Here is a 57,253-nt window from a genome sequence, read left to right as displayed (position 1 = left end):
GTGACAAAATGCGTCTGTTGGTAGTTCCAGGTAGTCACGTGGTCGTCTCCAAAATCGTAATCTGAGGGGGATTATACCTGAATGCAGGCAAAAGGCTTTTCTGATTGCTATGCCCTGTAGACGAATGCCCCCACCGGTGTGAGAGATCGGCCAGTGATGCTATGGGAGATTTCAGAGAATTCGCAGGCGTTAAAAAACGCAAACTGTTTTAAATCATAAGCTTATTTTCGGGTAATTGTCTGAAAATCTCTTTTTATACCGTTTCGTTGCTTGTTAGTTTAACGGAACAAGGTAAAGTGTGCGTCAGGGCGAGGAAGCCAACAGGAAATCGACTTAAGGATTAGGGTCAGGAGCGCCAGGAGGCGAAGACGCAGGATTGTCAGGACGACCAGCGCCTGGAGGCGTTTTAACAGGAAATGGAACCGTATCACGGACGGTATTAGCCAAGGGATAAACAGGGTTTGTTGTTGGCAAACATGGAATGTCTGACCCGCTAAGGGTTGTGAGTCAGGAAAAAAGGCGACAGATTGCTCTGTCGCCTTTTTTCTTTGCTTGCTTTCTGCTAGATTTCGCCGCAATTCTATACTGAAGAAAACGACTTAAAGATAAAACATCATGAAAAAACCAACCTCCGCTGCGGGCGCGAAACGCCCTGCAAAAGCACGCCGCAAAACGCGCGAAGAACTGAACCAGGAAGCGCGCGACCGCAAACGCGACAAAAAACATCGCGGTCATGCTGCGGGTAGCCGTGCCAACGGTGGTGGTGCAGCGGGCGCTTCTGCAAAAGGCAAACAGCAGAAAGATCCTCGTATCGGCAGTAAAACTCCCATTCCACTGGGCGTGACAGACACCCCGGTCACTAAGCAGCACAAACCAAAGAGCGAGAAACCTATGCTTTCACCGCAGGCTGAGCTGGATTTGCTGGAGAACGATGAGCGCCTGGATGCGCTGCTGGAACGTCTTGAAGAGGGTGAAACCCTGACCGCTGAAGAGCAGTCATGGGTGGATGCCAAACTGGATCGCATCGACGAGCTGATGCAGAAGCTGGGTCTGTCTTATGATGATGAAGACGACGAAGAAGAAGACGAAAAGCAGGAAGATATGATGCGTCTTCTGAAGGGTGGAAACTAACATTTGCACCCGGCAGGCACGATAGTCCTGCTTATAACCCTTCCGGTTATATGTTATCTGGTGTGGTTATTCGTTAAACTACGGCGGTTGTCGCGGCGACAGAAGTGGCTGCGCACCCGAATGATGGCCCGCAATGGGGTCAGAACGGGCCGCCGTATACGAACGCGACACCAACGGAAGGAGTGAGCATGTCAGCACCAACTATCGACTGGGATTTGGCCCTAATCCAGAAATATAACTATTCCGGGCCGCGTTATACGTCATACCCCACCGCGCTGGAGTTCTCCGATGCCTTCGGCGAGGGGGATTTTCAGCAGGCTGTTGCGCGCTATCCTGAGCGTCCGCTGTCGCTCTACGTCCATATTCCGTTCTGCCACAAGCTTTGCTATTTCTGCGGCTGCAATAAAATCGTGACCCGCCAGCAGCATAAAGCCGACCAGTACCTTGACGCGCTCGAACAGGAAATTGTGCATCGCGCGCCGCTGTTCAAAGGCCGTCACGTCAGCCAGCTGCACTGGGGCGGCGGTACGCCAACCTATCTGAATAAAGCGCAAATCAGCCGCCTGATGACGCTTCTGCGCGATAATTTCAGTTTTAACGACGACGCAGAAATCTCGATCGAAGTCGATCCGCGTGAAATTGAGCTGGGTGTCCTCGATCACTTACGCGCCGAAGGCTTCAACCGCCTGAGCATGGGCGTGCAGGATTTCAATAAAGAGGTTCAGCGTCTGGTGAACCGCGAGCAGGACGAAGACTTTATCTTTGCCTTACTCAACCATGCGCGTGAAATTGGCTTCACCTCGACCAATATTGACCTGATTTATGGCCTGCCAAAGCAAACGCCGGAAAGCTTCGCCTTCACGCTGAAGCGCGTGGCCGAACTCAACCCGGACCGTCTGAGCGTCTTTAACTACGCGCATCTGCCGACGCTGTTTGCCGCCCAGCGTAAAATCAAAGATGCCGATCTGCCTTCTGCCCAGCAGAAGCTGGATATCCTGCAGGAAACCATCACCTCGCTGACCGACACCGGCTACCAGTTTATCGGCATGGATCACTTTGCCCGTCCGGACGACGAACTGGCGGTCGCTCAGCGCGAAGGGGTCCTGCACCGCAACTTCCAGGGCTACACGACCCAGGGCGATACCGATTTGCTGGGATTGGGCGTCTCCGCCATCAGCATGATCGGCGACTGCTACGCGCAAAACCAGAAAGAACTGAAGCTGTATTACCAGCAGGTTGATGAGACGGGTAACGCGCTGTGGCGCGGCATCGCATTAACGCGCGATGACTGTATCCGCCGCGATGTGATTAAGGCGCTTATCTGCAACTTCCGTCTCGATTTCAGCGACGTGGAAGCGCAGTGGGCGCTGAACTTCAGCGATTATTTCGCGGAAGACCTGAAGCTGCTGGCGCCGCTGGCGAAAGACGGGCTGGTGGATGTGTCGGAGAGCGCGATTGAGGTCACGCCAAAAGGGCGTCTGTTGATCCGCAATATCTGCATGTGCTTCGACGCGTATCTGCGTCAGAAAGCGCGTATGCAGCAGTTCTCGCGGGTGATTTAAACTGCAATGCCGGGTGGCGGCTTCGCCTTACCCGGCCTACAAAAGTGCGAAATGTAGGCCGGGAACGCGAAGCGCCACCCGGCTTTTCATCGCCAACTCGCTAGCTAAACAGCCCAACCAGCGCCGCGCACAGCACCGCCGCAACGGCGGTTTGTGGCGTGTGGCTTTCAGCGGCTCCGCTAGAGAGCATATTCACGAATGTTTCCAGCATGATGTTCACCCCCAATTTCCGGGCACGATCATACAAAACTCATCGGAACAGTAAAGCGCAAAATAACGGCAATTTGCGCTCAATTAATAACCTTTACACAAGCGCGGATATTACTCCATTCCCAGCTCTTTCAGCTTGCGCGTCAGGGTATTGCGTCCCCATCCCAACAGGCGAGCGGCTTCCTGCTTGTGGCCCTGCGTATGACGAAGCGCGGTAGTTAACAGCGTACGCTCCATCTCAGGCTGCGCTTCAGACAGCAGGTTTTGATGACCGGAACGCAGCGCGCGGTCGGCCCACTGCGCCAGCAGCGTTGCCCAGCTGTCCGGCAAAGCATGCCCGGTGCTGCTTTCAGGCGCGGTCGCTTCAAACAGCTCGGCCGGTAAATCCTGAATCAGCACTTCCTGCCCGGCGGCCATCACGGTTAACCAGCGGCAGGTGTTTTCCAGCTGACGCACGTTGCCCGGCCACGCCAGGCGCGTAAGGGCAGCATCGGTTTCCGGGTGAAGCTGCTTGGCCTCCACACCCAGCTCGCGGGCGGCTACCTGCAGGAAATGGCGCGCCAGGCGGGGAATATCTTCCCGGCGTTCACGCAGCGGCGGCAGATGAACGCGAATGACGTTCAGACGATGGAATAAATCCTCACGGAATTTGCCTTCCTGCACGCGCTGCTCCAGGTTCTGGTGGGTCGCGGCGATAATACGCACGTCCACCTTCACCGGCGCATAGCCGCCCACGCGGTAAAACTGTCCGTCCGCCAGCACGCGCAGCAGACGGGTCTGGACATCCAGCGGCATATCGCCGATCTCATCCAGGAACAGCGTGCCGCCGTCTGCCTGTTCGAAGCGCCCCTGGCGAATGGTATTTGCGCCGGTAAACGCCCCTTTTTCGTGCCCGAACAGCTCGGATTCAATCAAATCCTTCGGGATCGCCGCCATATTCAGGGCAATGAACGGTGCTTTTGCCCGGGGGCTGTGGCGATGCAGCGCATGCGCCACAAGCTCTTTACCGGTTCCCGATTCGCCGTTAATCAAGACGCTGATGGACGAGCGGGACAGACGGCCAATAATGCGAAAGACGTCCTGCATCGCCGGCGCTTCGCCGATGATGTCGGTGGTTGGCCCAAAATCGGGCGCGTGGCGCGGCTGCTGCTGCTCCTGATAATGGCTAATCGCGCGCTCGACCAGCGCCACCGCCTCGTCGATATCAAACGGTTTTGGCAGATAATCGAATGCCCCTTGCTGATAGGCGCTCACCGCGGCATCCAGATCGGAGTGTGCCGTCATTATGATGACCGGAAGCATAGGGTGGCGTTGTTTGATCTGCTTTAACAGCGCCAGCCCGTCCATGCCCGGCATGCGAATATCCGACAGCAGAACATCGGGCGTTTTGGTGGTGAGTGCGTCGAGCACTTCGCTGCCGCTCTCAAACGTCGTGCAGCTTAATCCCGCCCCCGTGAGCGCGCGTTCAAGCACCCAACGGATGGAGCTATCGTCATCGACTACCCAGACTATCCCTCGTTGCATAAACGTCACCTTTATTTTTTAATCGGCAGGAAAACCGAAAACTCGGTATGTCCCGGCCAACTGGTAAATTCAATTTTTCCAGAGTGTTGATCGATCAAACTGCGGGCAATGGATAAGCCCAGGCCGGTTCCGCCTTCGCGACCGCTGACCATCGGGTAGAACAGGGTGTCCTGAAGATGCGATGGAATGCCGGGCCCGTTATCCTCGACGTCGATTCGGGCCGCAAGCCGGTAGCGCACGCCGTGTAACGTGAGCTGGAAGGCGGTACGGGTGCGTAAAATAATCTCGCCCCCGTCAGGCCCCAGCGCCTGCAGGGCATTGCGCACAATGTTCAACAGGACCTGCTCAATCTGATCCGGGTCATGGGCCAGTTCCGGCAGGCTTGGGTCGTAATCACGTACCAGCGTGACGTTCTCTGGCAGCTCCATCGAGACGAGCTTCACCACCCGTTCAGCCACTTTATGGATGCTTTCTGTGACGTGCATTCCCGGCTGCTGTGGCCCGAGAAGGCGGTCAACCAGATTCCGCAGACGGTCCGCCTGCTCAATGATGACGTTGGTGTACTCCGCCAGCGCAGGGTCGGGCAGCGCCTTGGTCAGAAGCTGCGCCGCACCGCGTAATCCGCCCAGCGGGTTTTTGATTTCATGCGCCAGACCGCGCACCAGGTCTCGGGCGGCAATTTGCTGTGCATGCTGAAGCTGTTCCTGGCTCAGTCGGCGCTGATTATCCATCGGCGCCATTTCCAGCAGGATCAGGCCTTCGGGAAGACGTTGCGCGGTCAGCGACAGAATGTGCGAACGCCCGTCGATCACCAGCGTCACTTCGTTATCGGTGAAACCCTGGCCTGCCTGTAAACTTTCCTGCATCAGGCCAATATTCAGCGAAAAATAGCTCAGGAGTTCCGGAAGTGGGGTGCCGAACAGTTTACGTGCGCTTTGGGCGAGCAGCTGCTGTGCCGCCGGGTTGGCGTAATGAACGGCCAGCTCGTCATCGACCAGCAAAATGCTGTTAATCAAAGAATTGAGGATCTGCCCAGCATCGGGCAGCGTGCCAGTTGCCATTCAGCAGTCTCCTGGAGTCATTTGCACTAATTTAGTGCAGTATAGCGTTTTCGGCGTCAAAAGCGCGTGAGATCAGATTGTTGGTGGAGAAAAAAGCCCATCCGGAGATGGGCTAAAAGTTTCCACGGCAACTACTCCCGGCGCTTGTCACGCCGGGTAAAACAACTTAATTAAACGCTGTAGTACAGTTCGAACTCAACCGGATGCGGAGTCATACGCACGCGGTCGTTCTCTTCAGTGCGCAGCGCGATGTAAGCATCGATAGCGTCGTCAGTGAATACGCCACCTGCAGTCAGGAACTCGCGGTCTGCGTCCAGCGCCTGCAGGGCTTCTTCCAGAGAGCCAGCAACCTGTGGGATCTCTTTCGCTTCTTCTGGCGGCAGGTCGTACAGGTTTTTGTCCATCGCTTCGCCCGGGTGGATCTTGTTCTTGATACCGTCCAGACCGGCCATCAGCAGTGCTGCGAAGCACAGGTATGGGTTAGCCGCTGGATCCGGGAAGCGCACTTCGATACGACGCGCTTTAGGAGACGCCACCACCGGGATACGGATAGAAGCAGAACGGTTACGCGCAGAGTAGGCCAGCATCACTGGCGCTTCGTAGCCCGGGACCAGACGCTTGTAGGAGTTGGTGGTTGGGTTCGCCAGGGCGTTGATCGCTTTAGCGTGTTTGATTACGCCGCCAATGTAATACAGCGCCTGCTCGGACAGACCGGCATATTTGTCGCCAGAGAACAGGTTGGTGCCGTTCTTGGACAGAGACATGTGGCAGTGCATACCGGAACCGTTGTCGCCAAACATTGGTTTTGGCATGAAGGTCGCAGTTTTACCGAAACGGTGCGCAACGTTGTGCACAACGTATTTGTAGATCTGAATTTCGTCCGCTTTTTTGGTCATGGTGTTGAAGCGGGTAGCCACTTCGTTCTGACCCGCCGTCGCCACTTCGTGGTGGTGCGCCTCAACAACCAGGCCCATCTCTTCCATCACCAGACACATGGTGGAACGAATGTCCTGTGCAGAGTCGACCGGAGGAACCGGGAAGTAGCCGCCTTTCACGCCTGGACGGTGACCTTTGTTACCACCTTCGTATTTGGTGGAGGAGTTCCATGCGCCTTCGATGTCGTCGATAGCCACGTGTGAGCCAGAAATAGACGCACCGAAACGGATGTCATCGAACAGGAAGAACTCTGGCTCTGGCCCGAACAGAACGGTGTCTGCGATGCCGGTAGAACGCAGGTACTCTTCAGCGCGTTTCGCGATGGAACGTGGGTCGCGGTCGTAGCCCTGCAGGGTGCCTGGCTCGAGGATGTCGCAACGGATGATCAGGGTAGGTTCTTCGAAGAACGGATCAATGACCGCAGTGGTCGCATCTGGCATCAGAACCATGTCGGATTCGTTAATGCCTTTCCAGCCACCAATGGAGGAGCCGTCAAACATTTTGCCTTCTTCAAAGAATTCGGCGTTCACCTGATGAGCAGGGATTGTGACGTGCTGTTCTTTACCTTTGGTATCGGTGAAGCGCAGATCAACAAACTTCACTTCATGTTCGTTCAGCATCGTCAAAACGTGTTCAGCGGACATACTTAACTCTCCAGATTGGTCATTGTCGTCGTGGTAACGAGGTCTTCAATTTCTGTTTGTACTGGCTGGTGCCATGTATTTTTTATAAAGCGAAATCTGTGCCAACTTTTAAAACACCCCAAAAAGGCGTTATCATGCGCACCATAGTGCAAAAGGGCTGCACCACGATGGATTTGTTGCACCAGTATAGTGCTTCAATGTGAACATTGAGCACCATATTGGTGCAATTTACGTTAAAGTGCCCTTTTACCGCTCCGTGAAAGCGATCACAAAGCATCTCTGCAATACTTGTTTGCGGGGGATGTTTGTGATCCTGTTTTGTAGTGCGATTAATCCGTGTACAATAACGCGCTATTTCTAAATGCCTGAGGCAAAGTTGTGATCGAAAATTTGCGTAACATCGCCATCATCGCGCACGTTGACCATGGTAAAACTACCCTGGTCGATAAGCTGCTGCAGCAATCCGGTACGTTTGATGCGCGTGCCGAAACCCAAGAACGCGTGATGGACTCCAACGATTTGGAGAAAGAGCGTGGGATTACCATCCTCGCGAAAAACACCGCGATTAAATGGAATGACTACCGTATCAACATCGTTGATACCCCAGGGCACGCCGACTTCGGTGGTGAAGTTGAACGTGTAATGTCCATGGTAGACTCCGTTCTGCTGGTCGTTGACGCAATGGATGGCCCAATGCCACAGACGCGCTTCGTGACCAAAAAAGCATTTGCCCATGGTCTGAAGCCAATCGTTGTTATCAACAAAGTTGACCGCCCTGGCGCGCGTCCTGACTGGGTTGTTGACCAGGTATTCGACCTGTTCGTTAACCTCGACGCGACCGACGAGCAGCTGGACTTCCCTATCGTTTACGCCTCTGCGCTGAACGGTATCGCAGGTCTGGACCACGAAGACATGGCTGAAGACATGACCCCGCTGTATCAGGCGATTGTTGACCGTGTTCCTGCGCCAAACGTCGATCTCGACGGCACCCTGCAGATGCAGATCTCTCAGCTCGATTACAACAACTACGTTGGCGTTATCGGCATTGGTCGTATCAAGCGCGGTAAAGTGAAGCCGAACCAGCAGGTCACTATCATCGATAGCGAAGGCAAAACCCGTAACGGTAAAGTTGGTAAAGTACTGACTCACCTGGGTCTTGAGCGTATCGAGAGCGACATCGCTGAAGCGGGCGACATCATCGCTATCACCGGTCTGGGTGAACTGAACATCTCCGACACCATCTGCGATCCGCAGAACGTCGAAGCGCTGCCAGCCCTGTCCGTTGATGAACCAACCGTATCCATGTTCTTCAACGTCAACACCTCTCCGTTCTGTGGTAAAGAAGGTAAGTTCGTTACCTCTCGTCAGATCCTTGACCGCCTGAACAAAGAGCTGGTGCACAACGTTGCGCTGCGCGTTGAAGAAACCGAAGACGCTGATGCATTCCGCGTTTCGGGTCGTGGTGAGCTGCACCTGTCTGTTCTGATCGAAAACATGCGTCGTGAAGGTTTCGAAATGGCGGTTTCCCGTCCGAAAGTTATCTTCCGCGAAATCGATGGCCGTAAACAAGAGCCGTTCGAAAACGTGACGCTGGACGTTGAAGAGCAGCACCAGGGGTCTGTGATGCAGGCTCTGGGTGAGCGTAAAGGCGACCTGAAAAACATGAATCCAGATGGCAAAGGCCGCGTACGTCTCGACTACGTGATCCCAAGCCGTGGCCTGATCGGCTTCCGTTCTGAGTTCATGACCATGACTTCAGGTACCGGTCTGCTGTACTCCACCTTCAGCCACTACGACGACGTGCGTCCGGGTGAAGTGGGCCAGCGTAACAACGGCGTGCTGATCTCCAACGGTCAGGGTAAAGCGGTTGCGTTTGCGCTGTTCGGTCTGCAGGATCGCGGTAAGCTGTTCCTGGGTCACGGTGCTGAGGTTTATGAAGGCCAGATCATCGGTATTCACAGTCGTTCTAACGACCTGACCGTAAACTGCCTGACCGGTAAGAAACTGACCAACATGCGTGCGTCCGGTACTGACGAAGCAACGGTTCTGGTTCCACCGATCAAGATGACTCTGGAGCAGGCTCTGGAATTCATCGATGATGACGAACTGGTCGAAGTGACTCCACAGTCCATTCGTATCCGTAAACGTCACCTGACCGAGAACGATCGTAAACGTGCTATGCGCGGTGCGAAAGAAGACTAATACGGTTAATCCGTAGGCCGGGTAAGCGCATGCGCCACCCGGCAACGAAAAAGCCGCTGAGCGATCAGCGGCTTTTTTATTAGAACGAATACCGTAAACCTAAACGGATCCGGTACTGCTCCCGGTTGTAATCATTCCACCTGTCCAGCCACTGCAGTTCGAGGTACGGCAGCCAGTTTCTGTCGATTTTATAGCTGAACTTGTTGGTAATTTCCCAGTGATGATCTTTGCCATTTTTGCTGTGGTAATCATTCACCCGCTGGAAAAAGTGCGGCTCAAAGGTGTAGAAAAACGCATCCGTCACTTTGAAATTCCAGTAGTTGGCAAATTCGTGCGTGTCGTTCTTATCCATCTGCCCGTTATAGTCCGGCGTATCGTAGTTGTTATGGTTATAGCGATAGCGGAACGTCAGATTAAACCAGTCTGTAAATTTGTAGTTGGTATCTAAATAAACCGCACCGCCGGACCCTGCGCTGCTGTCGTTAATCAACCCACCGGGCTGGAAAGTGAGTTTGTCGGTCGGCTTAAAGAGCGGATACCACCCCTCGATTTCGTTATAGCTGTGCTTAAGTTCATCCCATTTACCTACGTTATAGGCGTTGGTGAACATCAGTCCCGCGCCCATATCGAAGTTATAGCCCGCACGCAGGATCACCTCGTGCAGCTCTGAGGCCGTATTGTAGGCTTCGCGGGTTTCGACATAGGCCCCGGCAAATACCGGGCAGGACACAGACGACACGATCAGTACAGTGATGATTCTTTTCATAATTTGTCCATGTATCAGGTACAGAAAGGCCTCCCTCCTGATAAACAGGAAGGACATAGTGGCCGGATTTATTGTTATAAAGTGACTGCTGACGCTTTATTGTTGGTGGTTATCTCAGGGGTATTCGCGGTTTGTTTCTTCCGTTTTCCAATCTCCTCGATAATAAAGGCGAAGCGCGCTTCGTTGAGTTTATAAAACAGCCCCATGGTCACGGCAGCAACAATCGCCAGGCCGCACGGCCAGAGGAAAATAAGCTGACGCAACCCAAGCAGCGTGCCCGCGCTCTGCACTGCATGGGGAACGTAGCCAATCTGGGTCAGCATAATCCCGGGCAGGAAACCGGCGAGCGCGGCGGAGATTTTGCGCGAGAAGGTATAGCCGGTATACACCGACCCTTCGGCGCGAATGCCGGTTTTCCACTCGCCGTAATCGACGGTATCCGGCACCAGCGCCCAGTTCAGGCTGTTCACAAACGCGGTGCCGAAGAAGGCCATGCAGGAAAACAGCACGAACAGCAGGGAGCTGGTCCCCCAGAAGAAATTCAGCACGTCGCCCACTGCCCACAGCGCCAGGCCACCCAGATAGACCGGTTTCTTGCCAAAGCGCTTCACTGCGCCGGGCACCAGAAACACGCCAATCAGGATGCAGCCCATGCTGAAAAAGCCCATCCATGACAGCAGATGCAGATCGTTCAGCACGTACTGGGTGTAATAGACCTGAATCGCTAGCTTGATGTTAAACGCGGCGAGGGTACACAGGTTGGCGATGCACAGCACCAGCAGCGGCGGATTGCGGAAAATCGCACAGAACGATTTCAGAATGCCGGGCTTGTGGTGATCGGGTGTGAGCTCCACATAGCGTTCTTTAACTCCGCTGTAGCACCACCACATGCAGAACAGACCGCCAGTGACGAACACCAGCGCGGCCACCAGATAGCCGAGGGAGGGCTGGTGGGCGAACAGCGCCTGAATGGGCATAAAGCCGACGGTGCAGAGTAACAGCCCCACCGTTGCGCCGCCCTGACGCCAGGCCGCCAGCTGCGCGCGCTCGTTCGGGTTTTTGGTGATGGCCGGGACCATCGCACCGTAGGCGCAGTTCATCAGGCTGTAGCAGAGGCCAAACATCATGAAGAGCACGGTGGCGAGCGCCGTTTTCACCGTCAGGCTAAAGTCGTTGGCCATAAACTGCGCCGTCGCGACCAGCGCCACCGGCACGGAGGCGTAAAGAATGAATGGCCGGAATTTTCCTCTTGCACCGATGTGACGCCGGGAATCGAGCAGTACGCCGGTTAGCATGTCGGTAAACGCGGTAAAAAACTTCGCCACCAGGAAAATAATGCCACCGTAGAACGCCGGCATGCCCAGTTCGTCTGTATAAAACTTCAGCAAATACAGCGTGCCAATACACAGCATCAGGTTCGAGCCAAAATCGCCCATCCCGTAGGCGCACTTCTCTCGCAGGCTCAATTTCAGGGTTAACGGATCAGTGTTATGTGTCATGGTCGATCCTCAGAGCGCCCCGCAGGGCGCTCTATCACGTCATTATGCCGTACGTTTGCGCAGTTCGATTTCTTCGACGATGCGCACATACATCTTCTCGTTGAGGTTATAGAAGCAGCCCATCGCCACGATGGTGATGACCGCCAGCAGGCTCGGGTAGATAAATATCAGCTGCCGCAGCCCTTCAACCGTCCCGGCGCTTTGCACCACGTTGGGCACGTAGCCGATCTGCGTGAGCATGATCCCCGGGAAGAAGCCTGCCAGCGCCTGGGATACCTTCCTGAAGAAGGTAAAGCCGGTGTAGACCGTCCCTTCGGAGCGCACGCCGGTGCGCCACTCGCCGTACTCCACGGTATCGGACACCAGCGCCCAGTTCAGGCTGTTCACAAACGCGGAGCCGAAGAACGCCAGGCAGGAGAACGCCACAAAGCTCACCGAGCCGCCGCCGAAGAAGTAGTTGAGCAGATCGCCCGCCACCCAAATCGTCAGCCCGCTGATGTAGACTTTTTTCTTGCCGAAGCGCCGCACCGCGCCGGGCATCATAAAGACGCCGATAAAAATGCAGCCCATGCTGAAGAAGCCCATGTACGACAGCAGGATCGGGTCGTTCAGCACGTACTGCGTGTAGTAGACCTGAATGGCGAGTTTGACGTTAAAGGCGCCCAGCGTGCACAGGTTCGCGATGCACAGGATAAACAGCGGACGGTTCCCGGCGATGGCGCGAAATGACTGCAGCAGCCCAGGTTTTTGCGCCGGGTTAGCGGGCTGCGCCTCGACGTAACGCTCGGTCACCCCCTTGTAGCACCACCACATAAAAAACAGCCCGAACAGCGAGAAGAGGGTGGCGGCAAAGATGTAGCCAAGCTGGTCATTGCCTTCAATCAGGTTCATCACCGGAACAAAACCCACGGTACAAAGCAGCAGGCCCAGCGTAGCGCCGCCCTGACGCCAGGCGGCCAGCGAGGCGCGCTCGTCCGGGTTTTTGGTAATGGCCGGTACCATCGCGCCGTAGGAGCAGTTCATCATGCTGAAGAAAAGGCCGTACAGCATGAACAGCACCGTCGCCATCACCGTTTTACCGGTGATTTCAAACGGCGTGCCGACGAAGTTGGCAATCGCCAGTAAGGTCACCGGGAAAGCCGCATAGAGTACGAACGGGCGGAATTTCCCTTTCGGCCCGATCCTGCGCCGGGAGTCGAGCATGATCCCGGTGCCCATATCGGTGAAGGCGGTAAAGAACTTCGCAATCAGGAAGATGATTCCGCCGTAGGTACCCGGCAGCCCCAGAACATCAGTATAAAACTTCAGCAAATAGAGCGTGCCGATATCCAGCAGGATGTTTGAGCCGAGATCGCCCATCCCGTAGGCGAGTTTTTCTTTAAACGGCAGTCGTAGGGTTGCCGGATCGGAAGTATGTTGACTCATTATTGTTCTCCGTCTGCCCGCAGGTTTCCCTGCGGGCGAGCCTTATCAGATATCACGTAAGGTGCTAAACAGATCTGCCCATTCGCTGTGCTGGCGGTAGAAGACCGGCGGCTTGCCGAGCGGGGCATCAACGGTCACGTCACCGCCCTGGCAGGTTTCCCCGGTCCACGCATTCACCCAGCTGTCCTGCGGCAGATAGAGCGACCAGTCGCGGCGCCCCTCTTCATAAACCGGCGCCACCAGCAGGTCGCGGCCAAACAGGTACTGATATTTCAGCGTGTAGGCGCGCGCATCGTCCTCGTAGTGCAGGAACAGCGGACGCATCACCGGCAGGCCGCTTTTTGCGTTCTGCGCGACGGCGGCTTTGATATACGGCTTCAGGGTGGTGAAGACGGAGGTCATGCGCGCGAAGTGCGCGATGGTTTCCGCGTCGCTGTCGAACTGCCAGTTATCGCCGGGGCGGTTACCCTCATGGGTACGCATCATCGGCGTAAAGGCGCTGAAGTCGCACCAGCGCAGCAGCAGCTCTTTGCTGCGCTTCATCTCGAACAGCGTGGTATAGCCGCCGATGTCGCTGTGATGCAGGCCGTGCCCGGTCATCGCCAGCGACAGCGCCGCAGGGATGACGGACGCCAGACCGTCGTCCAGGCTCCAGTCGACATTCTGATCCCCCGCCCACATCATCACCGAGTGCTTCTGGCTGCCGGTGTAGCCCGCGCGCATGAAGAACAGGATCTCGCCGAGCTTGCCGGTCTCTTCCAGCGCCTCGTAGTTACATTTGGCCCACAGGGCAGGCCAGGCGTTATGCATGATCTCCGCGCTCACGCCGTTATGCAGGAAGGTGTCGGTCGGCAGGTACTCCCCGAAATCGGCCATCCAGCCGCCGCAGCCCAGTTCGATCAGGTTCTTTTTGATGACTTCTTTGTACCAGTCGTAGGCTTCCGGGTTGGTCAGGTCGATAACGCCCGCGTAGAATTCCCCGAACTCAACGTGGTAGTCCTTGCCGTCGGCGTTTTTGGTCAGATAGCCGCGCTTCGACGCCTCTTCGCAGAGATCTTTATCGCTGGCGACGTACGGGTTGATATAGGAGAGGAACTGCACGCCTTCCTCTTTCCACTTCGCAATCCGCGCATCAAGCTGCGGATAGAGCGCGCTGTTCCACTTCCAGTTCCACATCACGCGCTTGCCGAAGGAGGTCATGCGAATGCCGGACCAGTCCTGCGCCCAGATGCCGTTCACCTTTACGCCGCCGTTACGCATGGTGTCGAGCTTCTGCTGGCACTCCTCGGTGCCGCCCTGAATGCCCAGCGTCACGCCGTCGTACACCCAGTCCGGTAGCTCTGGCTGACGCCCCAGCAGTCCGGTCAGTTTTTCCAGTAGATCGACGTACGTTTCCGCACATTCGAAGCGCAGCGTGGCGTTATCTTCCCAGAACGCCAGCTCGTGGAAGTCCGGCGCGCTGAAGTCAAAGTTCATATAGCAGCTGTTATCCACGTGGCAGTAGTACTTCTGGGTGCTCACGAAGGTAGGCTGTGGGAAGAAGGTCCAGTAGTAGTCGCCGCCCGCATTCTCTTTGCAGTCGGCCTGCCAGGTGACGTAGGTCTGCTTGTTACGGCCCACACCCTGCTCGCTGGTCCACAGCGGGAACGGCTTGCCGCGCAGATCGAAGTACGAGAACTGCTCGCCGCAGCCGTAGATATGATCGTCAGGCTGTGCTGCCAGCCGCAGCCAGATGCGGTTATGGCTGGCGGCGTCATTTTTCAGCTTCAGCTCCAGACGGCCTTCCGCATCCACGCCTACCAGCAGCGTCGCGCTCACCGCGTCGCCGCGGGTAAAGCGGATTGCCCAGCCCGCGCTTTGCTGCGTGACGGTCGCGTTCGTCAGGGCAATCTTTTCGTTGAGCTTGTCTTTGATGCTGAAGTTGCCGCGAAACATCTCGATATCCGCCTCACCTGCGCCAATCCACAGGCAAGGGGCATCCGCAGAGTGGGATAAAATCAGACGGTCCTGCCAGCGCAGGGTGAAGCCACTTTCGTTATTTTTCAGGTCAATATTGTGTAGGGTATGCATAAACACTCCGTCTTAATTATTTGGCCTGGCTGTCCAGTAATCCGGCGGCGACGGCAGGCGCTAAGCCCGGCGCCAGCGGCAGGCGAGGGATCACCAGGCAGTGCAGCAGGTGGTAAATATCCTGCTTGCCGTCCCAGACTTTGGTCGTCACTTCGTTATTGGTGTCCAGCTCCTGCCACCAGGAACCGTTTTCGTAATCCATCAGGTACTTGATGCAGTAATCCCACCACTTCTGATACCAGGCCTCGTACTGCGCTTCGCCGGTCACGGTATAGAGGGCATAGGCCGTGCCCATCGCCTCGACGATTGGCCAGCGCACGCGTTCACGCACAATAGGCTTGCCGTCCCAGCCCACGGAGTAGACAAATCCATCGGCCCCGTCGGGTGCCCAGGCGTCGCGGATGGTGGCGTGGAACAGTCCTTTCGCATCTTCCAGCAGCCAATCTGGCGGGGTTTCAAAGCGCGCTTCCAGCGCGGCGCGCAGGTGCAGCATCAGGCGGCCCCATTCAATCCAGTGCCCCGGCGTGCCACCGTAGGCACGGAAACGGTGGGCGGGGTTATCAATGTTGTAGTCGCGGATCGGGTTCCAGCTGGTGTCGAAATGCTCGTTAACGCGGTACTCCCCTTTGCGCGCCACGTCGTGAATAATCACCGAGGCGATGCGCAGGGCGCGGTCGAGCCATTTACGGTCGTGGGTCACGTCATAAACGATCAGGAAGGCTTCCACGGCGTGCATGTTGGCGTTACCGCCGCGATAGTCTTCCGTTTTGCTGAAGGCTTCATCCCAGGACTCCAGGCACATCTGCTCCTGTTCGCTCCAGAAGTAGCGCTCAATCACCTCGATGGCATCGTCCAGCAGCCTGCGCGCCTGCGGGTGGCCGGTGGTGACGGCGCTCGCCGCACCCAGCAGGACGAAGAAGTGCTGATAACCCTGCTTGGACGCATCAATCACGCCTTCATCGTTAACGCAGGCGTACCAGCCGCCGTGCTGCTTGTCGCGCAGCGGGCCGTTCAGGGCGTTAATGCCGTGCTCAACCAGGGCATACGCACCGGGACGCCCCATGTTCGCCGCCACCGCGTAAACGTGCAGCATACGCGCGGTGATCCACAGATGCGTGCCCATATCGCTACGCACCTGGCCGTTATTGCCCAGCCAGCCAAAGCCGGTCGATACGGCGGCGTTTTTACCGAAATCGAGAATGCGGTCGGTCTCTTGCTCGAGCCAGCGGTTATGGCTCAGGGTGTTAAACCATTTCATGTTCGGGTCCTTTCTTAACGGCGAGCCATCATTTCGTCGACGATCTCACCCAGACGCTGAAGTTTGGGTACGGAAACATCACGCAGCATCAGCTCGGTGTCCGGCAGGCCAATCACAGAGGACCAGACGGCACGACCGGCTAAAAAGCCCGATGCCCCCGCCTGCATGGCGACGCTTACGGCGCGCGGGAATAACTTATCGTCCACGCCGGATGAGAGGATCACCCACGGCATGGCGATGTTCTCATTCAGCTTCTGCGAGGCTGCCAGCAGCGCCTGCTGCGTGCCCTTGCCAAACAGCGGCATCTCCACTTTGTAGAGGTCGGCACCGCTGTCGCCCAGCTCTTTGGCCGCGTCGATAATCGCCTGTTCGCGGTTAAACGCGGCACCGCGACGTGGCGGACGCACCACCGGCTCGATAATGCTCAGCAGACCGTTATCGTGGCAGAGCGTGTTGAACGCTTTCACCATCTCAAGGCGCTGCTGAGGATCTTCATCGCTGCGCCACAGCACCAGCAGCTTCAGTGCTTTGCCGCCATCGCGTTTGACCGCCTGCGCGTCGACGTTCTTGTCGATCACTACGCTGTCGACCGGAATACCATTCCCCGGAATAAACTCGTCGGCGGCCACAATCATTGCGCAGCTTTTAGCCACAGCCTGCTGCTCGACAATCTGGCGATAGCAGAACTGCTGGTCGACGAGAATGGCAGAGGCGTACGGCGACAGAATTTTTGCCGCGTTGACCTTAAAATCGGTCAGGTGCTGGTCGGTTACCGGAACCGGCGCGCCTGCTGCAGCAAACATCAGGCGCATCGCTTCGCGCTGATCCACGGCCAGCATCGCAAAACCACCGGAAGGTCGGGTGATATCTTTCAGGGTGTACATCGTCATTCCTCAGTCCTTTCGTATCAGAGTGTTTTTTTCAGCCCGGCAGATGCGCGAACCTGTTCAAGAATGGCCGTCCAGTCCTCGCGCCCGCGCCCGGCGGCGCGTGCCTGGTTGTAAACCTCGCGGGAGGCCGCGCCCAGCGGCATCGGAACGTGGAGTTGGTTAGCCACGTCCAGGGCGATCCCCAGATCTTTATGCGCAAGGTCGATCATGAAGGCGGGTGAAAGATCCCCTTTCAACACCTTGTTCGGCCATGAGGTCGTGAAGTGGCCTTTACCCGCAGGCGTACCGCTCATGACCTTCAGCGCCACATCAAATGAGAGCCCCAGTGCTTCACACAGCACGGCCGCCTCCGCCGAGAGCGCGTTCAGGGCAATGCTCATGTAGTTATTGATAAGCTTCACGCGGATGCCCATGCCCGGCCCGCCGGCATTAATCAGCTCATTGCCCATCGCCATTAATACCGGAGTGGCGCGCTCAATTTGCTGCGCCGTGCCGCCTGCCAGCAGGAGCAGCGTGCCGGCGATGGCATGATCTGAGGTGCGTCCGACAGGCACATCCATCAGGCTGAAGCCGCGTTCAGCCATATCGCGGATCAGCGCGTCGGTTTGCAGTGGGTGTATGGTGGACATATCAATGACTAGCGCGTCGCGGGATAACCCTTCGCACACGCCGTGCTCGCCAAACAGCACGCTGCGTACCAGGTCGCCGTTTGGCAGCATGGTGATGACGAATTCGGCGTCCGTGGAGGCCTGCGCGGGTGTTGTCACCGCCCGTGCGCCGCTCTCTACCAGCGCCTGAACCGCCTGCGGGTTCACATCGAAGACGTTAAGCTGATGACCTTGTTTCAACAGATTCTTCGCCATTGGCGCGCCCATCTGTCCTAAACCGATAAATGCGATTGCTGACATGCCTCTCTCCTGTCACATCGTGTCAATTTTTGCGCGTTTGTGTTGTCTGTTTTTGATCGTATTTGTAATTTATAGTCAAAAAATTGACACGAGTCACTTTTTAAACATTTGATGAAATTAAAATGAAAGCATCAGAAATCGCAGAAGGAATCACCATGGCTCGCATCGTTTGTGTCGGCATTACCGTGCTGGATCGCATCTGGTATCTCGATGACTTACCAAAGGAAGGTGGGAAATATGTCGCAAAGGACTATACGGAAGTGGGGGGCGGCCCGGCGGCAACTGCGGCTGTGGCGGCGGCGAAACTGGGCGCGGAAGTGGATTTTATTGGCCGGGTGGGGGACGACGATACCGGCAGACGGCTGCTCGCGGAGCTGGAATCCCTGGGGGTGAAGACCCGTTACACCCGCGTATTTAAGGGGGCCCGATCGTCACAATCGGCGGTGCTGGTGGACGCAGGCGGAGAACGCGTGATTGCCAACTACCCCAGCCCCGATCTCCCTGCGGCGGCACACTGGCTGCATGAAATCGACTTCTCGCAGTGGGATATTGTTTTAGCCGACGTGCGCTGGCATGACGGGGCGAAACAGGCGTTTACCCTGGCCCGTAAGCAAGGTGTGCCGACGTTGCTGGATGCGGATGTTACCCCACAGGATATTGCGGAGCTGATTACCTTAAGCGACCACGCGGCCTTCTCCGCGCCGGGGCTGCGGCGTTTAACGCAGCTGGATAAAACCGAAGATGCACTGAAAAAAGCACAAACGCTCACAAATGGACATGTGTATGTCACTCAGGGGCGAGACGGCTGCTTCTGGCTGGAAAACGGCGCATTGCGTCATCAGCCCGGCTTTGAGGTGGACGTGGTGGATACCACCGGGGCGGGCGACGTGTTCCATGGCGCGCTGGCTTTCAGTCTGGGGCAACAATCGTCCACTATAGACGCCGTCCGCTTTGCCAGCGCCGTCGCAGCGCTGAAATGCACGAAGCCCGGTGGGCGTGCAGGTATACCCGACTGTGATCAAACCCGCTCTTTTTTGTCACTTTTTGTATAAAATGCGGGGCGAGATGGTTTTCAGAGGACAGCCCATGAGTCTTACCGAACTGACCGGCAACCCGCGTCACGATCAGCTGCTGACGCTGATTGCCGATCGCGGCTATATGAACATTGATGAACTGGCGCAACTGCTGGATGTCTCCACGCAAACGGTGCGCCGGGATATCCGCAAGCTGAGCGAGCAGGGGCTGATCACGCGCCATCATGGCGGGGCGGGCAGGGCGTCCAGCGTGGTGAACATGGCGTTCGAACAGCGCGAAGTCTCGCTTACCGAAGAGAAGCGAGCGATTGCCGAAGCCATTGCGGACTATATTCCCGATGGCTCCACCATCTTCATCACCATCGGCACGACCGTAGAGCACGTTGCCCGGGCGCTGCTGAACCATAATCATCTGCGCATTATCACCAACAGCCTGCGGGTGGCGCACATTCTGTATAAGAACCCGCGTTTTGAAGTGATGGTGCCAGGTGGCACGCTGCGCCCGCACAATGGCGGGATTATCGGGCCTGCGGCGACGGCGTTTGTGTCTGGTTTTCGGGCGGATTATCTCGTGACGAGCGTGGGAGCCATTGAGCACGACGGCGCGATGATGGAGTTTGACGTCAATGAAGCCAGCGTGGTGAAAACCATGATCGCCCACTCCCGGCACATTCTTTTAGCGGCCGATCATACGAAATTTACCGCCTCCGCTGCGGTGGAAATTGGCAACGTGGCGCAGGCCACTGCACTCTTCACTGACGAGATGCCTGGCTCGGCTCTGCAAAATCATCTGAAATCCAGTAAAGTTGAAATCGTCCTGGCCAGCACCGGCGATGATATCGCCTGAAGCAAAAAAAGCCGCTGAGTAAACAGCGGCTTGAACATTGTTATTTAAAGCTGTATTTCACCCCCAGCATCCCCTGCGTATCGCTGTAGCCTTTGTCGCCTATCTGCTGAGCCACGTTGCCCCATACGCTAAGCTGCGGCGTAATCTGCCCCTCTACGCCTGTCTTGAGTTCACCGATATTGCGCGTACCACGCATCTCATTGCTAACGTCATCCATGCGGATACGCGTGGTCTGGGTGTTGTGGATCCAGTTCGCTTCGATAAACGGCTGGAAGGTCCGTGATTTACCGTCGTCAATCGCGTTATGTCCGCTGATGTAGGCCTTCACGCCGAGACGTGTCATCAGGTTGCCCTGAGTCTCGTCTTTCACCCGCGTGCCGTTGCGCTCACGATGATCGTCAGCCTGCACGTCCATCCAAACGGCCTGCGCTTTCGGCTGGAGCCAGTAGCTGTTGCGGCCGCTTTCGCCCACCTTAACGCTATAGCCTGCTTCTACAGAGGCGGTCACGCCGCTGGAGCGATAGTTTTCAGTGGCCTGATCCTGTCCCATCACCTTATTGTCGAACCAGTTATACAGCACCCAGCTATCAACATAAGTGCCACTTTTATCCGCGTCGTTTGCGTACCAGGTACCGTACAGACCGACGCTATAGCCATTCACTTCACCGCGTGAGTGGTAGCCGGTCAGGCTGGAAGCGCTCCGGCTCTGACTGTTGCCGTAGCCCGCCATCAGGCCAAGATGCCAACGGTCCAGACCGTCGGTGCTCCACTGGGCGACATCGCCACCCAACTGCAGCACGTAGCGATTGGCGGTGGTTTTTAACTGGCCGCTGCCGTCTCTGAAACGCGTATGACCGCCGACGTTACGCATCCACAGGCTCGTCACTTTCTGCTCGCCAGTGAGCATGTCGGTGTACTGCGTTTCACCCAGACGGTCGTGCAGGCGGGTCATAAACAGCGTATTTGCCGCATAGCTGTTTGCCAGGTAGCTACCAAATTCCGGGCGATACTGATGCTCGCTTTTCGGTGGTGCAGGCGGTGGGACCGGCTCTTGCGGCGGAATCACCGGGTCAACGGGCGGATCTACCGGGTCGACTGGTGGGTCCACGGGGTCAACAGGTGGGTCTACGGGGTCGACCGGTGGGTCAACAGGATCAACGGGCTCAACCAGGCTGGTCAGGAACCAGTTTTTACCTTTTTGCACCATGTTATAGTCATAACCGCCCGCCACGATACGGCTGGCCTTCTCAAAGGTGCCATCGGAATTGCCGCCAACGCTGACAATTTCAATCCCTTCTACGGTTTGTGCGCCAGTACCGCCAATGTTGTTCACTTCCACCCCGGTATGACCGGACGTGTTGCCTTCAACAATCAGTTTGTCCGTTTCCGAAGTGTCGTCAAACAGGACGGTATTGAAAACCAGCTTGCCGCCGTTGCCGATAAAATCATCCTTGATGGTCAGCGTTTGCCACGCCGCGTCCTCTGCATGCTGAAAATTAATCGTGCCGCCCGCATTCAGCGTCAGGCTGGTTAGCGTGGAGTTGTCGCGCAGATTCCAGACGGCATCATTCATCGTCAGTGCGATAGTACCGGTACCCGCGGCGTTGCTCTCAATGAAGGACGCACCATTCCACAAGGAGTTGTCATCCATCGTCAGCGTAATGGTACTGTTTTGTGCGGGAAGTGTGCTGGTGGCCGCGACGCCGCCCGCGGAAAGGACATCGCCGTTGAGGATGAATTTGCCTCCAGCGGACGCGTCAATTACCCCGCCGTTACTGGCGTTCAGGGCATAGCTACCGTTGTCGCGTTGGCCTGCGGTGGTAATGGTTGCACCACCCGCGAGGGCTATCACGCCGCGTGACCAGGCATACATCCCGTGCGGCGCTTGCGCAGAGCTGCTGGTTTTCTCGCTGCTGTTTACCGCAATAGTGACGTTATCTCCCAGATTCACCGCACCGGTGTAAGCATAGACGCCATGCGCGCTGGCACCGTTGGTCGTGATAGTGGCACCTTCATCAAGGGTGATAGTTGACGAGCCGGTAGAATAAACCCCGGAAGCACTGGCCGCGTCGGTGGTAATCGTCGCGCTTTTGCCTAGCTCAATTTTTGACGCAGAGCCCGCATACAGGCCATAGGCCGATGTGCCGTACGTTTCGATGGTCGCCTCATCTCCCAGACGAACGTAAGAGCCGCTCTGGTTGGTGCGGATCCCTTCGGCGTAGGTACCGCGCGTCACAATATGGGCACGATCGCCGACGATAACGTTATTTTTTGCCTTCGACGCATCATTCAGTGCATAGGCGCTAATCCCGCGTCCTGTGCTGCCCGTGGTTTCGATATAGAGATCGTCCCCCACATAAATATTGGCGGAGCCAAGCGATCCCTGGCTGAAGGAGCTGTAGCCGGCATTGATGCCGTCACCGCTTTGGCCATTAACGTAAATATGGGTGCGGTCGCCGGTAATGATAAATACCGGGTTGTCCGGCGTGTTCATACCGTGAGTACGAATACCGTCGACGTCTTTACCATTATTGGCAGCCACTTTTGACTGGGTGCGAATAGTCAGATCGTCACCAAATATCACCCCCGGACTGCCGGACGTGGAGTTCTGAATAACGGTAACGGAATGCTCAAAGGCTTCCGCCCCAGGCCCTTCGAGGGTGATCCCATCTCCGTAGATCGGGATATTAACGGCGCTGTACTGGTAGACATAGTTAGGATCGCCGGTATTTTTGCTAAAGTTCGTGTTTGCCGTTGCAGGTATCATCGCCTGTATTTCTGCAGGCAAATCCGTTACCGCTCCGGAAGCGGGTAAATTAGAAAAATCTATTACCGCTGCATGTGCGGTAAATAGCGCTGACGACAACGCCAGCGAAATCGCAGCGGCGACTGGTGAGTGTTTCATTAAATATGGCATGACTTCCCCCTTTCTTTCAGGCGTAGAACATCCTCCACACCATTAAATGTGGGTAGGTAAACAGGTTGAAATTACAAAATAGAAACGAGAATTTTATGAATGCTGGTACCTAACTTCCTCTCAAGTCGTATTTTATGGACGTAAATTTTTTTAACATCAATGCCGTCTGTTTTTATAATCTCCTGAAGGCACGCTCCTGACAAAAATCTGTTAAGTAACGTGAATTCAACAGCATTTAAGATACTGCCGCGTCTGCTATTCACTCGTCTCCCGGTGAATAGATGGCTAATTTTTTCTTTTAATATAATGTCACTGTCATTCGAATAAATAACTCCCTTTATTTCACTGCGGTGAGTGAGAAAATAATTGGCCAATGCTTCCAGCTTGCGGTCTGAGATAATCACAATGTTCATGTTAGTTCTCGCCAGACGTTCAATCCATTGCGGATCGGCAAGTGCGCGCAGGTTGTACATTGAAAAGTCTACAAATATAAATCCGCGTAATAAGTGATTCTTGTTTCCTCGCACTATTTTATTTTCTACTGCAATCTGCAGGAAATGGTTATCACCTGGCCAAACTGCGAACGAGGCGTTTCCACAATATTGTGAACGTACTGTGTTATCTGGATATAACTGACAGGACAATTCACAGCTTATACAGCGGACAACCTTATGCGACGATGTTATCATCCAGTCCACTCCTGTCTTATTTTCACCGTCAATATTTCACTGCCATGCAAATGTGTCAATCTTGAAACATATCCAGTGGCCCTCTCTTGTTTATGAAAAATAGTGATAAAGAATATAAATTCCTGGTGATGCCTATTCTGTCAGGCCATAGCCATCGCGAAAGGACATATGTTGGTCAACGTATTCCAGGAATATTCGTCAGTACCTTAAGATTATTCGACAAAAAAAATCCCAGGGGAAGATTCACGAAATAGCACTAAAAGCTAAAGATTCGTTTCTTTAATCTGCCGCAACGACCGTCTTTTCTCTTGTTGTGGCTCAATATAATTATTTGGTCTGGCGAAGTGTAATGAAATCTCATTATGTCGTTTTAGATGAGAAAAACCTAAGAAAAGCATCTCTTAACATATTGAAAATGAATGTGTTATTTTTAATCTTAGTTGGAGTGGTATCGCGTCCTGATCCTTCTGACCTATACTCTTGTTAAATATACGTATGTCTTTTTGGTGTGTATGGTTAAGTATTGTTATTGCTGAGGAAAGGAAAATTGTATCTCATTAACAAATTGGTCGAGTATGATCCAGAAAACAAAACCCTGGTAAATCATATTTCCGGGCGCTCGATACAATTGCAGCTTCCTGCCAACCTCTGTTTTCTCTATCTCGTCACCCATCCCGGAGAAATAATTTCGCAAAATCAGTTAATGATAGTGGGATGGGGTGAGCGCAATGACGTCACCACACCGAATACCTTTTATCAGGCTATTTTGACATTACGCAACGCCCTGGCTGAGGTGGGGTTACCGCGCGATACGGTAAAAACGATTTCGCGTCGTGGGCTTATGCTTTCCGAAGCCACCCAGGTTGAACGATTTATTCCAGGCGCTGAGCCGGTAATAGCCAATAAAGACGCAGTCGTTGCCGATAGCACCGCGGTGAAGAGTCCGGCCTGGCTGATAATAACGACCGCAACGCTTTTGCTGATCGCGCTTATCAACGGGGGGATGTTATACAAACAGCACCAGAACATGCCGTTTAGTCACTACATTCCACTTTCTACGGGCAGCAGTGCCTGCCAGCTTTTTTTTGCGCCTAACGAACCTATGCAGGACCATTACTTGCGCTTGTTAAACAATAACCCTGGCCTGTGTGCCGAAAAACGATACGTTTTTCTCATTGGCTACAGTAAAACGGAGCGAATCGCGGCGTTTGCCTGTAATAAGGATCCGCGACGCGACGCGGCCGCGTTTTGTACCACCCATTATTTTTGGGCACACGAGCAATGATGACTCTTCGAAACCGTATTATTTTGCTGGGGGCGATTCTGGTGGCGGTTATTACCAGCGGCTGGTTAGCGTACTCGAATTTGTCGAGTACGCCGATACGCTGCACGGGAAATGTGGAATGGACGATTGGTAAAAACCGATTTGTGGGTACGGTTTCCTGGCGAATGCAGCATCGGGAGGGCGCGACCATCATTAACGGTAAATTATTTGGTCAGACGGTGTCTGAAGTTAACCGGACCATCTATTTTCACTACAGTTACCATCAGAATGCGCGCGTGTTAAATAACGATCGTATTGTTAAAACCTTCGCCGATAATGCGGATGAGGCTGATATCAACGCAACGTTACCGGGCTTTTACCGTACGCCGGGTCGGGACCTGAGCCTGATGATTGATGAGTACCGGGGAGCCTGGCTTTTTGCCGCGTCAAACGTCCCTTCACTTTACTGTCGTAAAAACGCGCCGTAAAAATCGATCGCACACCTTAGAGCGCACGCATAGTCAAATCTCTTTATTCCCGCTACAGTTACTTCTCCACGGCGAGCAGGAGATAAACATGCTTTATATCTTTGATTTAGGAAACGTCATCGTCGATATCGATTTTAATCGCGTGTTGGGTGCATGGAGCGACTTTAGCCGCGTGCCGCTGGCAACGTTAAAGCAAAATTTCGCGATGGGTGAGACCTTCCATCAGCATGAACGCGGCGAGATCAGCGATGAAGAATTCGCTGAACGTTTCTGTCAGGAGATGGATCTACCGTTAAGCTACGAGCAGTTTTCACACGGCTGGCAGGCCGTATTTGTCGCCATCCGGCCTGAGGTGATCGACATCATGCATAAGCTTCGCGAGCAGGGACATCGGGTCGTTGTGCTGTCAAACACCAACCGTCTGCACACCACGTTCTGGCCTGAGGAGTACCCTGAAGTTAAGGCGGCGGCGGATAAGATCTATCTCTCGCAGGAGATGGGGATGCGTAAACCTGAAGCGCGAATTTATCAGGCTGTTCTGCAGGCAGAGGGATTCACCGCGGCCGATGCGGTCTTTTTCGATGACAACGCCGATAATATAGAGAGAGCTAACCAGTTGGGTATTACGTCAATTCTGGTGACCGGAAAAGAGACGATACCTGACTACTTTGCGAAGCAGCTATGCTAAAAACCGTTCATCAAAAAGCCACGCACCATACTCGCCCGCTGCGGGCCTGGCTGAAACTGCTCTGGCACCGGATTGATGAGGACAATATGACCACGCTGGCGGGTAACCTTGCCTACGTGTCATTGCTCTCGTTAGTGCCGCTGGTGGCGGTCATCTTTGCCCTGTTCTCCGCCTTTCCGATGTTTGCGGACGTCAGCGTGCAGCTTCGTCATTTTGTCTTTGCGAATTTCATTCCGGCAACCGGGGATGTTATCCAGAACTACATTGAGCAGTTTGTTGCCAATTCCAGCAAGATGACGGCAGTGGGGGCGTGCGGTCTTATCGTCACCGCGCTGCTGTTGATGTATGCCATCGATAACGCGCTAAACACGATCTGGCGGAGTAAAAAAGCGCGGCCAAAGGTCTATTCCTTTGCCGTGTACTGGATGATCCTCACGCTGGGGCCGTTGCTGGCCGGGGCGAGCCTGGCAATCAGTTCTTATCTGCTCTCCCTGCGCTGGGCGAGTGATTTAAACGGCGCTATTGATAATGTGCTTCGCATCTTTCCGTTGATCCTGTCGTGGCTCTCGTTCTGGCTGCTCTATAGCGTCGTGCCGACCACGCGCGTGCCTAACCGCGATGCGGTCGTGGGGGCGCTGGTGGCGGCATTGCTCTTTGAGCTCGGTAAGAAAGGGTTTGCCCTCTACATCACTATGTTTCCGTCCTATCAGCTGATTTACGGCGTGCTGGCGGTGATCCCCATTTTGTTTGTCTGGGTCTACTGGACCTGGTGTATCGTCTTGCTTGGTGCTGAAATAACTGTCACTCTCGGTGTATACCGCGAACTTAAAAAAGCAGCAGCAGCTGAAAAACAACAAGAAGCAGACCAACCATGATTGCATTGATACAGCGCGTAACCCGTGCCAGCGTCACCGTGGAGGGAGAGGTGACGGGTGAAATTGGCCCAGGACTTTTGGTGTTGTTAGGTGTCGAAAAGGATGATGATGAACAAAAAGCCAACCGCTTATGTGAGCGCGTGCTGGGCTACCGTATTTTCAGCGATGCGGAAGGCAAAATGAACCTGAACGTCCAGCAGGCAGGCGGCAGCGTGCTGGTGGTTTCCCAGTTTACGCTGGCAGCGGATACCGAGCGCGGTATGCGCCCGAGTTTCTCCAAAGGGGCCGCGCCGGATCGTGCAGAAGCACTTTACGAGTACTTTGTTGAGCGTTGTCGCCAGCAGGACATGAATACGCAAACCGGACGATTCGCTGCAGATATGCAGGTATCGCTGGTGAACGATGGCCCCGTCACATTCTGGCTCCAGGTATGAGCATACTTACGGCATGGCCGCGGGTAACAAGAGAGAGTACAGCTATGTATCACCTTCGAGTACCGCAAACGGAAGAAGAGTTAGACGCTTATTACCAGTTCCGCTGGGAAATGCTGCGCAAACCACTGCATCAGCCAAAAGGCTCTGAACGCGACGCCTGGGACGCGATGGCCCACCATCAGATGGTGATGGACGAAGAGGGCAACCTCGTGGCCGTCGGGCGTTTGTATATCAACGCCGATAACGAAGCGTCTATTCGCTTTATGGCGGTTCATCCCTCCGTGCAGGACAAAGGTCTGGGTACGCTAATGGCGATGACCCTGGAATCCGTCGCCCGTCAGGAAGGCGTTAAGCGCGTCACCTGTAGCGCCCGCGAAGATGCCGTTGAGTTCTTCGCTAAACTCGGTTTTGTGAATCAGGGGGAAATCACGACCCCGCAAACCACGCCGATTCGTCATTTTTTGATGATCAAACCCATCGCCACCCTGGACGATATTCTGCATCGCGCCGACTGGTGCGGACAGCTCCAGCAGGCCTGGTATCAGCATATTCCGCTCAGTGAAAAAATGGGCGTGCGCATTCAGCAGTACACCGGACAAAAATTTATTACCACCATGCCGGAAACCGGCAATCAGAACCCGCACCACACGCTGTTTGCCGGCAGCCTGTTCTCACTGGCCACGCTCACCGGCTGGGGACTGATCTGGCTGATGCTGCGCGAGCGCCATCTGGGTGGCACCATCATTCTTGCCGATGCTCATATCCGCTATAGCGCACCGATCAGCGGCAAGCCGAGTGCGGTGGCCGATCTGGGGTCACTGGGCGGCGATCTGGACCGTCTGGCTCGTGGCCGCAAGGCTCGCGTACAAATGCAGGTTGAACTGTTTGGCGATAAAACACCGGGCGCGGTGTTTGAAGGCACCTATATCGTTCTTCCGGCGAAGCCTTTTGGCGCGTATGAAGAGGGTGGGAACGAGGAGGAGTAATCTCCTGTTCACGCTTCCCGGGCGTGCTGAATCCGCCCGGCGACATCCCGCATAACGTCTCGCGCTGACTGGCTAACGCCGCCAAGCTGAAAGAAGCCATGGATGACGCCCAGCCAGCGCTGAGCGGTACACTTCACACCCTGCTCCGTCAGATGCTGGAACAACATTTCGCCCTCATCGCAGAGCGGATCGTACTCTGCGGTAATAATGTGCACAGGCGGAAGACCGTAAAAATCATCGCGCCACAGCGGACTTGCTTCGGGGTGCTGGCGGTCGGTGTCAGCGAGGTACATTTCATACCCACTGAGCAGGGTATCGCGGGTGATGATGTAATCCGTGCCATTGAGGGCATAGCTTTCAAAACTGGCCGTGGCGTCGAGCATGGGGTAGATGAGAATGAGCTGCGCAGGTTGCCACAGCCCTTTAACCTTAAGCCGCAGCGCCGTTACCAGCGCAAGATGTCCCCCTGCGCTGTCTCCGCAGAGGGTGATCCGGTTTTTATCCACGCCCAGTTTGTCCGCATAGTGCCAGACCAGATCTGCACCTCTTTCCGCATCGTCATGTGCGGCGGGGAAAGTATGCTCCGGCGCCAGTCTGTACTGAATCGCAATCACCCGGCAGTTGCCGTAGCAGGCTAACTGACGGAGTTGGTTGTCATGGGTATCAAAGCCGCCGCTGATAAAGCATCCGCCGTGGTAGTAGATGGCAGCAGGCAATAGTTCAGGTGCATTGAGAGGTGAAAATACCCGAATGGTAAGACCCTCAAGAACAAGCGTCTCCACCTGAACGCGCGTTTCGGTCTCCCCGGCAAGCCCTGTGCTGGCAATATAGCCTGCTCGTCGCACCTCAATGCTCTGGCGACGTGACGAGGGCCGACCTGCAGCGATAAACCCCTGAACCAGCTGTGCAATACCTTGTTCCAGCGCCATGAAAATTCCCTTTTACTGTATGTATGAACAGTTTTATAGCCTGGTTTGATTCAAAAGAAAACAAGAATAGTGTTGAGGGCAACAATCTGGAAAGCGCCTCGCAAATGGAAGGATAACTATTGCCAGGGACTTTAACCCTACTGAGAGAAAGCGTATGTTGCCTTGAAAATAGACAATGGTGATATACTGAGGTGATATATGAGTTTACTGGCGGAGCTTAGCATGGGCAGAATTCTGATCGATTTGTCGGATGACGTTATTCAACGTCTCGATAACCTCAAACAGTTGCGTAACCAACCTCGTGCCGAATTACTGCGTGAAGCAATTGAGCAGTATCTCGATCAGCAAAGCTCGTCCGTTATCCGTGATGCGCTTGGTCTTTGGGGGAACCAGCAAGAAGATGGTTTAGAGTATGAGCGCAAGCTGCGTGAGGAGTGGTAGTGATGGAACACATGGCGGTTTTTGATACCAATATCCTGATCGACCTTTTCAACAATCGCGTCGAGGCAGCAAATACGATCGAAAACACAGCATCGCACCGGTCAATCAGTCTAATCACATGGATGGAAGTCATGGTAGGGGCGCGCAAACATGGCCACGAAGCGAAAACCGCGGCGGTAATGGGCGCATTTGAGGTTATCGATGTAACCCGAGAGATCGCAGAAAGAAGCGTCGTGCTCCGTGAGAAGCATGGCATGAAACTGCCGGATGCCATTATTTTAGCGACTGCCCAAAGCAGAAATTGCCCGTTAATCACCCGGAATACCAAAGACTTTCAGGGGATTGCCGGGGTGGTTTTACCTTATCAATTGTAGGCCGGGCAAGCACGCGCCGCCCGGCACTGTCACAGGGAATTACTCCCCTTCACCCGGGAACAGGAACGGGTTGATCGAGCTACGGGCAAAGCCCTCCTGCTCCATCTTCGCGTCCAGAATCAGCGAGGCAAGATCGTCGGCTACCGCTTCGACTTTCGGGTCTTTTTCCTGATACAGAATCTTCAGGTAAGTGCCGCAGTCGCCGCAGCTTTCGGCTTTCACCGCCGCGTCTTCATTTTCCAGCGACCAGTAGTTCAGATCGCGGGTCTGTTCGCAGTTGCTGCACTTGATGCGCACCACGTGCCACTCGGTTTCACACAGGTTGCAGTGCAGGTAGCGCAGCCCCTGCGTGGTGCCGATTTGCACCATGCTGGAAACTGGCATAGAGCCGCAGACCGGGCAGAACTGGCGCGCCTCGCCGTATTCGGCGCGCGCTTTACCCGGGATCAGGCTCGCCATTTGCGCCCAGTAAAGCGACAGCGCAGCCCAGATAAACGGCGCTTTATCGCTACTGACCAGCGAGAAGTCAGAGGCAAACAGCGCGCTCGCCATCTCTTCCAGCTCTTGTTCGGACGCTTTTTCCAGATTTTCAATGACCGCCAGCGCGGTACCGCTCATCTCCGGCTTCAGCTCGGCAATGAGCGAATGCAGCAGCTTTTGCCAGTGCTTGTCGCGCGGCAGGACGTGAATGTCCAGCGGTGGCTTGCCCTGCGTGTTGGCTTCTTTGATGCGCGCGGTCAGATCCATTTGCAGCGGGTGATCGTACAGCACCACTTCCTGCGCGTGGGCGACCAGCGCGGCAAAACGCAGAAAATCGCCCAGCGGGTTGTTCTCTGCCAGCTCGCGCAGACGCTCTGCGCGGCGGTTATAGAGGTTCTTGAGTCTGGGGAATAACAACGGCGGAATATAATCCGCCGTGCGTTTCTCGCTCGACCCCAGCTCATCTTGCGGGATTATGCGAATACTCATTCAGATGACTTTTCCTGTTTCTGGCGGACTTCACGGTACCAGCGCGGGTGATGCTTCTTCGCCCACGTACTGGTTACCCATCCTTCCACCATCGCGGTAATGGTGCCTTTCACCCAAAGGGCGGCGTAGATATGCACCATGATAACCACAATTAACGCCACTGCGGCAAATGAATGCAGCATCAGCGCGAATCGGATCACCGGGATTGAGAAAGCAGGCGCAAAGTACGGACGCCAGATGATCACGCCGCTCACCAGCAACAGGACCAGGAAGATAATCGCCGCCCAGAATACGCATTTCTGGCCGAAGTTATAACGCCCGGTGTCACCCACTTCCTCGTTGACGACGATCTTACGAATATTCTTCGCCCAAAAGATATCATCCCGATTGATTAGGTTATGGTGCCAGTAGCGGAAAAACATAATGATGAACGACGCGAACATGATGACGCCCACAAACGGGTGCAGGATGCGCGCCAGCTGTGGTGTCCCCATGATCTGCATCAGCCAGTTGAAGGACGGGAAGAAGAACCCCAGCCCGCTTATCGCCGCCAGCATGAAGCAGAAGGCGGTGACCCAGTGGTTGATGCGTTCCGGCGCGGTGTAGCGCACGATGGTGTCACGTTTTCTCATTTGCGCACCTCGTCTTTCTCTTCATGCAGGTTGTCGTCTTCCTCTTCCGCGCGGTTCGGACCGACGCCGACGTAGTGGAAGATGCTCGCTGCGAAGGTGGCAGCAAAGCCCACCGCTGCCAGCGGTTTCCAGATGCCTTTCCAGAACTTCACGGTAGCGCTGATTTCCGGGTTCTCCGGCAGACCGTGATACAGATTCGGCTTGTCGGCGTGGTGCAGCACGTACATCACGTGTGTACCGCCAACCCCGGCCGGATCGTACAGGCCCGCGTTGTCGTAACCACGGGTCTTCAGCTCGCCCACGCGCTCTGCCGCCAGCGTTTTCATATCCTCTTTGGAGCCAAAGTGGATTGCGCCGGTTGGGCAGGTCTTCACGCATGCAGGCTCCTGGCCGACGGTAACGCGGTCCACGCACAGGGTGCATTTGTAGACGCGGTTGTCTTCCGGGTTCAGGCGCGGTACGTCGAACGGACAGCCTGCGATGCAGTAGCCGCAGCCGATGCACTGTTCGGACTGGAAGTCGACGATGCCGTTGGCATACTGAATGATAGCCCCTTCTGACGGACATGCCTTCAGGCAGCCCGGATCCGCACAGTGCATACAGCCGTCTTTGCGGATAAGCCATTCCAGTTTGTCGTTCTGCTCCACTTCCGAGAAACGCATCACCGTCCAGGACTTGGCGGTCAGGTCTGCCGGGTTGTCGTACACCCCGACGTTGTGACCCACTTCGTCACGCAGGTCGTTCCACTCAGAGCAGGCCACCTGACAGGCTTTACAGCCGATACAGGTCGTCACGTCGATAAGCTTCGCCACTTCCTGCTGGTGGTCCCGCGCCTGAGGCGCGGGCGTGAAACCGTTAGTCGCGGAACGACGGATAATGTCTTGAGATTGATAAGCCATAAGTCGTCTCCGTTACACCTTTTCCACGTTCACGAGGAAGGCCTTAAACTCCGGCGTCTGCGTGTTCGCATCACCGACGAACGGCGTCAGGGTGTTCGCAATGAACCCTTTCTTCGCCACGCCCTCATAACCCCAGTGAATCGGAATACCGATGGTATCCACCTGCTGACCGTGAACGTTCAGCGTGCGAATACGCTTGGTCACCACCGCCTTGGCCTTAATGTAGCCGCGGTTAGAGGAGACCTTCACGGTATCGCCATGGGCAATGCCGAGCTTGTTCGCCAGCTTCTCGCCGATCTCCACAAACTGTTCCGGCTGCGCGATGGCGTTAAGCAGCGCGTGCTTGGTCCAGTAGTGGAAGTGTTCGGTCAGACGGTAGGTGGTACCCACGTACGGGAACTTGTCTTTTTTACCCAGCGCTTCAAAGTCGTCCTTGAAGATACGGGCAGCCGGGTTAGAGACCACGTTCGGGTGCAGCGGGTTGGTGCCCAGCGGCGTCTCAAACGGCTCGTAGTGTTCCGGGAACGGACCTTCCGCCATCTTATCGATAGCGAACAGACGCCCCATCCCTTCAGGCTGCATGATAAACGGCCCAACGTCGCTGCCCGGTGCGGCAGTGCTGTAGTCCGGAATATCCACGCCGCCCCATTTCGCGCCGTCCCACTTAAGCAGCTGACGTTTCGGATCCCACGGGTTGCCCTGCGGATCAGCGGACGCACGGTTATAGAGGATGCGGCGGTTGAGCGGCCACGCCCATGCCCAGCCCAGCGTATTGCCAAGGCCTGACGGGTCGGCGTTATCGCGGTTGGCCATCTGGTTGCCTTTCGGCGTCCAGCTACCGGCAAAGATCCAGCAGCCGCTGGAGGTGGTACCGTCATCGCGCAGGTGGGCGAAGGTACTAAGCTGATCGCCTTTCTTCGCCAGCACGGTGCCGGTGGCCGGGTCGATAACGTCCGCCAGTGCCTTACCGTTGCTCTCCATCGCCACTTCTTCCGGCGCTGGGTTTTCCGGCGTCGAGTAGTTCCAGGTCATGTTCAGGACCGGTTCCGGGTTCGCGCCGCCTTCTGCCGCGTACATCTTACGCAGGCGCAAGAAGATACCGGCCAGGATCTCGCCGTCGTTCATGGCGATGCCCGGGGCGTCCGCGCCTTTCCAGTGCCACTGCAGCCAGCGTCCGGAGTTGACGATAGACCCGTTCTCTTCCGCGAAGCAGGTTGACGGCAGACGGAACACTTCGGTCTGAATCTTCGACGGATCGACGTCGTTCGATTCGCCGTGGTTCTGCCAGAAGGTCGAGGTCTCGGTATTGAGCGGGTCAATCGTCACCAGGAACTTCAGTTTTGACAGCGACTCAACAACCTTGTTCTTGTTCGGGAACGAGGCAACCGGGTTAAAGCCCTGGCACAGATAGCCGTTCACTTTGCCCTGGTGCATCATCTCGAAATACTGCAGAACGTCGTAACCTTTGTCCCACTTCGGCAGCCAGTCAAAGCCCCAGCTGTTTTCCGCCGTCGCTTTATCCCCGAAGAACGCTTTCATCATCGAGACGAAGAACTTCGGATAGTTGCCCCAGTAGTTCACCTGGCCTTCAAGCAGCGGTTTAGGCGTGCTGGCCGTCAGGTAGGTTTGCAGGTCGGTCTGTTTTTCGCTTGGCAGGTTCATGTAGCCCGGCAGGCTCTGAGACAGCAGGCCGAGGTCGGTCAGACCCTGAATGTTGGAGTGACCGCGCAGGGCGTTCACGCCGCCGCCTGCCATCCCCATGTTGCCGAGCAGCAGCTGAACCATCGCCATGGTGCGGATGTTCTGCGCGCCGATGGAGTGTTGCGTCCAGCCGAGGGCGTACAGGAACGACGCAGTTTTGTCTTTCGCACTGGTTTCGGCGATCAGCTCGCACACCTTCAGGAAGTCCGCCTTCGGCGTCCCACAGATGTTTTCGACAACCTCCGGCGTGTAGCGGGAGACATGCTCTTTCAGCAGGTTCCACACGCAGCGCGGGTGTTGCAGAGTGGTGTCGCGCTTCGCAAAACCTTTTTCATCCAGCTCGTAGTTCCAGCTGGTTTTGTCGTACTTGCGTTTTTCAGCGTCGTAACCGCTAAACAGACCATCTTCGAAGTGGTAATCCTCACGCACGATCAGGCTGGCATTGGTATAGGCTTCGGTGTATTCGCGGTTGTACTTTTCGTTGGTCATCAGGTACAGCAGTACGCCTGACAGGAAAGTGATGTCAGTACCTGAACGAATAGGGGTGTAGAAATCCGCCACTGACGCAGTACGCGTAAAGCGGGGATCGATCACAATCAGTTTCGCACCGTTGTGGATTTTGGCTTCCATCGCCCAGCGGAACCCGACCGGGTGCGCTTCAGCGGCGTTACCGCCCATCACCACAATGAGGTTGGCGTTCTTGATGTCGACCCAGTGGTTGGTCATCGCACCGCGACCAAATGTTGGAGCAAGACTTGCTACCGTTGGTCCGTGTCAGACACGCGCCTGGTTGTCGACCGCGAGCATACCGAGTGCACGCGTAAATTTCTGGGTTAAATAACCGGTTTCGTTACTGGAAGCAGAAGCACACAGCATCCCGGTGGAGAGCCAGCGGTTGACCGTGACGCCGTCGGCGTTCTTCTCAACAAAGTTGGCATCGCGGTCTTCTTTAATCAGTTTAGCGATGCGGTCAAACGCCTCTTCCCAGCTGATTTGCTGCCATTTGTCGGAACCCGGCGCGCGATATTCAGGGAATTTCAGGCGGCTTTCGGAGTGGATAAAGTCCACCAGACCGGCCCCTTTCGGGCACAATGCGCCGCGGTTAACCGGGTGATCCGGGTCGCCTTCGATATGGAAAATAGACGCTTTGGCGTTTTTAGCACCGTCGCCGAGGCTATACATCAACAGCCCGCAACCGACAGAGCAGTACGTACAGGTATTACGGGTTTCACGGGTGCGCAGCAGTTTATACTGCCGCGTTTCCGCCAGCGCTACGCCGGGCGCAAAGCCCAGTGCCGCTGCCGTGGTGCCTGCCATACCGCCAGCGCAGATCTTAAAGAACTGCCTTCTGCTGACCTGCATGGGTCACTCCTTGTTTCGACATTGCTTACATATGTAGTTTTGACTTCGCGGTTGAAGAATGACCGCAAAGGAGAAAAATTTGCGTTAATCCCTCAATTCCACGAGGGATATCATCAGAATACCACATTGTCGGTACCGCTGTTCTAATGGCGTTAATACAAAGTGAACGTATTATCACCATGTTGATTATAAAGTGTGATATCGATCACATTAACAGCTCTGCATGTTAAAGCGATGTAGCCGGTGTCAGGTTGCACCCCTGCTAAATGAGTAGGAGAATGGTTGTCGAAAAGTTGATCCATACTATGCGTACAGCCTGTGGTTTATGCTGCAATAGCACGCTCGCTTCCGTGGTTGTTCAGGAATACCGCTGTGTCTAAACAAAACCGTGATCCCCACTCGTCACCCCTGCCTGCCGGCATTGTGGAACTGTCGGTACACCGACCGCCCCGCATAACCGATGCCACGCCCGATTTTCTGGCGGAAGAAGTGCCCGTTGCGCTCGTTTACAACGGCATCTCGCATGTGGTGATGATGGCATCTCCGAAAGATCTTGAGCTGTTCGCCATCGGTTTTTCCCTCTCGGAAGGCATCATCGAGCATCCGCAAGAGATCTACGGCATGGACGTGGTCCAGGCCTGCAACGGTCTTGAAGTGCAAATCGAACTCTCCAGCCGCCGCTTTATGGGGCTTAAGGAGCGTCGTCGCGCGCTGGCCGGGCGTACCGGCTGCGGCGTGTGCGGCGTTGAGCAGCTTAACGATATTGGCAAGCCCGTTGCGCCACTGCCGTTTACTCAGACCTTTAATCTGGCGCACCTCGACCCCGCCCTTGAGCATCTCAACGACGTACAGCCCATCGGCCAGCTGAGCGGCTGCACGCACGCGGCGGCATGGGTATTGCCGTCGGGAGAGATTGCTGGTGGGCATGAAGACGTGGGTCGCCACGTGGCGCTGGATAAGCTGCTCGGTCGTCGTGCGCGTGAAAGTCAGGTCTGGCAGCAGGGCGCGGCGCTCGTTTCCAGCCGGGCCAGCTACGAGATGGTGCAAAAGTCCGCCATGTGCGGTGTGGAAATTTTGTTCGCGGTGTCGGCGGCGACCACGCTGGCGGTAGAGGTAGCGGAGCGCTGTAACCTGACGCTGGTGGGCTTCTGCAAGCCGGGAAGGGCGACGATTTATACCCATCCTCAGCGATTAATAGTTGATCAGTAATTTTGAATGATATTAGCAAATCCTTCCGCTTTTAGTTGTTCGCGATGAGGTCTAGTATTTATCTCATCAAGGCACGGTGCCTTACCTAAACAACTTAATGAAAGGGTTTAAATCATGAAAAGCATCAAAACTTTTGTCGCTGTAATCGCTCTGGCTGCTTCTTTCGGTTCTTTCGCTGCGCAGACTGTGACCGCAACCGCCTCTACCATTGATGGTGCAGAAGCGAAAATCGCGGCTCAGGCTCAGGAAGCGGGCGCGTCATCGTACAAAATTACCCAGGCATTCTCCGGTAACCGCGTACACATGACTGCTGAACTGAACAAATAAGCGAGTCACACCGTCGAAAGAGCGCCCCCGGGGCGCTTTTTTAGTTTATGCCCGCCACGCGCAGCAATGCCGTCACCACCGCCGCGGCCACAATCACCACGATTAACGGCATTTTCCGCCAGGCCAAAAACACCGCAAACGCCACGCCCAGCACGCGCGCCATGCCTGCGAAGTGTTCTCCCTCATAAAAGGTGGTCGCCAGCGCGACGGAGAACAGCAATACCGTTGCCGCATCTGACAGCAGCGCCTGAGAACGCTCCGACAACGCCAGCCGGTTGCCGAGTTTGGCACCGCCAAGGCGCATTAAATAGGTTCCGGCAGAAAGAATGGCGATGCCGAGAATAAAGACCGTCATGTTTTCCATTATTTTTTCCTCGCGGCAAGACCGAGTAAAGAGAGCAGTACCGGTAATCCCACCGGGGCAAACGGCACGGCGGCCAGCGATAACACGGCGCCGCTGCAGGCGCGGATCAGCGTGGTACGGTTTTTAAATGCGGGAACCACTAATGCCAGCAGAATGGCCGGAAATACCGCGTCCAGCCCGATGGTTTCCGGGTCGGGCAACAGTTTGCCCACCATGGCACCCAGCAGCGCGCCCAGCGGCCAGATGAGGGCAACGCCTAAGCCGCATAGCCAGTAGGCGGCTTTACGCTGTTCGGCGGTTTTTTGCGACAGGCCAAACACCACGCTTTCATCGTTCATGATGTGGCAGCCCAGCAGGCTCAGACCGCGCTTGCCCACCAGCTCACGCACCGTCACGCCAAACGGCACATGCCGCGCATTGACCAGCAAACCTGCCGCCGCAGCCGCCAGCGGATTGCCGCCGCTCGCCACGATGCCGATAAACATGAACTCAGACGCGCCCGCCAGCACGGTAATGGAGAGCACAAACGGCACCCAGACCGGGAAACCGTAGGCCATCGCCAGTGAGCCGTAGGACATTCCGACCACGCCCACCGCGAGGCAGACCAGAATGATTGCTTTTATGGTGTCGCCTTTCAGACAAGAGAGATGATGCTTCATACAATTTTAGCCATATCGAACGTGTATCCATTATAATGAACGCAACGAAACTGATTTTCAAGACGAACGATTTGTTCGTTTTATAGAACGCGAGGCCGTTATATGACGCAGCCGATCAGCCTGATCGCCAAAAGTCTGGTGCGAGAACGCCTGCGAACCGGGCTTTCACTGGCGGAAATTGCCCGCCGTGCCGGGATCGCAAAATCCACGCTTTCCCAGCTGGAGTCCGGCAACGGTAACCCTAGCCTGGAAACGCTGTGGTCGCTCTGCGTGGCGCTGGATATTCCTTTCGCCCGTTTGCTTGAGCCACAGTTGCCGACCACGCAGGTGATCCGCCGTGGTGAAGGGACAAAAGTGGTGGCTGGACAGGCTAACTATGAAGCCATTTTACTGGCGGCATGCCCCCCTGGCGCGCGCCGCGATGTCTATCTTCTGATGACCCAACCGGGAGCAGACCGTATTTCACAGCCGCATCCACCTGGCTCGGTTGAACATATTATTGTGACGCAGGGGCGGGCGCTGGTCGGTCTGCTCGACGCGGCGGAAGAGCTCGGGGCAGGGGATTACATTTGTTATCCCGCCGATCAGCCGCATATCTTCAAGGCCCTGGAGCCAGACACTTACGCGCTGCTGGTGGCGGAACAAAACTAACAGAGATACGGAAACTCATGTCGCTTAAAGCCATTGCCAAAGAACTGGGGCTGTCAGTCACCACCGTCAGCCGCGCCCTCAACGGATATGACGACGTCTCCGCCGAGACGCGCTCACGCGTGGAAGCAGAGGCCCAGCGCCGTGGTTACCGACCGAACACCTTCGCCCGCCGCCTGAAGATGGGCAAAATTGACGCCGTTGGGCTGGTGTTCCCGGTCCATCCTGTTCCGCTCAATAACAGCGTATTTATGGACATGGTCGGCGAAATTAGCCACGAACTGGCGCGACATGAAATCGATTTGTTGCTGATTGCCGATGACGATCTGGCCGATAAACACAGCTATATGCGCATGGTGCAAAGCCGCCGTGTGGATGCGCTGATCGTGGCACACACGCTGGATCACGATCCCCGTCTTGAGCAGCTGCAGGCGGCCGGTTTTCCTTTCCTGGCGCTCGGGCGCAGCCATCTCCCGCAGCCGTACGCGTGGTTTGATTTCGACAACTACGCCGGTACGCATCAGGCTACCCGCTGGCTGATCGAGAAAGGCCATCAGCGTATCGCGCTACTTGGCGAAAGCAACAATCAGGCGTTTATCACCCAGCGCCGTCAGGGCTATCTGGACGCCCTGCGGGAAGCCGGGCTTTCCAGCGAATGGCTGCGCGCTATGCCGCCTTCGCGCCGCGTCGGGTATGCCACCACGAAAGAACTGCTTGCCCTGCCGCAGCCGCCCACGGCCATCATCACCGACTGCAACACCCACGGCGACGGCGCGGCGATGGCGCTGGCGCAGATGGGGCGTTTATCCGGCGACAACGCCGTCTCGCTGGTGGTCTATGACGGACTACCCCAGGACAGCATTGTCGATATTGACGTGGCGTCGGTGATCCAGTCTACCCGCCAGGGCGTCGGGAAACAGATTGCCGATATGGTGCGCCAGCTGATTAACGGCGACGATATTGAACAGCTTCAGGTGCTCTGGCAGCCAGAATTCTCTCCGGGCCAGACGGCCTAAATAGCGCAAAATTTTAAAGCCGATCACAGAACCGAAACGTTTTGGTTTGTATCCGAAACGTTTCGGATCAACACTCAGATCATCCCGATGACAGGAGATGTCTGATGCAAGATTCCGTTTTACGTCTCGAAACCACGATGGTAGACGTGGTGATTAAAACCCATCCGTTCGCCGAAATTCTCTACTGGGGGCCTCACCTTCGGCACTTTTCGCCGCAAGATGTTGCTCTGCTCGCGCGTCCTGTTGCCAACGGCAGGCTTGACGTCGACTCCCCGGTCACGCTGATGGCCGAGCTGGGGCATGGCCTGTTTGGCTCGCCGGGCATTGAGGGGCATCGCCAGGGGCTGGACGGTTCCCCGGTGTTCAAAACCACCCAGGTGCAGCAGGGCGTAAATACCCTGACGATAACCGCCGAAGATGAGCATGCGGGACTGCGCCTGACCAGCGAGTTGGCGTTGGATGCCAGCGGCGTGCTGGTGGTTCGTCACGGTTTAACGAATCTGAAAGCGATCCCCTGGCAGGTGGACCGTTTCGCCGTCACGCTGCCGGTGGCCGAGCGCGCGCAGGAGGTGATGGCCTTCCACGGACGCTGGATCCGTGAATTCCAGCCGCACCGCGTAAAGCTTGAACACGACAGCTTCGTGATTGAAAACCGCCGGGGTAAAACCTCCCACGAGCACTTCCCGGCGCTGATTGCCGGTACGTCGTCGTTCAGCGAAATGCAGGGTGACGTCTGGGGCGTGCATCTGGGCTGGAGCGGTAATCACCGCCTGCGCGCGGAAGCGAAAACCGATGGTCGTCGCTACCTGCAGGCCGAAGCGCTCTACCTGCCGGGTGAAATGGTGGTTGAGGAGGGCGATACGCTCTGGACGCCGCGCCTGTATGCCAGCTACTCCACGCAGGGCCTGAACGGCATGAGCCAGCCGTTCCATCGCTACCTGCGCAACAACGTCATCCGCTTCCCGGAAAACAAACCGCGCCCGGTGCACCTCAATACCTGGGAAGGGATCTACTTCAACCACGATCCGGAGTACATCATGCGCATGGCCGATGAGGCTGCCGCCCTGGGCGTGGAGCGCTTCATCATTGATGATGGCTGGTTCAAAGGCCGTAATGACGACCATGCCGCGCTGGGCGACTGGTATCTGGATGAGAAGAAATACCCGAACGGCCTGACGCCGGTGATCGACCACGTCAAGCGGCTCGGCATGGAGTTTGGCATCTGGGTAGAGCCGGAGATGATCAATCCGGATTCCGATTTGTACCGCGCGCATCCTGACTGGGTACTGGCGCTGCCGGGCTATCCCCAGGCGACCGGACGACACCAGCTGGTGCTCAATCTCAACATCCCGGAGGCCTTTGATTACCTGGTGGAGCGCATGAGCTGGCTGCTGGGCGAGCATGCGGTCGACTACGTGAAGTGGGACATGAACCGCGAGCTGGTGCAGCCGGGACACAACGGTAAAGCCGCTGCCGACGCGCAGACCCGCCAGTTTTACCGCCTGCTGGACGTGCTGGGCGAGCGCTTCCCGCATATTGAGTTTGAATCGTGCTCCTCCGGCGGTGGGCGCATTGATTATGAGGTACTGACCCGCAGCCACCGCTTCTGGGCGTCCGACAACAACGACGCGCTGGAGCGCAGCACCATCCAGCGCGGCATGAGCTACTTCTTCCCGCCGGAGGTGATGGGCGCGCATATCGGTCATCATAAATGTCACGCCACCTTCCGCCAGCATAGCATCCAGTTTCGCGGGTTGACGGCCCTGTTTGGCCATATGGGGCTGGAGCTGGATCCGCTCACCGTGGACGCGCAGGAGCGCGAAGGCTATCGCCATTACGCCGCGCTGCACAAGCAGTGGCGAGAGGTGATCCACCATGGTACCCAGTGGCGTATTGATATGCCGGATGCCACCACGCTGGCGCAAGGGATGGTGAGCGAAGATAAGGCGCAGGGGCTGTTTATGGTCAGCCAGCTCGCGATGCCGGATTACAGCCTGATGATGCCGCTGCGCATGGCGGGGCTGGAGGCTAGCGCGCGGTACCGCGTCATGCTGCTCGATCACCCGAATATTCAGATTACGGGCGAGGGAGGGCACACCATGCGCAAGCTGCCAGCGTGGATGGAAACGCCGCAAACGGTGAGCGGCGAGTGGCTGATGCAGGCGGGCATTGCGCTGCCGATTCTGGATCCGGAAACCGCCGTTCTGATTGGCGTTGAACGCGTGTAAAGGTGACGGGCCGGGCAGCCGGCCCTCCGTTGAGGATAAAAATAATGAACACAACAACCTGTACCCACAAAGACAACCCTAACTTCTGGATCTTCGGGCTGTTCTTCTTTCTCTACTTCTTTATCATGGCCACCTGCTTTCCGTTCCTGCCGATTTGGCTGTCGGACATCATCGGCCTGAATAAAACCCATACCGGGATTGTCTTCTCCTGCATCTCGCTGTCGGCCATCGCGTTCCAGCCGCTACTGGGCGTTATTTCGGACAAGCTGGGGCTGAAAAAACACCTTCTGTGGATCATCGCGGTGCTGCTGGTTCTGTTCGCACCGTTCTTCCTGTACGTCTTCGCGCCGCTGCTAAAAGCCAATATCTGGCTGGGCGCGCTGAGCGGCGGGCTGTATATCGGTTTTGTATTTTCGGCCGGATCGGGGGCGATTGAGGCCTACATCGAACGCGTGAGCCGCAACAGCTTCTTTGAATACGGCAAGGCGCGGATGTTTGGCTGCCTCGGCTGGGGCTTGTGCGCCTCCACGGGCGGCATCCTGTTCGGCATCGATCCGTCGTATGTTTTCTGGATGGGATCGGCAGCGGCATTGCTGCTAATGCTGCTGCTGGTGGTCGCGAAGCCGAAGCCCAACCAGACGGCGCAGGTCATGAATGCCCTGGGCGCGAACCAGCCGCAAATCACCGCAAAAACCGTGTTCAACCTGTTCCGCCAGCGCAGAATGTGGATGTTTATCCTCTACGTGATTGGCGTGGCCTGCGTGTATGACGTTTTCGATCAGCAGTTTGCCACCTTCTTTAAAACCTTCTTCGCCACGCCGCAGGAGGGGACCCGCGCCTTTGGTTTCGCAACGACTGCCGGGGAGATTTGTAATGCCATCATTATGTTCTGTTCGCCGTGGATCATTAACCGCATCGGCGCGAAGAACACGCTGCTGATCGCCGGGGTGATTATGGCGACGCGCATTATCGGCTCGTCGTTCGCCACCACTGCCGTGGAGGTGATTGCCCTCAAGATGCTGCACGCGCTGGAAGTCCCGTTCCTGCTGGTGGGCGCCTTCAAGTACATCACCGGGGTGTTTGATACCCGACTGTCGGCGACTATCTATCTGATCGGCTTCCAGTTTGCCAAACAGTCGGCGGCGATTATTCTCTCCGCTTTTGCCGGGAATATGTATGACCGGATCGGCTTCCAGGAGACGTATCTGATGCTGGGCTGTTTCGTGCTGGCGATTACGGTGGTGTCGACGTTTACGCTGAGCAGCAGGCAGGAGATTGCCGCCGCCGCGGGGGCGGCAGCGCTAACACATCAGTCCAGGTAAAAGACCTCTTTAAGCTCCGCACTCACCGGGCTGTTATCCGGGTTCGACGGCATGACGTCGCCCATATGTTTCCACCAGCGCTGGCAGACGTCGGTATTCGCTACCGCGCTCCAGCGCTCCTCCGATTCAATCTCCACGGTCGCAAACAGCAGGTTACGTGCTTTGTCGAGATAAATGGCGTAGTGGTGAGCGCCGTGGTCTTTCAGCACCGCTTCAAGCTCGGGCCAAATTGGATTGTGGCGACGCGCGTACTCCTCGTGCGCGTCCGGGTTCACCTGCATCACAAACGCTTTGCGGATCATAATGCCTCCAGATAGAGCTCGCGGACTTCATCGCGGCTGGCGGTGCGCGGATTGCATGGCGCACACGGATCCGCGAGGGCTTTATCCAGCCAGCCTTCGATATCGGCTTTAGTGACGCCGAGCTGGCTGAAGCCCGCAGGAATGCCGACGCGAGCGCTGAGGTCGCGAATTGCCTGAATGGCGGACATGCTGGCGGCTTCATCACTCATGCCGCGGGTATCGACGCCCATCGCCTGCGCCACGCGGGCGAAGCGGGTGATTGCGTTCGGGCGGTTAAAGCTTTCGACGATCGGCAGCAGAATGGCGTTGCACACGCCGTGCGGCAGGTTATGCGTCGCGCCCGGCTGGTGCGCCAGGGCGTGTACCAGACCCAGACCCGCACTGTTAAACGCCATACCCGCCAGATACTGGCCAAACGCCATCTGCTCGCGCGCCTCAAGGTTATGACCGTTATCAACCGCTTCCGGCAGCCAGAGGCCGATCAGGCGAATCGCCTCCAGAGCGTTGGCATCGGTCAGCGGGTGCGCGCCAACGGACACATAGGCTTCAATGGCGTGGGTTAATGCGTCCATACCGGTTGCGGCGGTCACGGAGGCCGGAATATCCAGCATGACGCTGGCATCGTCCACGGCGATATCCGGGATGATGTTCGGGTCGATGATCACCTCTTTCACCTGACGCGCGGAGTCGATGATCACCGCATTACTGGTCATCTCCGCCGCCGTCCCTGCGGTGGTGTTGATCGCTACCAGCGGCACCCCCGCATTTTTCACCTTGCCGACGCCGGAATAATCGGTTGACGGGCCGGGGTTAGCGGTGAGGATTTTAATCGCCTTGGCGGTATCAATCGGGCTGCCGCCGCCAAAGGCAATGACGTAATCACACTCTGCGTCCCGGTAAGCCGAAAATCCTTTTTGCACCAGCGCTTCTGTTGGGTTCGGGAACACCTCATCGAACAGGTGATACGACATCTGATGGGTGTCCAGCGCGGTAAACAGGCTGTCGAGCAGACCCAGCTTCACCAGTTGGCCGTCGGTGACAATCAGCGCTTTTCCCCACTGCTTGTTCGCTACCAGATTGACCATATCGCCGATTGCGCCCGCGCCGTGAAGGCTGATTTTTGGAAGCGCCAACATAAAGCTCATGATAATTCTCCTTAACGATCAATGTTTGTCCTGCAAAGGCCTTATGCGTATAAATCCAGCGCGGATTGCAGCGGGCTCACGCCAAAGCGCTTGCCGAGGGCGATGAGCGCTTCCCGGGGAATGGTCTGCTTCATGCCGCCCATGGCGTACACCTTCACCAGCACTTCCGCTGATTTCTCGGCGGTGTCGATCAGGCCAAAGGTTTCATCCAGCGTTGGACCGCTGCCGAACACGCCGTGGAACGGCCATAGCACCAGAGAATGTTTTTGCATATCAACGGCGGTTGCCTGGCCGATTTCGTCGGTACCCGGTACCATCCACGGCAGAATGCCCACGCCATCCGGGAATACCACCAGACACTCGGTACTGCCTTCCCAGAGCTTGCGGGTGATGACATCGGCGCTGTTTTCCAGCACGTAGGTCAGGGCGATCAGGTTCGTGGCGTGGCAGTGCATGATCACGCGGTCCTTGCCATTGGTCGCTTTGATGCGCTCGCAGTGGGAGAGGAAGTGCGCCGGCAGTTCGGAGGTGGGCACCGCTTCATCCGTCAGCCCCCACAGAATGTGGTAACCCGCGCCGTCGCTGTCCACTTTCACCACGCCGAGGTTGGCCTCCGGGTCGAGCTGGACGTTACGGAAAAACTTGCCGGAACCGGTGACGATAAACGGCGTGTTGGCGAGCAGCGGCATCGGCTGGCTCAGCGCGATATAGCGCGGCTTCGCGTGGAAATCGGCCGCGAAAGGTTCGATATCCGCGTCGTCCAGGCGCAGCGTCAGGTTGCCGCCGTTGCGCTCGTCCCAGCCTTTCAGCCAGGCGTCGGAGGTGGCTTTGATCATGCCCTGGACGAACCAGGAGTGGGTGATAGTCTGCATACTGTGGTTCCTTTGAAAATGCCGGGTGGCGCTACGCTTACCCGGCCTGCTCTTACCCGTAGACCCGGCAGGCAACGTGCTGCCGGGCGATGTTTTTACTGACGAGCGGCGAGAACGTCTTTCTCATACGCCCGCACGTTGTTCAGCCACTGGCTGCCCGCCGGGGCATCGTTACGCTGGCAGTACATCTCCCACACTGCCTGCCACGGCAGGGATTTCTGCTCTTCCAGCAGCGCCAGACGTGCGGTGTAGTCACCGTTAGCCTCCAGCTGCTTCAGCGTGGCGACTGGCTCCAGCAACGCGCGCAGCAGGGCTTTCTTCATATTGCGGGTGCCGATAACCCACGCCGCGATGCGGTTGATGGAGGCATCGAAGAAGTCGAGGCCGATGTGTACGCGGTCAAAGAGGTCGTGGCGGATGATTTCGCTGGCAATCGCCTGGGTTTCGTCATCCAGCAGCACCACGTGGTCGCTGTCCCAGCGCACCGGACGGCTGACGTGCAGCAGCAGACGCGGCACGTAGAGCATGGCGGCGGAGATTTTGTCGGAGATCACCTCGGTCGGGTGGAAGTGGCCAGCATCCAGACACAGCGCGGTCTGGCGGCTGGTGGCGTAACCCATATAGAACTCGTTCGAGCCCACGGTATAGCTCTCGGCGCCTATACCGAACAGCTTGCTCTCGACGGCGTCGATGTGGTGCGCCGGGTCCAGCTTCTCGCTGAGAGCCTCATCCAGCGCGGCCAGCAGGCGCTGGCGCGGAGCCAGACGATCGACGGTGATATCCTTCATGCCGTCCGGGATCCAGATGTTCATCACCGACGGTGTGCCGAGCTGCTCGCCGAAATATGCCGAAACGCGGCGGCTGGCCTTCACGTGATCGATCCAGAACTGGCGGATGTCGTTGTCCGCGTGGGCGAGAGTAAAACCGTCCGCACTCAGCGGATGTGAGAAGCAGGACGGGTTAAAGTCCAGGCCCAGCCTGTTGGTTTTGGCCCACTCTACCCAGTTCTTAAAGTGTTCCGGTTTGATTTCGTTGCGCGCCACCGGCTCATCGGATTCGAGATAGATTGCATGCAGGTTCAGGCGCTTTGGCCCCGGGATCAGGCTCAGCGCCAGTTCAAGGTCGGCGCGCAGTTCGGTCGCGTTGCGCGCTTTGCCTGGATAGTTACCCGTGGCCTGAATACCCCCCGTCAGGGAACCGCCTGGGTTCTCGAAGCCAGCGACGTCATCGCCCTGCCAGCAGTGCATGGAGACGGGCAGACGGTCGAGCTGGCGCAGCGCCTCTTCGACATCCACGCCGACGGCGGCGAAACGCTGTTTAGCCAGATCCCAGGCTTGTTCTAATTGAGTTGTCATGCACAAAGCTCCTTAGTCAGTCGGTTTTGCTGAAACTGCGCGCGAAAGCGAGCAATTTCATGGCAGGGATTGGGTGTGAAGGTGGTCAGACTGGCGTTCGCCGTCACCACCGAACGGAAGTCGTCAACGTTGGAAAGTTCGTCCAGAGTCATCAGCTGAATGCCGATATTGCCGAGCGTGGAGGCCTCCACGGGACCTGCCACCACGGTGATGCCGCAGGCATCGGCGCAGAGCTGGTTCAGCAGCTGGTTCTGGCAGCCGCCGCCCACGATATGCAGCTGGCTGAAGGGTTTTCCGCGAAGGCTCGCCAGCTCGCTGAGGATGTCGGCATACAGCAGGGCGAGGCTGTCAAAAATGCAGCGCGCCAGTTCGGGAGGGCTGGACGGCACCGGCTGCCCGACCTCGACGCAGGCGGCCTGAATTTCGGCGCTCATGTGCGCCGGATTGATAAAGCGCTCATCGTTCGGGTTGATCAGGAACGTGCAGGCCTTCAGCTTCTCGGTTTCGGCGATAAGCGCAGGCAGGTCGGTAATGTTCTGCTCTTTCAGTACCCGCTGGAGCAGCCACAGCCCCATGATGTTTTTCAGTACGCGGTAGCGGCCTTCGGCACCCCCTTCGTTGGTAATGTTTGCGGCCATGGCAGCATCGCTGGCGTACGGGGTTTTGCTCTCAAAGCCCATCAGCGACCAGGTACCGGAAGAGAGGTAAGCCGCGTCTTTGCTCGCAAGTGGGGAAGCAATCACCGCGCTGGCGGTATCGTGGCTGGCGACGGCAACGACAGGAATTGCGTTCCCCTGTGGGCAAATCCAGTGACCGATCACATTACCCGGGTGGGTTGGTGTACCGAACCAGGAAGGCGACGCTCCCGTCCAGGCCAGCAGATGTTCATCCCAGTTATCCGAGTTGATGTTGACCAACTGCGTGGTGGTGGCGTTGGTATATTCCCAGTTCATGTTGCCGGTCAGGCGATAGCTCAGGTAGTCCGGGATCAGCAGCGCATGGGCCACGTCCGCCACCAGCTCTGGCTGTTGCTCGACCAAAGCGCGCAGCTGATAAAGCGTGTTAAACGGCAGAAACTGAATGCCGCTGCGTCTGTAGATGTTGTCCTTGCCAAGCTGGGCGATAGCGTGCGCCATCAGGCCATCGGTGCGGTTGTCGCGATAAGAAACTGGCAAGCCGACGCGTTCGCCATGGCTATCAAGCAGAACGTAGTCCACGCCCCAGGTATCAATGCCGATGCTGTCGATGCGAATACCATCGTTGCAGACGTTGTTCAGTCCGATACGGATCTCCGCCTCCAGGGCATCGATATCCCAGGCAACAAAACCGTCCTGCTTTTGCAGGCAGTTGGCGAAACGGTGCATTTCGCGAAGCGCAAGCGTGTGCTGCTCACGGTCCCAGCTCGCGAGCATTACGCGCCCGCTGGATGCGCCTAAATCGACAGCCACACAATGGCGAAAAGTCATAGTCGGGTCCTTTCTTAAGTCATTAGCGGTGAGTGTAAAAAAGGGAAGAAAAAGTCACCTTCTCACCACTGACAGGCCAAATCTCGCGCTGGCAAGAAAGCAAAGGTGAATGTGAGGGAGTTCACAGTTTCCAGTGGTGGCGGGATTTTCAGGCAGTGTGACGCTGACCGCATTTCCCGATCTTTCCCCCTGTTTCTTGAAAAATGGACAGCTTTTGCGAGGTTTACTGCCAAAAATTGAAGGTGAGTGCGGAAGGCCTTAATTACTATTTTGAGAACATTTTTCATTGGTGGAGGCCGTTATGACCGTACTGCACAGCGTGGATTTTTTTCCTTCAGGAGGGGCGCCTGTCGCGATTGAGCCACGGCTTCCTCAGGCCGCGTTCCCGGAGCATCACCATGATTTTCATGAAATTGTGATTGTTGAGCGCGGGACAGGTATTCATGTCTTCAATGGCCAGCCATATACCATCAGCGGCGGTACGGTGTGCTTCGTGCGCGACCACGATCGGCACCTGTATGAGCATACCGACAACCTGTATCTGACTAATGTGCTCTACCGTTCCCCGGATGCGTTCCAGTTTCTTTCGCGCCTGAATCAGCTGTTGCCCCAGGAGCAAGACGGACACTATCCGTCGCACTGGCGCGTGAATCAGTCCACCCTGCAGCAGGTGCGTCAGCTGGTCGGCCAAATGGAGCAGAGCGAGGACGGGCGGGAGACGCACGCCATTGCCACGCGCGAACTGCTGTTTATGCAGCTTCTGGTGCTGCTGCGCCGCAGCAGCCTGGTGGAAGGGCTGGAAGATAACAACGCGCGCCTGAACCATCTGATGGCCTGGCTGGAAGATCATTTCGCTGAGGATGTCTGCTGGGAAACGCTTGCGGATGATTTTTCACTGTCGCTGCGCACCCTGCATCGCCAGCTTAAGCAGCATACCGGTATGACGCCGCAGCGATATCTCAACCGTCTGCGCCTGATCAAAGCGCGTCATCTTTTACGTCATACCGACGAAAGCGTTACGGATATCGCCTATTGCTGCGGTTTTGGCGACAGCAATCACTTTTCAACGCTGTTTCGCCGGGAATTTAACTGGTCGCCGCGTGATATTCGTCAGGGGAAAGACGTGATGCTTCAGTAACGCGAGGGCAGTCACCGTTTTATTTCCGCAAAAAAGCTAATAGTGTCAGGTTATTCGGCGTAGAGGTCGTGGTGTGGCTGCTCAGTTAATCCTTCGCAAAGATGATTTTTATGCCTCCGCGAGCCAGGCCGTGACGGTGGCCGACCGCTACCCGCAAGATGTCTTTGCCGAACATACCCACGAGTTTTGCGAGCTGGTGCTGGTATGGCGCGGTAACGGCCTGCACATCCTCAACGACCGTCCCTACCGCATCACGCGCGGAGATCTGTTCTACATTCGCGCGGAGGATAAACACTCCTACGCCTCGGTTAATGACCTGGTGCTGCAGAACGTTATTTACTGTCCGGACAGGCTCAGGCTTAACGTAGACTGGGCCGCAAGCATTCCGGGTTTTCTTGATGCTAAGGGTTCTCCGCACTGGCGCTTAAGCAGTAACGGCATGGCTCAGGTACGGCAGGTTATTTCTCAACTGGAGCAGGAGAGCCAGAAGAACGACCCCGTTTCTAACCAGCTAGCGGAGTTGCTTTTCGCCCAGCTGGTGGTGACGTTAAAGCGCCATCGTTACGCCACTGATAACCCCTCCGCCACGACGCAGGAAGCGCTGCTGGATAAGCTCATCACCACGCTTGCGGGCAGCCTGAATAAAAACTTTATACTGGAGAAATTCTGCGAGCAGGAGCAGTGCAGCGAGCGCGCGTTGCGCCAGCAGTTCCGCACCCTGACCGGGATGACGGTCAACCACTACCTGCGCCAGCTACGCATCTGCCATGCACAATATCTCCTGCAACATACGGAGTGGATGGTCAGTGATGTGGCGATGTGCTGCGGCTTTGAAGACAGTAACTACTTTTCAGTGGTGTTTAATCGTGAGGTGGGGATGACGCCGGTACAGTGGCGTCATCGCAGTCGAAAGGGGTCGTGATCAGTTTGCCATGCCGAGCCCAACGATATTGGCAGCGATAATGATCACCACGCAGCCGAGGCTCAGTACGCCAACAGGACGATGTCCGGCGTTCTTCCACTCTTTCAGCACCAGACCGACCAGCCCGCCACACAGTACGTAGAAACTCATGTGCAGCATCCAGCTGACGTAGTCGTATTGCACCGGAATGCTGGCATGGCCCCAGGCGTAGAAGAAAAACTGTAAATACCACATCAGCCCGCCGAGCGCGGAGAGTAACGCGTTGGTGATGATAAGCGATTTTGCCAGCGAGAAGTCGGTTTTTACCGACAGGTTTTTTACTTTTGCGAGACGAATGAAGCAGAAGCCCAGGTTAACCATCGCGCCGCCACCCATAATCACGACATAGCTTGGCAGCGCAACGTACAGCGGGTCGACGCCCAGCGCGGCGGCGGCGTCATGCATAGGCCTGGCAGCATTCATCGCGAACGACATACCGGCCGAGAAGATGCCGCACATCACCGCCAGCAGCAGACCTTTCTTCAGGTTAAAATCTTCGGCTTTAATGCCCATCTTGCGCTCTTTCAGCTGCCCCGCGCGAGTCACAATTCCTACGCCAACGACCGCCACCAGCACGCCCAGGAGCGTCATCCGCCCACCCTGAGTATTAATAAGCACCTCGACGTTGCCGTTGAGAACTGGCGTCATCAGGGTACCGACGATCAGCGTAATGCCAATCGCGATACCAATGCCCATCGACATGCCGAGATAGCGCATGGTGAGGCCATAGTTGATGTTACCGACGCCCCACATCGCGCCGAACAGGAACACCGGCAGCAGGGTGGAGGCGCTGAAGGAGGAGAAGTAGCCCCAGAAATCGGGCAGCAGCATGGCGCTAATGGTCCAGGGTAAAATCAGCCAGGACACAACCCCGCCAACGGACCACATGGTTTCCCATGACCAGCCTCTCACCTTTTTAAACGGAGCATAGAAACAGGCTGCACTGGCAGCGCCTATCAAATGCCAGAAGATACCCATCGTAATCGCATGATTCATTTTTACACCCTCATCGTTTTTATCGTCAGTGGCTTCTCTTCGACTTGAGGAGTGTAAAAATTAGGCAGTCCGGGAACCTTCAGAAGGTTGCCGCACAGGTGTTCTGGATGGCAATCAGCACGTTAACCGCGTGAGCAGACTCACATTTCCGCTATTAATCGAAAACTGAATAACCTTATAAAAACTACGGCATTGATAATCATTTTCAATATCATTTAATTAACTATAATGAACCAACTGCTTACGCGGCATTAACAGCTGTGCCGCCCGACAATAATGGAGAGGATTATGAGTTATACACTGCCATCCCTGCCGTATGCCTACGACGCACTGGAACCGCATTTCGACAAGCAGACGATGGAAATCCATCACACTAAACACCACCAGACCTACGTGAACAACGCGAACGCCGCGCTGGAAAGCCTGCCAGAGTTCGCTAACCTGCCTGTTGAAGAGCTGATCACCAAGCTGGACCAGCTGCCAGCGGACAAGAAAACCGTGCTGCGTAACAACGCGGGCGGCCACGCAAACCACAGCCTGTTCTGGAAAGGCCTGAAGACCGGTACTACCCTGCAGGGCGACCTGAAAGCGGCTATCGAGCGCGACTTCGGTTCTGTTGACAACTTCAAAGCGGAATTCGAAAAAGCCGCTGCAACCCGCTTCGGCTCCGGCTGGGCGTGGCTGGTTCTGAAAGGTGACAAACTGGCGGTGGTTTCTACCGCAAACCAGGACTCCCCGCTGATGGGTGAAGCGATCTCTGGCGCATCCGGCTTCCCAATCCTGGGTCTGGACGTGTGGGAACACGCTTACTACCTGAAATTCCAGAACCGTCGCCCGGACTACATCAAAGCCTTCTGGGACGTGGTGAACTGGGACGAAGCAGCAGCGCGTTTCGCCGCTAAAAAATAAGGTTGCATTGACGCCTGTGAGAAGCGAGTCTGATGGCTCGCTTTTTTTGTATCTGCGTAATGGAGGCAGCGATGCATTACCCGGTGAATGTATTTACAGGCAAGGTAAGGGAGTACGACGGCAGCCGCCCGAGCGCCATCGCCAAAATTCAGGTCGACGGTGAGCTGACGTTAAACGACCTTGGGCTTACGGGCGACGAGCAGGCCGAAAAGAAGATCCACGGTGGGCCCGAGCGCGCACTGTGCCACTACCCGCGCGAGCACTATCAGCACTGGAAAACCGAATTCCCCGAGCAGGCGGACCTCTTCGTCGCCCCCGCGTTTGGCGAGAATCTCTCCACCGAAGGGCTCACCGAAAAGAACGTGTTTATAGGTGATATCTACCGCTGGGGCGATGCCCTGATTCAGGTGACGCAGCCGCGCTCGCCGTGCTTCAAGCTCAACTTCCATTTCGGTATTCATGACATGTCGGCTCAGATGCAAAGCGCGGGTAAAACCGGCTGGCTGTACCGTGTGGTGCTGGCTGGGCAGGTGTCAGCGGATGCGCCGCTTGAGCTGGCATCACGCCTGAGTGAAGTGTCTGTTTACGACGCCTGCGCCATTGCCTGGCATATGCCGTTTGATGACGAGCAGTATCATCGCCTGCTGTCGGCGGCGGGGCTATCGACCAGCTGGACAAGAACGATGCAGAAGCGGCGTTTAAGCAGCAAGATCGAGGATAATTCGCGGAGGTTGTGGGGTAAATAGTCCTCCGTAAAGAGTAGGCCGGGTAAGGCGAAGCCGCCACCCGGCACTAACAGCTACGAACGCTTATACAACGGTAGCCACAGCGTTAACCGCAGCCCACCCAGCGGGCTGTCGTCGGCTTTCACCCAGCCGCGATGCTGCTGCATGGCGGTTTCCACAATCGCCAGACCCAGTCCCGTACCGCCCGATTCCCGGTCGCGCGCTTCGTCGGTACGGTAGAACGGACGGAAAATCTGCTCGCGGTCTTCCGGGCTGACGCCAGGACCGTCGTCGTCGACAATGACGGTGATCCCGTCTTTATCCACCGAGAACGCCACCTCAATCTTCGTGTGCGAGTAGCGCAGGGCGTTACGCACGATATTCTCCAGCGCGCTTTCCAGCGTGTTGGGGTTACCGTACAGCGGCCACGGACCCGGCGGGAAGTTGACGGTGAAGGATTTGCCCATCTGCTCCGCTTCGAACGCCGCGTTATCCAGCACTTCATGCCACAGATGATTGGCTTTCACCGTTTCGCTCACCAGCGCGTTTTTCTGCTGATTGCGCGACATGACCAGCAGATCGTTGATCATGCTGTCCAGACGATGCGCTTCGGTTTCGATACGCTCCAGCTCTTTGCTCTCCCCGCTGCGGCGGCGCAGCAGCGCGGTGCCAAGCTGTAAGCGCGTAAGCGGGGTGCGCAGTTCGTGCGAGATATCCGACAGCAGACGCTGTTGTGCCGTCATCATGCGATCAAGAGCGCTCACCATCTGGTTAAAACTGGTCCCGGCAGCAAGGAACTCCTGCGGTCCGGCTTCCAGTTCTGGGTGTTGTCGCAGGTTACCCTGGGCCACTTCGTCAGCCGCATTTTTCAGCTTACGGGCCGGTTTTGCCAGGCTCCACGCCAGCCATAACAGCAGCGGCGAGCTGACCAGCATAGTAACAATCAGCAGCAGGAGAGGGCGGTCAAACAGCAGGTTGATAAAGTCGGACTGGGAGCTGCTCGCGGGGCGAATCAGGTAGAGCTGATAGTTATCCTCGCCATCTCTGACGGAGAACGGCCCCACCATCTCTACGCGGCCATATTTTTTCTTCTGGGGGTGATCGGCGTTATCTGCCTGGCCAATGAAGTTGCGGATGATCTGCATTTCATTGCGATCGGCGCCAATCACGCGGCCTTCGCTGGTCACCAGCAGCAGGCGTTGTCCGGGCGGCGCCCACTTGTCGATAGCGCGAAATAGCCTGCGCCACCACATTAAATCGTTTGGCGGATCGTTTGCCAGCTCGGCTTCCACGTGCTGCTCGATCATCACGCCCTGACGTTGCTCGCTGTCGAGAAGCTCCGTCATCTGGCGTGAGTCGAGTTTTGGCAACATCAGTACGAGCATTAAAACCAGTGCCAGCGTCAGCCAGAAGATGGCGAAGATGCGGGCGGTTAAGCTTCCGATCATGAAGCGGAAACCATCAGATAACCGCGACCACGCAGGGTTTTAAACCATGGGTGACCGTCTTTACGCTCCGGCAGCTTACGGCGCAGGTTAGAGATGTGCATGTCGATGGCGCGGTCAAACGGGGTCAGACGTTTGCCCAGCACTTCCTGGCTTAAATGTTCACGCGAAACCACCTGGCCGAGGTGCTGCGCCAGCAGATACAGCAGGGTGAACTCCGTGCCGGTCAGTTCCAGCGTCTGGCCATCAAAGCTCGCTTCCTGACGGCCCGGGTTCAGGCTCAGGGAGTCGACTTCAAGGGTAGGTGAGCTGTTGTCGGTATTCTGCTGCTGCTCGCTCCAGTGGGAACGACGCAGGATCGCGCGAATACGGGCGACCAGTTCGCGGTCGTTAAACGGCTTCGGTAAATAGTCATCCGCGCCCAGCTCAAGGCCGAGTACGCGATCGAGTTCGCTGCCGCGAGCGGTCAGCATGATAACGGGAGTCTGGTGTGTCTGGCGAAGCTCTTTCAACGTATCAATACCGTTTTTCTTCGGCATCATCACGTCGAGCAAAAGTAAATCGATGCTGTCGTCAAGGAGACTCAGCGCCTGCTCGCCATCATGGGCAACCAGGACGTTGAAACCTTCCATGTCGAGCAACTCCTTTAAAAGGGATGTGAGCTCTCGGTCATCATCAACTAACAGGATTTTATTCATTGTTTAAATACCTCCGAGGCAGAAATTACGACATCAAGGCTGTCTAATCCATGACTTTACGTTGTTTTACACCCCCTGACGCATGTTTGCAGCCTGAATCGTAGACTGTCTCTCGTTGAATCGCGACACGAAAGATTTTGGGAGCAAGTGATGCGCAAAGTTACCGCTGCCGTCATGGCCTCAACGCTGGCGTTCAGTGCGTTTAGCCAGGCTGCTGTAGCTATCATCAGCGATAACGGTTCCTCACAAGAGGACACAACGCAGCACAGTAGCCAAAGCCATATGTTTGACGGCATAAGTTTAACCGAACATCAGCGTCAACAGATGCGAGATCTGATGCAGAGGGCGAGACACGACCAGCCCCCTGTTAATGTTAGCGAAATGGAGACAATGCATCGCCTTGTCACCGCAGAAAATTTTGACGAAAGCGCTGTGCGCGCTCAGGCCGAAAAAATGGCACAGGAACAGGTTGCTCGCCAGGTTGAAATGGCGAAGGTCCGCAACCAGATGTTCCACCTGCTAACGCCCGAGCAGCAAGCGGTTTTGAACACCAGACATCAGCAGCGTATGGATCAGCTGCGTGAGGTTGCACGGATGCAGCGAAGCTCAGAAACGACGTTTTTCAGTAGCAATAGCAGTACCCGTAGTAACCAGTAAACCCTGTTTTCCTTGCCATAGACACCATCCCTGTCTTCCCCCACATGATGTGGGGGTTTTTTTTGCCCCGCATTCTGATTTGTTAACCGTTTATTCATCCTTCGACTCCACATGCTTCCGTTATACTAGCGGCATGACATGACAGGAGCGTTTATGAATCAATCCTATGGAAGACTGGTAAACCGGGCCGCCATGGCCGCGACCATCATGGCGTCGTGTTTGCTGGTCATTAAGGTTTTTGCGTGGTGGTATACCGGATCGGTCAGTATTCTGGCGGCGCTGGTGGATTCGCTGGTCGATATTGCCGCCTCGCTGACCAACCTGCTGGTGGTGCGTTACTCGCTGCAGCCAGCGGATGAAGAGCACACATTTGGGCACGGCAAAGCGGAGTCGCTGGCCGCGCTGGCGCAGAGCATGTTTATATCCGGTTCTGCGCTGTTCCTGTTTCTCACCGGCATTCAGCATCTCGTCTCGCCGACACCGATGAACGATCCCGGCGTTGGCGTCGTTGTGACGATTGTCGCGCTTATATGCACACTTGTTCTGGTAACGTTCCAGCGCTGGGTCGTTCGCAAAACGCAAAGTCAGGCCGTACGGGCGGATATGCTTCATTATCAATCTGATGTTATGATGAATGGGGCTATTCTTATTGCGCTCGGTCTGGCCTGGTATGGCTGGCATCGGGCCGATGCGTTGTTTGCGTTAGGGATTGGTATCTATATTTTATATAGCGCCCTGCGGATGGGGTATGAAGCGGTGCAATCACTGCTTGACCGCGCCCTCCCGGACTCAGAACGCAATGAAATTTTTTCTATCGTGACCGCCTGGCCCGGCGTCAGCGGTGCGCACGATCTTCGAACGCGGCAGTCAGGGCCGACCCGCTTTATTCAGATTCATATTGAAATGGAAGACAACCTGCCACTGGTTCAGGCTCACGTGATTGCTGAGCAGGTTGAGCAGGCGATTTTGCAGCGTTTTCCTGGTTCAGACGTCATCATTCACCAGGATCCCTGCTCGGTTGTACCCGGACATGTTGGGCTTTCGTAATTCGTTGTAAAAAAGTGAGCCAGGCCAGCATTTTGTGTATAAATTACCGCCATTTGGTCTGACCTGAATCAATTCAGCTGGAAGGGATTGATATACTATTTGCAGTATTCGTTGGTCGATAAGTTTCTTCCGGCAACAGATTTCAATTT

54 protein-coding genes (1 of these 54 only partly in view) are annotated in these 57,253 nt (G+C 56.1%); 25 read left to right on the top strand and 29 right to left on the bottom strand.

Annotated elements, in window-relative coordinates:
- Positions 1 to 38, bottom strand: partial view of a ribosome biogenesis GTP-binding protein YihA/YsxC gene (yihA, locus tag KGP25_RS24135; protein ID WP_048226811.1) — the 5' portion only. It extends 592 nt beyond the left edge of the window; only the first 38 of its 630 coding nucleotides appear in the window; it begins with the start codon at positions 36 to 38; its stop codon lies beyond the left edge, outside the window.
- Positions 39 to 615: 577 nt separating this feature from the next.
- Here yihA and yihI point away from each other — a divergent pair.
- Positions 616 to 1,131, top strand: coding sequence for a Der GTPase-activating protein YihI (gene yihI / locus KGP25_RS24130; protein ID WP_014885763.1), 516 nt, complete (start codon positions 616 to 618; stop codon positions 1,129 to 1,131).
- Between the two features lie 188 nt (positions 1,132 to 1,319).
- Positions 1,320 to 2,693, top strand: a complete 1,374-nt coding sequence (hemN, locus tag KGP25_RS24125) for an oxygen-independent coproporphyrinogen III oxidase (RefSeq protein WP_048226815.1) — start codon at positions 1,320 to 1,322, stop codon at positions 2,691 to 2,693.
- 100 nt (positions 2,694 to 2,793) lie between these two features.
- Here hemN and KGP25_RS24120 read toward each other — a convergent pair whose 3' ends face one another.
- The 4 genes from KGP25_RS24120 to glnA all read right to left on the bottom strand — a co-directional run bounded on the left by KGP25_RS24120 (position 2,794) and on the right by glnA (position 7,068).
- Positions 2,794 to 2,904, bottom strand: coding sequence for a YshB family small membrane protein (locus tag KGP25_RS24120; protein ID WP_032622955.1), 111 nt, complete (start codon positions 2,902 to 2,904; stop codon positions 2,794 to 2,796).
- Between the two features lie 110 nt (positions 2,905 to 3,014).
- The gene (gene glnG / locus KGP25_RS24115; RefSeq protein WP_023309765.1) at positions 3,015 to 4,427 is read right to left on the bottom strand and encodes a nitrogen regulation protein NR(I); all 1,413 of its coding nucleotides are present in this window, start codon (positions 4,425 to 4,427) and stop codon (positions 3,015 to 3,017) included.
- Positions 4,428 to 4,438: 11 nt separating this feature from the next.
- On the bottom strand, positions 4,439 to 5,488 hold the full coding sequence (glnL, locus tag KGP25_RS24110; RefSeq protein WP_032644301.1) for a nitrogen regulation protein NR(II): 1,050 nt from the start codon (positions 5,486 to 5,488) through the stop codon (positions 4,439 to 4,441).
- A 170-nt stretch (positions 5,489 to 5,658) separates the two neighbouring features.
- Complete coding sequence (gene glnA, locus KGP25_RS24105; RefSeq protein ID WP_008501856.1) at positions 5,659 to 7,068, bottom strand: glutamate--ammonia ligase; 1,410 nt, start codon at positions 7,066 to 7,068, stop codon at positions 5,659 to 5,661.
- A gap of 378 nt (positions 7,069 to 7,446) precedes the next feature.
- Here glnA and typA point away from each other — a divergent pair, with 378 nt between their 5' ends.
- Positions 7,447 to 9,270, top strand: a complete 1,824-nt coding sequence (typA, locus tag KGP25_RS24100) for a ribosome-dependent GTPase TypA (protein ID WP_023331638.1) — start codon at positions 7,447 to 7,449, stop codon at positions 9,268 to 9,270.
- 79 nt (positions 9,271 to 9,349) lie between these two features.
- Here typA and ompL read toward each other — a convergent pair whose 3' ends face one another.
- From ompL to yihU, 7 genes are all read right to left on the bottom strand, one after another.
- Entirely contained in the window at positions 9,350 to 10,036 is a 687-nt protein-coding gene (gene ompL, locus KGP25_RS24095) for a porin OmpL (protein ID WP_003861929.1), read from the bottom strand.
- A gap of 74 nt (positions 10,037 to 10,110) precedes the next feature.
- Complete coding sequence (locus tag KGP25_RS24090; RefSeq protein ID WP_069719765.1) at positions 10,111 to 11,535, bottom strand: MFS transporter; 1,425 nt, start codon at positions 11,533 to 11,535, stop codon at positions 10,111 to 10,113.
- 42 nt (positions 11,536 to 11,577) lie between these two features.
- Complete coding sequence (locus tag KGP25_RS24085; RefSeq protein ID WP_223539718.1) at positions 11,578 to 12,960, bottom strand: MFS transporter; 1,383 nt, start codon at positions 12,958 to 12,960, stop codon at positions 11,578 to 11,580.
- A gap of 45 nt (positions 12,961 to 13,005) precedes the next feature.
- Entirely contained in the window at positions 13,006 to 15,030 is a 2,025-nt protein-coding gene (locus KGP25_RS24080; protein WP_223539716.1) for an alpha-glucosidase, read from the bottom strand.
- A gap of 16 nt (positions 15,031 to 15,046) precedes the next feature.
- Positions 15,047 to 16,288, bottom strand: coding sequence for a sulfoquinovose isomerase (yihS, locus tag KGP25_RS24075; RefSeq protein ID WP_223539715.1), 1,242 nt, complete (start codon positions 16,286 to 16,288; stop codon positions 15,047 to 15,049).
- 14 nt (positions 16,289 to 16,302) lie between these two features.
- Positions 16,303 to 17,178: a sulfofructosephosphate aldolase gene (gene yihT, locus KGP25_RS24070; RefSeq protein WP_048028354.1), complete on the bottom strand. Its 876-nt coding sequence runs from the start codon at positions 17,176 to 17,178 to the stop codon at positions 16,303 to 16,305.
- Between the two features lie 17 nt (positions 17,179 to 17,195).
- Entirely contained in the window at positions 17,196 to 18,086 is an 891-nt protein-coding gene (gene yihU / locus KGP25_RS24065) for a sulfolactaldehyde 3-reductase (protein ID WP_223539714.1), read from the bottom strand.
- Between the two features lie 155 nt (positions 18,087 to 18,241).
- On the opposite strand from yihU, the gene KGP25_RS24060 reads away from it, so the two are divergent.
- Positions 18,242 to 19,138: a sugar kinase gene (locus KGP25_RS24060; RefSeq protein WP_223539713.1), complete on the top strand. Its 897-nt coding sequence runs from the start codon at positions 18,242 to 18,244 to the stop codon at positions 19,136 to 19,138.
- Positions 19,139 to 19,172: 34 nt separating this feature from the next.
- On the top strand, positions 19,173 to 19,967 hold the full coding sequence (locus KGP25_RS24055) for a DeoR/GlpR family DNA-binding transcription regulator (RefSeq protein ID WP_069719770.1): 795 nt from the start codon (positions 19,173 to 19,175) through the stop codon (positions 19,965 to 19,967).
- A gap of 40 nt (positions 19,968 to 20,007) precedes the next feature.
- Here KGP25_RS24055 and KGP25_RS24050 read toward each other — a convergent pair whose 3' ends face one another.
- Both KGP25_RS24050 and KGP25_RS24045 read right to left on the bottom strand, forming a co-directional pair.
- Positions 20,008 to 22,884, bottom strand: a complete 2,877-nt coding sequence (locus tag KGP25_RS24050; RefSeq protein WP_223539712.1) for an autotransporter outer membrane beta-barrel domain-containing protein — start codon at positions 22,882 to 22,884, stop codon at positions 20,008 to 20,010.
- Positions 22,885 to 22,955: 71 nt separating this feature from the next.
- Complete coding sequence (locus KGP25_RS24045; RefSeq protein ID WP_048028364.1) at positions 22,956 to 23,573, bottom strand: transcriptional regulator; 618 nt, start codon at positions 23,571 to 23,573, stop codon at positions 22,956 to 22,958.
- 547 nt (positions 23,574 to 24,120) lie between these two features.
- On the opposite strand from KGP25_RS24045, the gene KGP25_RS24040 reads away from it, so the two are divergent.
- From KGP25_RS24040 to fabY, 6 genes are all read left to right on the top strand, one after another.
- The gene (locus KGP25_RS24040) at positions 24,121 to 24,858 is read left to right on the top strand and encodes a winged helix-turn-helix domain-containing protein (RefSeq protein ID WP_126535047.1); all 738 of its coding nucleotides are present in this window, start codon (positions 24,121 to 24,123) and stop codon (positions 24,856 to 24,858) included.
- Positions 24,855 to 25,325 carry a hypothetical protein gene (locus tag KGP25_RS24035; protein WP_045909088.1) on the top strand — a complete coding sequence of 157 codons (471 nt, stop codon included), beginning with the start codon at positions 24,855 to 24,857 and terminating at the stop codon, positions 25,323 to 25,325. Before KGP25_RS24040 ends, KGP25_RS24035 begins: the two co-directional genes overlap by 4 nt.
- Before the next feature lie 88 nt (positions 25,326 to 25,413).
- A complete protein-coding gene (gene yihX / locus KGP25_RS24030; RefSeq protein WP_223539711.1) occupies positions 25,414 to 26,013 on the top strand; it encodes a glucose-1-phosphatase in 600 nt (199 codons plus the stop codon).
- Positions 26,007 to 26,888: a virulence factor BrkB family protein gene (locus KGP25_RS24025; RefSeq protein WP_045909090.1), complete on the top strand. Its 882-nt coding sequence runs from the start codon at positions 26,007 to 26,009 to the stop codon at positions 26,886 to 26,888. Before yihX ends, KGP25_RS24025 begins: the two co-directional genes overlap by 7 nt.
- Positions 26,885 to 27,322: a D-aminoacyl-tRNA deacylase gene (gene dtd, locus KGP25_RS24020; protein ID WP_006808716.1), complete on the top strand. Its 438-nt coding sequence runs from the start codon at positions 26,885 to 26,887 to the stop codon at positions 27,320 to 27,322. The genes KGP25_RS24025 and dtd overlap by 4 nt, the downstream gene beginning before the upstream one ends.
- Positions 27,323 to 27,366: 44 nt before the next feature.
- Positions 27,367 to 28,308 (top strand): fatty acid biosynthesis protein FabY, encoded by a 942-nt coding sequence (gene fabY, locus KGP25_RS24015; RefSeq protein WP_023309755.1) that lies wholly within the window; start codon positions 27,367 to 27,369, stop codon positions 28,306 to 28,308.
- 8 nt (positions 28,309 to 28,316) lie between these two features.
- Here the strand turns inward: fabY and KGP25_RS24010 are convergent, their stop codons facing one another.
- Positions 28,317 to 29,237, bottom strand: a complete 921-nt coding sequence (locus tag KGP25_RS24010) for an alpha/beta hydrolase (RefSeq protein WP_223539710.1) — start codon at positions 29,235 to 29,237, stop codon at positions 28,317 to 28,319.
- Between the two features lie 198 nt (positions 29,238 to 29,435).
- On the opposite strand from KGP25_RS24010, the gene KGP25_RS24005 reads away from it, so the two are divergent.
- Positions 29,436 to 29,678: a ribbon-helix-helix protein, CopG family gene (locus tag KGP25_RS24005; RefSeq protein WP_048226827.1), complete on the top strand. Its 243-nt coding sequence runs from the start codon at positions 29,436 to 29,438 to the stop codon at positions 29,676 to 29,678.
- A gap of 2 nt (positions 29,679 to 29,680) precedes the next feature.
- Positions 29,681 to 30,052: a type II toxin-antitoxin system VapC family toxin gene (locus KGP25_RS24000; protein ID WP_080347348.1), complete on the top strand. Its 372-nt coding sequence runs from the start codon at positions 29,681 to 29,683 to the stop codon at positions 30,050 to 30,052.
- A gap of 39 nt (positions 30,053 to 30,091) precedes the next feature.
- Here the strand turns inward: KGP25_RS24000 and fdhE are convergent, their stop codons facing one another.
- From fdhE to fdnG, 4 genes are read right to left on the bottom strand one after another with little or no spacing between them, the layout of a single operon-like run.
- A complete protein-coding gene (gene fdhE / locus KGP25_RS23995) occupies positions 30,092 to 31,021 on the bottom strand; it encodes a formate dehydrogenase accessory protein FdhE (protein ID WP_111967919.1) in 930 nt (309 codons plus the stop codon).
- Positions 31,018 to 31,653 carry a formate dehydrogenase cytochrome b556 subunit gene (fdoI, locus tag KGP25_RS23990; protein WP_008501832.1) on the bottom strand — a complete coding sequence of 212 codons (636 nt, stop codon included), beginning with the start codon at positions 31,651 to 31,653 and terminating at the stop codon, positions 31,018 to 31,020. The genes fdhE and fdoI overlap by 4 nt, the downstream gene beginning before the upstream one ends.
- Positions 31,650 to 32,552 carry a formate dehydrogenase subunit beta gene (gene fdxH, locus KGP25_RS23985; RefSeq protein WP_008501831.1) on the bottom strand — a complete coding sequence of 301 codons (903 nt, stop codon included), beginning with the start codon at positions 32,550 to 32,552 and terminating at the stop codon, positions 31,650 to 31,652. The genes fdoI and fdxH overlap by 4 nt, the downstream gene beginning before the upstream one ends.
- 12 nt (positions 32,553 to 32,564) lie before the next feature.
- Entirely contained in the window at positions 32,565 to 35,615 is a 3,051-nt protein-coding gene (fdnG, locus tag KGP25_RS23980; RefSeq protein ID WP_223539709.1) for a formate dehydrogenase-N subunit alpha, read from the bottom strand.
- 372 nt (positions 35,616 to 35,987) lie between these two features.
- Between fdnG and fdhD the strand changes: the two genes are divergently transcribed.
- Entirely contained in the window at positions 35,988 to 36,824 is an 837-nt protein-coding gene (fdhD, locus tag KGP25_RS23975) for a formate dehydrogenase accessory sulfurtransferase FdhD (RefSeq protein ID WP_045909097.1), read from the top strand.
- Between the two features lie 114 nt (positions 36,825 to 36,938).
- Entirely contained in the window at positions 36,939 to 37,151 is a 213-nt protein-coding gene (locus KGP25_RS23970; protein ID WP_021242795.1) for a DUF1471 domain-containing protein, read from the top strand.
- Between the two features lie 40 nt (positions 37,152 to 37,191).
- Here KGP25_RS23970 and KGP25_RS23965 read toward each other — a convergent pair whose 3' ends face one another.
- Together KGP25_RS23965 and KGP25_RS23960 are read right to left on the bottom strand one after the other, a co-directional pair.
- A complete protein-coding gene (locus KGP25_RS23965) occupies positions 37,192 to 37,515 on the bottom strand; it encodes an AzlD domain-containing protein (RefSeq protein WP_008501826.1) in 324 nt (107 codons plus the stop codon).
- The gene (locus KGP25_RS23960) at positions 37,515 to 38,174 is read right to left on the bottom strand and encodes an AzlC family ABC transporter permease (protein WP_223539708.1); all 660 of its coding nucleotides are present in this window, start codon (positions 38,172 to 38,174) and stop codon (positions 37,515 to 37,517) included. The genes KGP25_RS23965 and KGP25_RS23960 overlap by 1 nt, the downstream gene beginning before the upstream one ends.
- 102 nt (positions 38,175 to 38,276) lie before the next feature.
- Between KGP25_RS23960 and KGP25_RS23955 the strand changes: the two genes are divergently transcribed.
- The 4 genes from KGP25_RS23955 to KGP25_RS23940 all read left to right on the top strand — a co-directional run bounded on the left by KGP25_RS23955 (position 38,277) and on the right by KGP25_RS23940 (position 43,388).
- A complete protein-coding gene (locus KGP25_RS23955; protein WP_023309744.1) occupies positions 38,277 to 38,825 on the top strand; it encodes an XRE family transcriptional regulator in 549 nt (182 codons plus the stop codon).
- Positions 38,826 to 38,842: 17 nt separating this feature from the next.
- The gene (locus KGP25_RS23950) at positions 38,843 to 39,838 is read left to right on the top strand and encodes a LacI family DNA-binding transcriptional regulator (protein WP_223539707.1); all 996 of its coding nucleotides are present in this window, start codon (positions 38,843 to 38,845) and stop codon (positions 39,836 to 39,838) included.
- 104 nt (positions 39,839 to 39,942) lie between these two features.
- Entirely contained in the window at positions 39,943 to 42,066 is a 2,124-nt protein-coding gene (locus tag KGP25_RS23945) for an alpha-galactosidase (protein WP_223539706.1), read from the top strand.
- Positions 42,067 to 42,110: 44 nt separating this feature from the next.
- The gene (locus KGP25_RS23940; protein WP_223539705.1) at positions 42,111 to 43,388 is read left to right on the top strand and encodes an MFS transporter; all 1,278 of its coding nucleotides are present in this window, start codon (positions 42,111 to 42,113) and stop codon (positions 43,386 to 43,388) included.
- Here KGP25_RS23940 and rhaM read toward each other — a convergent pair.
- The 5 genes from rhaM to rhaB form a co-directional block, all read right to left on the bottom strand.
- Positions 43,376 to 43,690: an L-rhamnose mutarotase gene (gene rhaM, locus KGP25_RS23935; protein ID WP_048226835.1), complete on the bottom strand. Its 315-nt coding sequence runs from the start codon at positions 43,688 to 43,690 to the stop codon at positions 43,376 to 43,378. The two genes, KGP25_RS23940 and rhaM, sit on opposite strands and share 13 nt — an antisense overlap.
- Positions 43,687 to 44,835, bottom strand: coding sequence for a lactaldehyde reductase (gene fucO / locus KGP25_RS23930; RefSeq protein ID WP_223539704.1), 1,149 nt, complete (start codon positions 44,833 to 44,835; stop codon positions 43,687 to 43,689). The genes rhaM and fucO overlap by 4 nt, the downstream gene beginning before the upstream one ends.
- 41 nt (positions 44,836 to 44,876) lie before the next feature.
- Positions 44,877 to 45,707 (bottom strand): rhamnulose-1-phosphate aldolase, encoded by an 831-nt coding sequence (gene rhaD / locus KGP25_RS23925; RefSeq protein ID WP_048028382.1) that lies wholly within the window; start codon positions 45,705 to 45,707, stop codon positions 44,877 to 44,879.
- 95 nt (positions 45,708 to 45,802) lie between these two features.
- On the bottom strand, positions 45,803 to 47,062 hold the full coding sequence (gene rhaA, locus KGP25_RS23920) for an L-rhamnose isomerase (RefSeq protein ID WP_045909105.1): 1,260 nt from the start codon (positions 47,060 to 47,062) through the stop codon (positions 45,803 to 45,805).
- Entirely contained in the window at positions 47,059 to 48,528 is a 1,470-nt protein-coding gene (rhaB, locus tag KGP25_RS23915) for a rhamnulokinase (RefSeq protein WP_048028384.1), read from the bottom strand. The genes rhaA and rhaB overlap by 4 nt, the downstream gene beginning before the upstream one ends.
- A 301-nt stretch (positions 48,529 to 48,829) precedes the next feature.
- Between rhaB and rhaS the strand changes: the two genes are divergently transcribed.
- Together rhaS and rhaR are read left to right on the top strand one after the other, a co-directional pair.
- Complete coding sequence (rhaS, locus tag KGP25_RS23910) at positions 48,830 to 49,666, top strand: HTH-type transcriptional activator RhaS (RefSeq protein WP_223539703.1); 837 nt, start codon at positions 48,830 to 48,832, stop codon at positions 49,664 to 49,666.
- A gap of 73 nt (positions 49,667 to 49,739) precedes the next feature.
- On the top strand, positions 49,740 to 50,588 hold the full coding sequence (gene rhaR, locus KGP25_RS23905; protein WP_045909109.1) for an HTH-type transcriptional activator RhaR: 849 nt from the start codon (positions 49,740 to 49,742) through the stop codon (positions 50,586 to 50,588).
- Here rhaR and rhaT read toward each other — a convergent pair whose 3' ends face one another.
- Complete coding sequence (gene rhaT, locus KGP25_RS23900) at positions 50,589 to 51,623, bottom strand: L-rhamnose/proton symporter RhaT (protein WP_223539702.1); 1,035 nt, start codon at positions 51,621 to 51,623, stop codon at positions 50,589 to 50,591.
- 288 nt (positions 51,624 to 51,911) lie between these two features.
- On the opposite strand from rhaT, the gene sodA reads away from it, so the two are divergent.
- Positions 51,912 to 52,532, top strand: coding sequence for a superoxide dismutase [Mn] (gene sodA, locus KGP25_RS23895; RefSeq protein ID WP_003861999.1), 621 nt, complete (start codon positions 51,912 to 51,914; stop codon positions 52,530 to 52,532).
- A 71-nt stretch (positions 52,533 to 52,603) separates the two neighbouring features.
- The gene (yiiM, locus tag KGP25_RS23890) at positions 52,604 to 53,278 is read left to right on the top strand and encodes a 6-hydroxyaminopurine reductase (protein ID WP_223540608.1); all 675 of its coding nucleotides are present in this window, start codon (positions 52,604 to 52,606) and stop codon (positions 53,276 to 53,278) included.
- Between the two features lie 53 nt (positions 53,279 to 53,331).
- On the opposite strand, the gene cpxA is transcribed toward yiiM, so the two are convergent.
- Both cpxA and cpxR read right to left on the bottom strand, forming a co-directional pair.
- Positions 53,332 to 54,705 carry an envelope stress sensor histidine kinase CpxA gene (gene cpxA, locus KGP25_RS23885; RefSeq protein ID WP_014885717.1) on the bottom strand — a complete coding sequence of 458 codons (1,374 nt, stop codon included), beginning with the start codon at positions 54,703 to 54,705 and terminating at the stop codon, positions 53,332 to 53,334.
- The gene (cpxR, locus tag KGP25_RS23880) at positions 54,702 to 55,400 is read right to left on the bottom strand and encodes an envelope stress response regulator transcription factor CpxR (RefSeq protein ID WP_006179159.1); all 699 of its coding nucleotides are present in this window, start codon (positions 55,398 to 55,400) and stop codon (positions 54,702 to 54,704) included. Before cpxR ends, cpxA begins: the two co-directional genes overlap by 4 nt.
- Positions 55,401 to 55,550: 150 nt before the next feature.
- Between cpxR and cpxP the strand changes: the two genes are divergently transcribed.
- Positions 55,551 to 56,057 carry a cell-envelope stress modulator CpxP gene (gene cpxP / locus KGP25_RS23875; protein WP_045909112.1) on the top strand — a complete coding sequence of 169 codons (507 nt, stop codon included), beginning with the start codon at positions 55,551 to 55,553 and terminating at the stop codon, positions 56,055 to 56,057.
- 153 nt (positions 56,058 to 56,210) lie between these two features.
- The gene (fieF, locus tag KGP25_RS23870) at positions 56,211 to 57,104 is read left to right on the top strand and encodes a CDF family cation-efflux transporter FieF (RefSeq protein WP_045909114.1); all 894 of its coding nucleotides are present in this window, start codon (positions 56,211 to 56,213) and stop codon (positions 57,102 to 57,104) included.
- The last annotated feature ends 149 nt before the right edge of the window (positions 57,105 to 57,253 follow it).

This window comes from Enterobacter sp. JBIWA003 (assembly GCF_019968825.1).
Taxonomy (GTDB): Bacteria; Pseudomonadota; Gammaproteobacteria; order Enterobacterales; family Enterobacteriaceae; genus Enterobacter; species Enterobacter quasiroggenkampii.
This window is presented reverse-complemented; position numbering and strand designations above follow the sequence as displayed.

Bases quoted from the DNA above. Each gene is read 5' to 3' on its own strand.
- KGP25_RS23955 (WP_023309744.1), top strand. From the start codon at position 38,277: ATGACGCAGCCGATCAGCCTGATCGCCAAAAGTCTGGTGCGAGAACGC.
- fucO (WP_223539704.1), bottom strand. From the start codon at position 44,835: ATGAGCTTTATGTTGGCGCTTCCAAAAATCAGCCTTCACGGCGCGGGC.
- fdoI (WP_008501832.1), bottom strand. From the start codon at position 31,653: ATGAGAAAACGTGACACCATCGTGCGCTACACCGCGCCGGAACGCATC.
- KGP25_RS24045 (WP_048028364.1), bottom strand. From the start codon at position 23,573: ATGATAACATCGTCGCATAAGGTTGTCCGCTGTATAAGCTGTGAATTG.
- yiiM (WP_223540608.1), top strand. From the start codon at position 52,604: ATGCATTACCCGGTGAATGTATTTACAGGCAAGGTAAGGGAGTACGAC.
- hemN (WP_048226815.1), top strand. From the start codon at position 1,320: ATGTCAGCACCAACTATCGACTGGGATTTGGCCCTAATCCAGAAATAT.
- yihI (WP_014885763.1), top strand. From the start codon at position 616: ATGAAAAAACCAACCTCCGCTGCGGGCGCGAAACGCCCTGCAAAAGCA.
- rhaA (WP_045909105.1), bottom strand. From the start codon at position 47,062: ATGACAACTCAATTAGAACAAGCCTGGGATCTGGCTAAACAGCGTTTC.
- cpxA (WP_014885717.1), bottom strand. From the start codon at position 54,705: ATGATCGGAAGCTTAACCGCCCGCATCTTCGCCATCTTCTGGCTGACG.
- fdxH (WP_008501831.1), bottom strand. From the start codon at position 32,552: ATGGCTTATCAATCTCAAGACATTATCCGTCGTTCCGCGACTAACGGT.
- KGP25_RS24085 (WP_223539718.1), bottom strand. From the start codon at position 12,960: ATGAGTCAACATACTTCCGATCCGGCAACCCTACGACTGCCGTTTAAA.
- cpxP (WP_045909112.1), top strand. From the start codon at position 55,551: ATGCGCAAAGTTACCGCTGCCGTCATGGCCTCAACGCTGGCGTTCAGT.
- KGP25_RS24005 (WP_048226827.1), top strand. From the start codon at position 29,436: ATGAGTTTACTGGCGGAGCTTAGCATGGGCAGAATTCTGATCGATTTG.
- KGP25_RS24060 (WP_223539713.1), top strand. From the start codon at position 18,242: ATGGCTCGCATCGTTTGTGTCGGCATTACCGTGCTGGATCGCATCTGG.
- KGP25_RS24055 (WP_069719770.1), top strand. From the start codon at position 19,173: ATGAGTCTTACCGAACTGACCGGCAACCCGCGTCACGATCAGCTGCTG.
- KGP25_RS23960 (WP_223539708.1), bottom strand. From the start codon at position 38,174: ATGAAGCATCATCTCTCTTGTCTGAAAGGCGACACCATAAAAGCAATC.
- fdhE (WP_111967919.1), bottom strand. From the start codon at position 31,021: ATGAGTATTCGCATAATCCCGCAAGATGAGCTGGGGTCGAGCGAGAAA.
- rhaB (WP_048028384.1), bottom strand. From the start codon at position 48,528: ATGACTTTTCGCCATTGTGTGGCTGTCGATTTAGGCGCATCCAGCGGG.
- KGP25_RS24090 (WP_069719765.1), bottom strand. From the start codon at position 11,535: ATGACACATAACACTGATCCGTTAACCCTGAAATTGAGCCTGCGAGAG.
- glnL (WP_032644301.1), bottom strand. From the start codon at position 5,488: ATGGCAACTGGCACGCTGCCCGATGCTGGGCAGATCCTCAATTCTTTG.
- KGP25_RS23965 (WP_008501826.1), bottom strand. From the start codon at position 37,515: ATGGAAAACATGACGGTCTTTATTCTCGGCATCGCCATTCTTTCTGCC.
- dtd (WP_006808716.1), top strand. From the start codon at position 26,885: ATGATTGCATTGATACAGCGCGTAACCCGTGCCAGCGTCACCGTGGAG.
- KGP25_RS24025 (WP_045909090.1), top strand. From the start codon at position 26,007: ATGCTAAAAACCGTTCATCAAAAAGCCACGCACCATACTCGCCCGCTG.
- rhaT (WP_223539702.1), bottom strand. From the start codon at position 51,623: ATGAATCATGCGATTACGATGGGTATCTTCTGGCATTTGATAGGCGCT.
- glnA (WP_008501856.1), bottom strand. From the start codon at position 7,068: ATGTCCGCTGAACACGTTTTGACGATGCTGAACGAACATGAAGTGAAG.
- KGP25_RS23945 (WP_223539706.1), top strand. From the start codon at position 39,943: ATGCAAGATTCCGTTTTACGTCTCGAAACCACGATGGTAGACGTGGTG.
- KGP25_RS24120 (WP_032622955.1), bottom strand. From the start codon at position 2,904: ATGCTGGAAACATTCGTGAATATGCTCTCTAGCGGAGCCGCTGAAAGC.
- ompL (WP_003861929.1), bottom strand. From the start codon at position 10,036: ATGAAAAGAATCATCACTGTACTGATCGTGTCGTCTGTGTCCTGCCCG.
- rhaM (WP_048226835.1), bottom strand. From the start codon at position 43,690: ATGATCCGCAAAGCGTTTGTGATGCAGGTGAACCCGGACGCGCACGAG.
- KGP25_RS24050 (WP_223539712.1), bottom strand. From the start codon at position 22,884: ATGCCATATTTAATGAAACACTCACCAGTCGCCGCTGCGATTTCGCTG.
- yihT (WP_048028354.1), bottom strand. From the start codon at position 17,178: ATGACGATGTACACCCTGAAAGATATCACCCGACCTTCCGGTGGTTTT.
- KGP25_RS23940 (WP_223539705.1), top strand. From the start codon at position 42,111: ATGAACACAACAACCTGTACCCACAAAGACAACCCTAACTTCTGGATC.
- glnG (WP_023309765.1), bottom strand. From the start codon at position 4,427: ATGCAACGAGGGATAGTCTGGGTAGTCGATGACGATAGCTCCATCCGT.
- sodA (WP_003861999.1), top strand. From the start codon at position 51,912: ATGAGTTATACACTGCCATCCCTGCCGTATGCCTACGACGCACTGGAA.
- yihS (WP_223539715.1), bottom strand. From the start codon at position 16,288: ATGAAATGGTTTAACACCCTGAGCCATAACCGCTGGCTCGAGCAAGAG.
- rhaS (WP_223539703.1), top strand. From the start codon at position 48,830: ATGACCGTACTGCACAGCGTGGATTTTTTTCCTTCAGGAGGGGCGCCT.
- yihU (WP_223539714.1), bottom strand. From the start codon at position 18,086: ATGTCAGCAATCGCATTTATCGGTTTAGGACAGATGGGCGCGCCAATG.
- KGP25_RS24035 (WP_045909088.1), top strand. From the start codon at position 24,855: ATGATGACTCTTCGAAACCGTATTATTTTGCTGGGGGCGATTCTGGTG.
- cpxR (WP_006179159.1), bottom strand. From the start codon at position 55,400: ATGAATAAAATCCTGTTAGTTGATGATGACCGAGAGCTCACATCCCTT.
- KGP25_RS23970 (WP_021242795.1), top strand. From the start codon at position 36,939: ATGAAAAGCATCAAAACTTTTGTCGCTGTAATCGCTCTGGCTGCTTCT.
- fieF (WP_045909114.1), top strand. From the start codon at position 56,211: ATGAATCAATCCTATGGAAGACTGGTAAACCGGGCCGCCATGGCCGCG.
- KGP25_RS24010 (WP_223539710.1), bottom strand. From the start codon at position 29,237: ATGGCGCTGGAACAAGGTATTGCACAGCTGGTTCAGGGGTTTATCGCT.
- KGP25_RS24080 (WP_223539716.1), bottom strand. From the start codon at position 15,030: ATGCATACCCTACACAATATTGACCTGAAAAATAACGAAAGTGGCTTC.
- KGP25_RS24000 (WP_080347348.1), top strand. From the start codon at position 29,681: ATGGAACACATGGCGGTTTTTGATACCAATATCCTGATCGACCTTTTC.
- fabY (WP_023309755.1), top strand. From the start codon at position 27,367: ATGTATCACCTTCGAGTACCGCAAACGGAAGAAGAGTTAGACGCTTAT.
- yihX (WP_223539711.1), top strand. From the start codon at position 25,414: ATGCTTTATATCTTTGATTTAGGAAACGTCATCGTCGATATCGATTTT.
- KGP25_RS23950 (WP_223539707.1), top strand. From the start codon at position 38,843: ATGTCGCTTAAAGCCATTGCCAAAGAACTGGGGCTGTCAGTCACCACC.
- rhaD (WP_048028382.1), bottom strand. From the start codon at position 45,707: ATGCAGACTATCACCCACTCCTGGTTCGTCCAGGGCATGATCAAAGCC.